Annotated in this window: 52 protein-coding genes, 6 tRNA genes and 1 pseudogene (1 of these 59 running past the window's edge); 28 read left to right on the plus strand and 31 right to left on the minus strand. The window is 43.6% G+C overall.

What is annotated here, in order from left to right:
* Positions 1-364: 364 nt before the first annotated feature.
* The 5 genes from BFN00_RS16155 to BFN00_RS11655 all read left to right on the plus strand — a co-directional run bounded on the left by BFN00_RS16155 (position 365) and on the right by BFN00_RS11655 (position 3,921).
* On the plus strand, positions 365-733 hold the full coding sequence (locus tag BFN00_RS16155) for a GNAT family N-acetyltransferase (protein ID WP_249449794.1): 369 nt from the start codon (positions 365-367) through the stop codon (positions 731-733).
* A gap of 72 nt (positions 734-805) precedes the next feature.
* Positions 806-934 (plus strand): hypothetical protein, encoded by a 129-nt coding sequence (locus BFN00_RS16265; protein ID WP_257229609.1) that lies wholly within the window; start codon positions 806-808, stop codon positions 932-934.
* A 105-nt stretch (positions 935-1,039) separates the two neighbouring features.
* Positions 1,040-2,248 carry a 2-octaprenyl-6-methoxyphenyl hydroxylase gene (ubiH, locus tag BFN00_RS11645; RefSeq protein WP_071851816.1) on the plus strand — a complete coding sequence of 403 codons (1,209 nt, stop codon included), beginning with the start codon at positions 1,040-1,042 and terminating at the stop codon, positions 2,246-2,248.
* On the plus strand, positions 2,245-3,492 hold the full coding sequence (locus tag BFN00_RS11650; RefSeq protein WP_071851818.1) for an FAD-dependent monooxygenase: 1,248 nt from the start codon (positions 2,245-2,247) through the stop codon (positions 3,490-3,492). Before ubiH ends, BFN00_RS11650 begins: the two co-directional genes overlap by 4 nt.
* A 174-nt stretch (positions 3,493-3,666) precedes the next feature.
* Positions 3,667-3,921, plus strand: a complete 255-nt coding sequence (locus BFN00_RS11655; protein ID WP_005246889.1) for a hypothetical protein — start codon at positions 3,667-3,669, stop codon at positions 3,919-3,921.
* Between the two features lie 57 nt (positions 3,922-3,978).
* Here BFN00_RS11655 and rsmI read toward each other — a convergent pair whose 3' ends face one another.
* Positions 3,979-4,821: a 16S rRNA (cytidine(1402)-2'-O)-methyltransferase gene (gene rsmI, locus BFN00_RS11660; RefSeq protein ID WP_071851820.1), complete on the minus strand. Its 843-nt coding sequence runs from the start codon at positions 4,819-4,821 to the stop codon at positions 3,979-3,981.
* Between the two features lie 10 nt (positions 4,822-4,831).
* Here rsmI and BFN00_RS11665 point away from each other — a divergent pair, with 10 nt between their 5' ends.
* From BFN00_RS11665 to BFN00_RS11680, 4 genes are all read left to right on the plus strand, one after another.
* Positions 4,832-5,791: a penicillin-binding protein activator gene (locus BFN00_RS11665; RefSeq protein WP_071851822.1), complete on the plus strand. Its 960-nt coding sequence runs from the start codon at positions 4,832-4,834 to the stop codon at positions 5,789-5,791.
* A gap of 11 nt (positions 5,792-5,802) precedes the next feature.
* Positions 5,803-6,219 (plus strand): YraN family protein, encoded by a 417-nt coding sequence (locus BFN00_RS11670; RefSeq protein ID WP_005107460.1) that lies wholly within the window; start codon positions 5,803-5,805, stop codon positions 6,217-6,219.
* Between the two features lie 133 nt (positions 6,220-6,352).
* Entirely contained in the window at positions 6,353-7,039 is a 687-nt protein-coding gene (locus BFN00_RS11675; RefSeq protein ID WP_004279522.1) for a BON domain-containing protein, read from the plus strand.
* Positions 7,029-7,910: an alpha/beta hydrolase gene (locus tag BFN00_RS11680; protein WP_005246884.1), complete on the plus strand. Its 882-nt coding sequence runs from the start codon at positions 7,029-7,031 to the stop codon at positions 7,908-7,910. The genes BFN00_RS11675 and BFN00_RS11680 overlap by 11 nt, the downstream gene beginning before the upstream one ends.
* A gap of 106 nt (positions 7,911-8,016) precedes the next feature.
* Here the strand turns inward: BFN00_RS11680 and nudC are convergent, their stop codons facing one another.
* From nudC to dnaQ, 3 genes are all read right to left on the minus strand, one after another.
* The gene (gene nudC / locus BFN00_RS11685; protein ID WP_071851824.1) at positions 8,017-8,793 is read right to left on the minus strand and encodes an NAD(+) diphosphatase; all 777 of its coding nucleotides are present in this window, start codon (positions 8,791-8,793) and stop codon (positions 8,017-8,019) included.
* On the minus strand, positions 8,793-10,436 hold the full coding sequence (locus BFN00_RS11690) for a chemotaxis protein (protein WP_071851826.1): 1,644 nt from the start codon (positions 10,434-10,436) through the stop codon (positions 8,793-8,795). Before BFN00_RS11690 ends, nudC begins: the two co-directional genes overlap by 1 nt.
* A gap of 125 nt (positions 10,437-10,561) precedes the next feature.
* Positions 10,562-11,950, minus strand: coding sequence for a DNA polymerase III subunit epsilon (dnaQ, locus tag BFN00_RS11695; protein WP_071851828.1), 1,389 nt, complete (start codon positions 11,948-11,950; stop codon positions 10,562-10,564).
* Positions 11,951-12,157: 207 nt separating this feature from the next.
* On the opposite strand from dnaQ, the gene BFN00_RS11700 reads away from it, so the two are divergent.
* The 5 genes from BFN00_RS11700 (at position 12,158) to BFN00_RS11720 (ending at position 20,758) form a co-directional block, all read left to right on the plus strand.
* Positions 12,158-15,451: a LysM peptidoglycan-binding domain-containing protein gene (locus BFN00_RS11700; protein ID WP_071851830.1), complete on the plus strand. Its 3,294-nt coding sequence runs from the start codon at positions 12,158-12,160 to the stop codon at positions 15,449-15,451.
* A gap of 10 nt (positions 15,452-15,461) precedes the next feature.
* The gene (locus tag BFN00_RS11705; RefSeq protein WP_071851831.1) at positions 15,462-17,303 is read left to right on the plus strand and encodes an extracellular solute-binding protein; all 1,842 of its coding nucleotides are present in this window, start codon (positions 15,462-15,464) and stop codon (positions 17,301-17,303) included.
* A gap of 24 nt (positions 17,304-17,327) precedes the next feature.
* The gene (gene yejB / locus BFN00_RS11710) at positions 17,328-18,374 is read left to right on the plus strand and encodes a microcin C ABC transporter permease YejB (protein WP_071851832.1); all 1,047 of its coding nucleotides are present in this window, start codon (positions 17,328-17,330) and stop codon (positions 18,372-18,374) included.
* Positions 18,374-19,384, plus strand: coding sequence for an ABC transporter permease (locus tag BFN00_RS11715; RefSeq protein ID WP_071851833.1), 1,011 nt, complete (start codon positions 18,374-18,376; stop codon positions 19,382-19,384). Before yejB ends, BFN00_RS11715 begins: the two co-directional genes overlap by 1 nt.
* Before the next feature lie 129 nt (positions 19,385-19,513).
* Complete coding sequence (locus BFN00_RS11720) at positions 19,514-20,758, plus strand: NADH:flavin oxidoreductase/NADH oxidase family protein (protein WP_071851834.1); 1,245 nt, start codon at positions 19,514-19,516, stop codon at positions 20,756-20,758.
* 64 nt (positions 20,759-20,822) lie between these two features.
* Here the strand turns inward: BFN00_RS11720 and BFN00_RS11725 are convergent, their stop codons facing one another.
* From BFN00_RS11725 to pyrC, 15 genes and pseudogenes are all read right to left on the minus strand, one after another.
* A complete protein-coding gene (locus BFN00_RS11725; RefSeq protein WP_071851835.1) occupies positions 20,823-22,244 on the minus strand; it encodes an iron-containing redox enzyme family protein in 1,422 nt (473 codons plus the stop codon).
* A 308-nt stretch (positions 22,245-22,552) separates the two neighbouring features.
* A tRNA-Glu gene (locus tag BFN00_RS11730) sits at positions 22,553-22,628 on the minus strand.
* A 46-nt stretch (positions 22,629-22,674) separates the two neighbouring features.
* A tRNA-Glu gene (locus BFN00_RS11735) sits at positions 22,675-22,750 on the minus strand.
* A 24-nt stretch (positions 22,751-22,774) separates the two neighbouring features.
* Positions 22,775-22,850 (minus strand) — tRNA-Glu (locus tag BFN00_RS11740).
* A 131-nt stretch (positions 22,851-22,981) separates the two neighbouring features.
* Positions 22,982-23,893 (minus strand): alpha/beta fold hydrolase domain-containing protein, encoded by a 912-nt coding sequence (locus BFN00_RS11745; protein ID WP_071851837.1) that lies wholly within the window; start codon positions 23,891-23,893, stop codon positions 22,982-22,984.
* Positions 23,894-24,165: 272 nt separating this feature from the next.
* A pseudogene (locus tag BFN00_RS11755) lies at positions 24,166-24,776 on the minus strand (alpha/beta hydrolase); the annotation flags it as partial.
* Positions 24,777-24,858: 82 nt separating this feature from the next.
* Positions 24,859-26,271, minus strand: a complete 1,413-nt coding sequence (locus BFN00_RS11760) for an amino acid permease (protein WP_071851841.1) — start codon at positions 26,269-26,271, stop codon at positions 24,859-24,861.
* Between the two features lie 114 nt (positions 26,272-26,385).
* A tRNA-Glu gene (locus BFN00_RS11765) sits at positions 26,386-26,461 on the minus strand.
* Between the two features lie 177 nt (positions 26,462-26,638).
* Positions 26,639-26,797, minus strand: a complete 159-nt coding sequence (locus BFN00_RS15975; RefSeq protein ID WP_004279546.1) for a hypothetical protein — start codon at positions 26,795-26,797, stop codon at positions 26,639-26,641.
* Positions 26,798-26,878: 81 nt separating this feature from the next.
* Complete coding sequence (locus BFN00_RS16160) at positions 26,879-27,805, minus strand: hypothetical protein (RefSeq protein WP_325754941.1); 927 nt, start codon at positions 27,803-27,805, stop codon at positions 26,879-26,881.
* Between the two features lie 330 nt (positions 27,806-28,135).
* Positions 28,136-28,489 carry a hypothetical protein gene (locus tag BFN00_RS16165; protein ID WP_249449796.1) on the minus strand — a complete coding sequence of 118 codons (354 nt, stop codon included), beginning with the start codon at positions 28,487-28,489 and terminating at the stop codon, positions 28,136-28,138.
* Between the two features lie 186 nt (positions 28,490-28,675).
* On the minus strand, positions 28,676-29,404 hold the full coding sequence (locus tag BFN00_RS16170; protein ID WP_249449797.1) for a TonB-dependent receptor plug domain-containing protein: 729 nt from the start codon (positions 29,402-29,404) through the stop codon (positions 28,676-28,678).
* A gap of 150 nt (positions 29,405-29,554) precedes the next feature.
* Positions 29,555-29,630: transfer RNA gene (locus BFN00_RS11775), tRNA-Glu, on the minus strand.
* A 20-nt stretch (positions 29,631-29,650) separates the two neighbouring features.
* Positions 29,651-30,310 carry a ribonuclease T gene (gene rnt, locus BFN00_RS11780; protein WP_004279557.1) on the minus strand — a complete coding sequence of 220 codons (660 nt, stop codon included), beginning with the start codon at positions 30,308-30,310 and terminating at the stop codon, positions 29,651-29,653.
* The gene (pyrC, locus tag BFN00_RS11785; RefSeq protein ID WP_004279558.1) at positions 30,295-31,329 is read right to left on the minus strand and encodes a dihydroorotase; all 1,035 of its coding nucleotides are present in this window, start codon (positions 31,327-31,329) and stop codon (positions 30,295-30,297) included. Before pyrC ends, rnt begins: the two co-directional genes overlap by 16 nt.
* 152 nt (positions 31,330-31,481) lie before the next feature.
* Between pyrC and BFN00_RS11790 the strand changes: the two genes are divergently transcribed.
* Positions 31,482-32,753 carry a GGDEF domain-containing protein gene (locus tag BFN00_RS11790; RefSeq protein ID WP_071851843.1) on the plus strand — a complete coding sequence of 424 codons (1,272 nt, stop codon included), beginning with the start codon at positions 31,482-31,484 and terminating at the stop codon, positions 32,751-32,753.
* A gap of 84 nt (positions 32,754-32,837) precedes the next feature.
* On the opposite strand, the gene argG is transcribed toward BFN00_RS11790, so the two are convergent.
* The gene (argG, locus tag BFN00_RS11795; protein WP_004279561.1) at positions 32,838-34,178 is read right to left on the minus strand and encodes an argininosuccinate synthase; all 1,341 of its coding nucleotides are present in this window, start codon (positions 34,176-34,178) and stop codon (positions 32,838-32,840) included.
* A 248-nt stretch (positions 34,179-34,426) separates the two neighbouring features.
* On the opposite strand from argG, the gene BFN00_RS11800 reads away from it, so the two are divergent.
* From BFN00_RS11800 to BFN00_RS11810, 3 genes are all read left to right on the plus strand, one after another.
* Entirely contained in the window at positions 34,427-34,780 is a 354-nt protein-coding gene (locus BFN00_RS11800) for a hypothetical protein (RefSeq protein WP_071851845.1), read from the plus strand.
* Between the two features lie 140 nt (positions 34,781-34,920).
* Positions 34,921-36,957: an NADPH-dependent 2,4-dienoyl-CoA reductase gene (locus BFN00_RS11805; protein WP_071851847.1), complete on the plus strand. Its 2,037-nt coding sequence runs from the start codon at positions 34,921-34,923 to the stop codon at positions 36,955-36,957.
* A gap of 87 nt (positions 36,958-37,044) precedes the next feature.
* A tRNA-Ser gene (locus BFN00_RS11810) sits at positions 37,045-37,134 on the plus strand.
* 129 nt (positions 37,135-37,263) lie between these two features.
* Here BFN00_RS11810 and BFN00_RS11815 read toward each other — a convergent pair.
* The 3 genes from BFN00_RS11815 to BFN00_RS11825 form a co-directional block, all read right to left on the minus strand.
* Positions 37,264-38,235, minus strand: a complete 972-nt coding sequence (locus BFN00_RS11815; protein WP_071851849.1) for a methyltransferase — start codon at positions 38,233-38,235, stop codon at positions 37,264-37,266.
* Positions 38,236-38,570: 335 nt separating this feature from the next.
* Positions 38,571-39,269 carry a pirin family protein gene (locus BFN00_RS11820; RefSeq protein ID WP_071851857.1) on the minus strand — a complete coding sequence of 233 codons (699 nt, stop codon included), beginning with the start codon at positions 39,267-39,269 and terminating at the stop codon, positions 38,571-38,573.
* Between the two features lie 180 nt (positions 39,270-39,449).
* Complete coding sequence (locus BFN00_RS11825; protein WP_044110271.1) at positions 39,450-40,673, minus strand: L,D-transpeptidase family protein; 1,224 nt, start codon at positions 40,671-40,673, stop codon at positions 39,450-39,452.
* A 205-nt stretch (positions 40,674-40,878) separates the two neighbouring features.
* Between BFN00_RS11825 and hemE the strand changes: the two genes are divergently transcribed.
* The 5 genes from hemE to BFN00_RS11850 all read left to right on the plus strand — a co-directional run bounded on the left by hemE (position 40,879) and on the right by BFN00_RS11850 (position 46,937).
* Complete coding sequence (gene hemE, locus BFN00_RS11830; protein ID WP_071851859.1) at positions 40,879-41,949, plus strand: uroporphyrinogen decarboxylase; 1,071 nt, start codon at positions 40,879-40,881, stop codon at positions 41,947-41,949.
* Between the two features lie 10 nt (positions 41,950-41,959).
* On the plus strand, positions 41,960-42,763 hold the full coding sequence (locus BFN00_RS11835; protein WP_004646389.1) for a DUF817 family protein: 804 nt from the start codon (positions 41,960-41,962) through the stop codon (positions 42,761-42,763).
* A gap of 143 nt (positions 42,764-42,906) precedes the next feature.
* Complete coding sequence (locus tag BFN00_RS11840) at positions 42,907-43,377, plus strand: DUF3015 family protein (protein ID WP_004279577.1); 471 nt, start codon at positions 42,907-42,909, stop codon at positions 43,375-43,377.
* A 77-nt stretch (positions 43,378-43,454) separates the two neighbouring features.
* Complete coding sequence (locus BFN00_RS11845; protein WP_071851861.1) at positions 43,455-45,341, plus strand: Lnb N-terminal periplasmic domain-containing protein; 1,887 nt, start codon at positions 43,455-43,457, stop codon at positions 45,339-45,341.
* Between the two features lie 198 nt (positions 45,342-45,539).
* Complete coding sequence (locus BFN00_RS11850) at positions 45,540-46,937, plus strand: diguanylate cyclase (RefSeq protein ID WP_071851863.1); 1,398 nt, start codon at positions 45,540-45,542, stop codon at positions 46,935-46,937.
* A gap of 11 nt (positions 46,938-46,948) precedes the next feature.
* Here the strand turns inward: BFN00_RS11850 and BFN00_RS11855 are convergent, their stop codons facing one another.
* The 7 genes from BFN00_RS11855 to BFN00_RS11885 form a co-directional block, all read right to left on the minus strand.
* The gene (locus BFN00_RS11855) at positions 46,949-47,509 is read right to left on the minus strand and encodes a DUF4385 domain-containing protein (protein WP_071851865.1); all 561 of its coding nucleotides are present in this window, start codon (positions 47,507-47,509) and stop codon (positions 46,949-46,951) included.
* A 115-nt stretch (positions 47,510-47,624) separates the two neighbouring features.
* Positions 47,625-48,059, minus strand: a complete 435-nt coding sequence (locus tag BFN00_RS11860; RefSeq protein WP_004646396.1) for a hypothetical protein — start codon at positions 48,057-48,059, stop codon at positions 47,625-47,627.
* A gap of 323 nt (positions 48,060-48,382) precedes the next feature.
* Positions 48,383-48,931 (minus strand): GTP cyclohydrolase I FolE, encoded by a 549-nt coding sequence (gene folE, locus BFN00_RS11865; protein WP_004730181.1) that lies wholly within the window; start codon positions 48,929-48,931, stop codon positions 48,383-48,385.
* Between the two features lie 93 nt (positions 48,932-49,024).
* Complete coding sequence (locus tag BFN00_RS11870) at positions 49,025-49,708, minus strand: Smr/MutS family protein (RefSeq protein ID WP_071851867.1); 684 nt, start codon at positions 49,706-49,708, stop codon at positions 49,025-49,027.
* Between the two features lie 197 nt (positions 49,709-49,905).
* A complete protein-coding gene (gene trpC, locus BFN00_RS11875) occupies positions 49,906-50,712 on the minus strand; it encodes an indole-3-glycerol phosphate synthase TrpC (protein WP_071851869.1) in 807 nt (268 codons plus the stop codon).
* Between the two features lie 20 nt (positions 50,713-50,732).
* Entirely contained in the window at positions 50,733-51,779 is a 1,047-nt protein-coding gene (gene trpD, locus BFN00_RS11880) for an anthranilate phosphoribosyltransferase (protein WP_004279589.1), read from the minus strand.
* Between the two features lie 9 nt (positions 51,780-51,788).
* The gene (locus tag BFN00_RS11885; RefSeq protein ID WP_071851871.1) at positions 51,789-52,373 is read right to left on the minus strand and encodes an anthranilate synthase component II; all 585 of its coding nucleotides are present in this window, start codon (positions 52,371-52,373) and stop codon (positions 51,789-51,791) included.
* A gap of 813 nt (positions 52,374-53,186) precedes the next feature.
* On the opposite strand from BFN00_RS11885, the gene glnA reads away from it, so the two are divergent.
* The 5 genes from glnA (at position 53,187) to BFN00_RS11910 (ending at position 56,761) form a co-directional block, all read left to right on the plus strand.
* Entirely contained in the window at positions 53,187-54,602 is a 1,416-nt protein-coding gene (gene glnA, locus BFN00_RS11890; protein WP_004279641.1) for a type I glutamate--ammonia ligase, read from the plus strand.
* 90 nt (positions 54,603-54,692) lie between these two features.
* Positions 54,693-54,968 (plus strand): hypothetical protein, encoded by a 276-nt coding sequence (locus tag BFN00_RS11895; protein ID WP_004279642.1) that lies wholly within the window; start codon positions 54,693-54,695, stop codon positions 54,966-54,968.
* A gap of 2 nt (positions 54,969-54,970) precedes the next feature.
* Positions 54,971-55,477, plus strand: a complete 507-nt coding sequence (locus BFN00_RS11900) for a chorismate--pyruvate lyase family protein (protein ID WP_071851873.1) — start codon at positions 54,971-54,973, stop codon at positions 55,475-55,477.
* Positions 55,478-55,482: 5 nt separating this feature from the next.
* Entirely contained in the window at positions 55,483-56,361 is an 879-nt protein-coding gene (gene ubiA, locus BFN00_RS11905; protein ID WP_005107417.1) for a 4-hydroxybenzoate octaprenyltransferase, read from the plus strand.
* A 136-nt stretch (positions 56,362-56,497) separates the two neighbouring features.
* The gene (locus BFN00_RS11910) at positions 56,498-56,761 is read left to right on the plus strand and encodes a hypothetical protein (protein ID WP_005107416.1); all 264 of its coding nucleotides are present in this window, start codon (positions 56,498-56,500) and stop codon (positions 56,759-56,761) included.
* 184 nt (positions 56,762-56,945) lie between these two features.
* On the opposite strand, the gene BFN00_RS11915 is transcribed toward BFN00_RS11910, so the two are convergent.
* Positions 56,946-57,671, minus strand: partial view of a diaminopimelate dehydrogenase gene (locus BFN00_RS11915; RefSeq protein WP_004279649.1) — the 3' portion only. Its footprint extends 264 nt past the window's final position; only the last 726 of its 990 coding nucleotides appear in the window; its start codon lies beyond the right edge, outside the window; its stop codon occupies positions 56,946-56,948.

A 57,671-nucleotide genomic window follows, 5' to 3' on the forward strand; every position in this document is an offset into this window, starting at 1 on the left:
GTAAATGTCAACAGATCCTAATGATTACTATCATACAAATAAGATTAGGTTGTACATGGTTGGATAAATTTTTTTTAAAATATCTGTTAGCTAAAAAATCGAGTTATATTTATAAAACTCTCTCAAAATAAGAAAATAATAGTGATTGAAAATGGGCCTTCTGCTCCTGACAGTGATTATCAGCTTATTTATAAATGGCTTGATTCACAATTTTATCATTCAGGATTTACCAGTAGCAATATGTATTCAAAATTGTGCGAAGCGAGTAGATCGAGTTATACCAATTTGACTAGGTTTGCGATCGAATCGTATAAGTGCCAAATGAAATTACAACATTCCGTTTTTTAATGCTGAGTTGATAAAAGTGAGTATAAATATTTTAGTTGCTGAATTAAAGACAACTCGGTTGGAGTTAAGAGCATATAAAGTTGGAGATGAATTTTTATTATTCCAAGAGTATTGTGGCGACGTTGAAGCATCAAAATATTTACAACGGCAGGTGCATACAACAGTCAGTCAAACTCAACAGATGTTGCAGAAATGGGCGTTAAGCTATTGGCAGCAACCGAGTGAAGGATTTTCATGGGTGATTGCTGAGCGAAAAAGTCATCTGGCAATCGGGTTACTAACGATCATTCAACAGCAAAATAACAGCCTTGAAATTCATTTCGGACTTGGTCCTCGATTTCAGGGTCAGGGCTATATGCTTGAGGCGATGAAAGCGGTGATTTAGTATTTTAGACAATATCTTACATTTAAATCACTGGATACTTTCTGTGATGCAGAACATATACAGGCACACCAAGTGCTGTTAAAGACAGGGTTTGAAATCGTTGAACGGATCAATGCCTATACTGTATTGCCGAAGTTGGGTACTGAAAAGCGCGATGTCTTGGTTTTTCAATATAGGCTGGATCATCATGAAGAAAACTAAATAAAACGAATCATTATAAAAATTTAAAGCCTTGAGGTAAGATAAAACCAGTATACGTTTTATGTAATTCGCCATAGATGCGAATAAACAGATAAGGAAGTAAGCATGCAACAAGAAGTCATCATTGTCGGTGGTGGGATGGTCGGCTTAAGCCTCGCACTGATGTTGGCGAAAACCAATATTACAGTCAAACTTTTGGAAGCCATTAAATACCCAAATTATGATGATGAAAATCTTGTGCCATATCATTCCAGTTTTGATGCACGTAATAGCGCCTTGTCACGTCGTAGCGTACAAATCTATCAGGAGCTTGGACTTTGGAATGCCTTGCAAGAACATGCTACCCCAATTCTGGAAGTGAATATTACCGAACAGGGCAGTTTTGGTAAGGCTCGACTGAAAGCCGAACAGGAAAAAGTCGAAAGCTTTGGTCAGGTCATTGAAAATGCCTGGCTCGGTCGTGTACTGCTGACCCAAGTCAAAAAAGAGCCATTGATTGAACTGATTGATGGTGTTCAAGTGACATCCCTTATCCAAGATACAGACTTTGCTTATATCGAAGCTCAGCGTGGTGAATCGTCACTAAAATTACAGTCCAAACTGGTTATTGCCGCCGATGGGCGGGATTCTTTCTGCCGTAAAGCCTTGGGTATTGGTGCGTCAGAACATGATTATGATCAGGTTGCGATTGTGACCACAGTACAAACTTCAAAGCCACATGCTCATGTGGGCTTTGAGCGTTTCAGCCATTTAGGGCCTTTGGCACTTTTACCACTACCGGGTGAGTATCGTCGTTCAGTGGTCTGGCCAGTGAAAAAAGGTACTGAAGGAGAATGGTTGGGGGATGAAAATGACCAGCATTTTCTGGATGCCTTACAGGAAACGTATGGTGATCGTGCCGGAAAATTCCAGAAAACCGGAAAACGGTTCAGTTTTCCATTGTCTCAAGTGTTAGCCGAAAAACAGGCTGTTGGCCGTGTCGTATTGATGGGCAATGCTGCCCATACGATTCATCCGGTCGCTGGTCAGGGTTTTAACCTGTGTATGCGTGATGCGCATGTATTGGTGCGTTACCTGAAAGAACAGCAGGTACAAGGCGCAGACTTGGGCGATGCTGGAATATTACAAGACTATGAAAAATCTCGTCTCAGTGACCAGCAGCGTGTGATCAAGTTCTGTGATTCAGTGGTACGTGGCTTTAGTAACCAGAATCCATTTTTAAAGCTGATGCGTAATACAGGTTTAATCGCTTTTGATACGATTCCTGGCATCAAGCCACTCGTTGCAAATTATGCCATGGGGTTAAAAGCATGAGCTTAAATCAAACTAACGAAATATTAGACGTCGTCATTATTGGTGGTGGGCTGGTTGGTGGACTTACAGCGCTTCTGTTAGCTCAAGGTGGTGTGCAGCCTACAGTTCTGGATGCAGCGCCAATTCTGGATGCAGATAAAACTTTGCGTGTGGCCAATCCGCGTGTTTTGGCTTTAAGTCAGGCAACCATTCACCTGTTAAAAACGGTGGGTGTCTGGGAAAATTTAGTACGCCAGCAGCCTTATACTGGTATGCAGGTGTGGAATAAAAATGGCTATGGTGAAATTAATTTTGGCCAGTCTTCAGAAAAAACACCATCGGTAGAGCAGGCTTTAGGCTCGATGGTGGAGCCCAGCATTCTGAATCTGGCCATTCAGCAAAAGATGCTGGAAAATGTTCAAGATTATAGAACACAAGTCAAAGTCAGCCGTGTTGAACGTGGAGTCGGTGTGTGGATCATTCATCTGGCTGATGGTACACAACTCCAAACTAAACTGGTGATCGGCGCAGATGGGGCCAATTCCTTTGTCCGTGAGCAAGCTTTCATCGATATTGATGTACTGGACTATAAACAGGCGGGGATCAGCTGTGCCATTAAAACAGGCCAGCCACATCAACATATGGCACGTCAGATTTTTCTGGAAACTGGCCCTCTGGCTTTTCTACCTATGGCCAGCCTTAATCCGGAAGAGCAGGGACACTGGCAATCGATTGTCTGGACTTTGCCAGAGGATTATGCCGAAGAATATGCAGCGTTGTCAGATGCTGAGTTTACCCAGCTATTAACCCGTGAAAGCCAGCATATGCTGGGTGAAGTATTGCAGGCGACACCACGTGCCACTTTCCCTTTAAAAGCCCGCGCCGCCCAGCAATACGTTCAAGATGGTTTAGCACTGATTGGAGATGCCGCACATGTCATTCATCCACTAGCAGGTCAAGGGGTGAATATTGGCTGTCTGGATGCTGCCGTGCTTTGTGATGTTTTGCTGCATGATCAGGCGCGTGGCGTATGGGCACATGAGCAGACCCTAAAACGCTATGAGCATCGCCGTAAAGGTCAGAACGATGCCATGATGCACAGCATGTCTGCGATTGGCTGGATGGAAACCACTTTATTCTTCCCGATGGTTTGGGCACGCAATTTCGGCCTGAAACAGGTAGAAAATCAGCCCATGTTGAAAGATGCATTTATGGCGCAGGCCAACGGTCTGAGTTTACTTAAAGACACACGCTACGCAGCTTAAGACAGAAATGTAAATTTTTTAAACAAACATCAATAAAGAGTAACGATTTTGTTTAAAAAAGATACGATTTTTTGATGTTTAGTACTAGGCGAAGCCCAAAGAGATTGCTAAATTTCACTTAATTCGATACCTGGCTTGGAATACCAAGCAAGCGCCATTTTTGGGGAGATGCAAATGACAGACATGAATGATTATGATGACGACGTTGAAGATTCAATCGTTGACGATGATGAAGCAAAAGCAGCTGAAAAAGGCGCAGCAGATAGCACAGAGGTTGTGAATGATACCGATCTTGCAGAAGCTGAAACCTTGACCGTCACTGCAAAGTTAAAGAAACGTCAGGCACTTGAAGACGAAATTGCGGCTTTCCTTGCCAATGGTGGTCGTATTGTTGAAGTCCCGGCAGATGAATCAGTAGCCAAAGAATAAGTTATTGATTAACTTGTTTTTTTTGCAAATCCAAACGTAATAGAAAATCTAAAGCAATTAGTCGTTTGCCGAAGTCAGTTCTAAAGCACGTTGATAAGCGACTTTCTTTTTGATTCCGGTTAAATCTGCCGCCAGTTGTGAAGCAGCTTTGACCGAAAGGTCCTGTAATAGGCGATTCAATAATTTATCCAGCTTTTCCTGATCCAGATCTTTTTCTTCGGTGGCACCGCCAATCACCAGAACAATTTCGCCTTTTTGCTGATTGTGATCATTGCTAATGAATTCCACCAATTCACCCAAGGTCATTTTCTTGATAGTTTCAAAAGTCTTGGTGATTTCTCGCGCAAAACCGACCGGGCGATCTGCTCCGAAAACGCTGGCCATATCCTTAACGCATTCCAGAATCCGGTGCGGTGCTTCATAGAAAATTAAAGTCTGGGTTTCATCTTTCAGTTTTTCCAGATTTAGCAGACGCTGACTTTGTCTGGATGGCAGAAAACCTTCAAAACTGAAACGGTCACTCGGCAAGCCGACTGCACTTAAAGCTGCAATCGCAGCACAAGCACCAGGAACGGGAATCACGCGGATATTATGCGCTTGAGCAGCCCGAACAAATTTAAAACCAGGATCGCTAATCAGGGGCGTGCCAGCATCACTGATCAGGGCCATATCTTCGCCATTGAGCAGACGCTGGATCAGCTGCTCAATTTTGTTGCTTTCATTATGTTCATGACATGCAGTCAAAGGTGTTTGAATATTAAAGTGTTTAAGCAACTGTGCCGAAGTTCGTGTATCCTCAGCAGCAATCAGACTCACCGACTTCAACACCTGAATTGCACGATAACTAATATCATCTAAGTGCCCGATTGGAGTCGCAACAACAAATAACTGAGCACTCATAGGTTTCTCCATGTGGAATAAATTGAATAATAAAAAATGGAAGATGAAAAATAAAATATTAGGCTTGTGTTTAGTCAGCTGCATCAGCAGCGTTCAAGCAGAAGTGTTGATCATTCTACCCGAATCCGGGCCTTTGGCGCGAGCTGCATCGAGTATCAAACAGGGTTTTCTCAGTGCCTATACCGCTTCAGGACACAAGATTCCGCTGAAATGGGTCAATGCCAATCAGAAAAATATCTCCCAGCTACTTAAACAGCATGTCAATAAAAAGACCAGAATGGTGGTGGGGCCATTGGCACGTAGCGACGTGGAACAACTGCTCAAGAGCAAACCCAAAGTACGTACCCTCAGCCTGAATGAAGTGGCTGATGTCTCTCCCAATGTCTGGCAGTTCAGTCTATCCAAGAAAGATGATGCCGCTGCCTTAAAAGCACTTTTATTCAAAGACGGGATTCGGCAACTGCTGATTTTACGCCAGCCGGGCAGTGAAGCGGAGCATGAACTGTTGTTGATGTCCTTGCTGAGCCAGAGTGATCTGAAATTTAAAATCGTAGATAAACCACCACGATTTTTAATGCCCAAGCAGGGATTATTGTTTCTGGGCAATGCAGAATGGATGGCTGTCATGCCTGAATTAAATCGTTCACGGATGTATACCGTAGCCAATGCCATGAGCGAACAGCACAAGCTGCCACAAGGGATCAAGTTCTGTGATGTACCTGTGCTTTATCTGGCTGACTGGCCGGATGTTCTACAGGCCTATGCCAAAGAACCGGTGGATATGTCCTATCAGCGGCTGATTGCCTTCGGGGGAGATGTCTGGCAGATTACCCAGCAGTACCTGTCACAACCGCATTTGCAGCATATTGAATTTCAGGGTAGAACTGGCCGGATTGAAATCACGGACCACAGTATTCAGCGTAGTCCACAATGTTTTCAGTATAGTGGCACAGGCGTCAAGCTACTATGAGCGAAAGAGGAATGCTACGACAGCAATTAGGTGCATGGGCGGAGCAGCAAGCGGCCCAATTGATGCAAAACCATGGATTTCAGTTCCTGGCAGCCAATTATCACAGTCGCTATGGCGAGCTGGATCTGATTCTGGTGCGTGATCAGGAACTGGTCTTTGTGGAAGTCAAAGCACGTGCGCAAACCCGATATGCGCAAGCGATCGAGTCGATTTCCAGAGCAAAACAGGTAAAGATGCTCAAGACGGCAATGTGCTTTATTCAGAAAAATCCACAATTTGCACACTATTACTATCGTTTTGACGTGATTTGTTTTGATTTTAAACAGCAATTTGCAAAAACCATACAGCATGACTTTTCGCAATACCCTTATGATCTGGAATGGATTGAAAATGCTTTTACTTTTGATCAAGAGTTTATTAACCTTTGAACAAAATAAGGTCTAAAGATGCTTATATTTGCTTCAAGATCATTGTAAAGTTCAAGCAGAATTGACATGATCTGAGCTTGAAAACAGATTATTAGATTGAAAAAGACGTAATAAAATGAAGGAGTCTTGCTGAGTGGTTAAGCGTATTGCAATAACAATGCTGTGTGTCGCAAGTTTATCAGGTTGTGCAAGTTTTATTTCCAGCGGCACAGGTACGGCTCCTGTCGGAACTGAAAGTGGGGCGCGTACCTTGGGGCAGGTATTTATTGATTCCTCAATTGTCCGTACTGCAAAAATTAATCTTTATAAATTGGATTCGCGCTTTAAGCAGGCCCGGGTCAATATTGAAAGTTTCCATGGCAATGTCTTGTTGACCGGTCAGGTGCCGGATGCCCATTTAAAGCAACTGGCTGAAGATAATGTCAAATCCATGAGTGATGTCAAAGCGGTACATAATTTTATTACTGTCGGCAATCAGATCAGCTATAGCACCATCATGCAGGATACTGCGGTGACTGCAAATACCCGTGGCTTGATCATGAAAGCGACTGTGGTAGCGGATAGTAAAGTGCATGTGCATACTGAAGATGGCGTACTGTATGTGATGGGTCGTTTAAATGGTGCCGAGATTGCTGACCTGAATCAGGTGTTACAACAGGTGGGTAATGTCACTAAAATTGTGACCTTGATTGATAATGTTGAGCAATATTCAAGCCTGGCTAACCAAAACTTTGCCGCACCGGCATATGCGCAGCCGGGTATTGAACAGACGCCGGTTGCCATTGATCCTGATACGGTTGAACCGACCTATGAACCATAAGGTCGGCCAGTTTAAAACCCAACTCTCACAGCGTATTTTGCAGTTTCAACAGCACTATCAAGATTTCCGGTTATACGATTTTGGCAGTTATGCTTTAAATCGTTTAACCCCGAAACAGGGCTACACGGTCGAAACACAATTGGCCTATGGTCTGAAATCCCGGCAACGCTTTGACCTGTTTCGAAGTCAGCAGCCTTTGCCTCATCGTCCCCTGATTGTGTTTGTACATGGCGGTGCCTGGTTGCATGGCGATAAAAAGGATTACCAGTTTATCGGTGAGGCTTTTGCTAAAGACGGCTATGATGTGGTGGTGATGAATTATCATCTGGCGCCACAACATATTTTTCCGACCTATATTCATGATCTACATTTATTGCTCAATCATTTGCAGCAGTCAGCTGGACAGTTGCAGATCTGTGCAGAAAATCTGGTCCTGATGGGACATTCTGCCGGGGCATTCAATGTCATGTCTGCCTTGTATCATCCGCAATCTGCCAGCATTGATCACAATCAAATCCGGGCGATTATTGGTCTGGCGGGGCCTTATCATTTTGATTACAAAAATGATCCGATCTGTGCCGATGCATTTGATCAGGCGGTGCCTTATCAGCAGGTGATGCCTTATTATTTTGTTAAAAATAGCTCAATCCGGCATTATCTGTTTATTGCCGAAAAAGACAAGATTGTTGGGCATTTCAATAGCCAGGATTTGGACCGCGTACTGAAAGAGAAGGGCAATCATAGCCATCTGATTCAAATTCCGAAACTTGGTCATATTGCGATTGTGGGTTCACTCTCCAGTTTGTTTAGCCGGTTTTTCCAGACCAAGGCACAGGTGCTTTGGGCGCTCGAGGATGCATTTAAATCCTGATACTGATATGTTAGTTTAACCAAGCACTAGATAAAAAAGAATCCAGTGGATGATCTCCCCTGGATTCTTTTTTTGAGCCGTTGGGCTAAATCTTTCAAATACAGATTTACAGCCAGGTCTTGGTGTCGTCTGCGACGGGCGTACCTTGAGTCACATGCATGATCATGGCATGGGCAATACTGCCTTTAAACGGAATTTCAGGCAGCTGATCGAATTTAAAGAATTGCGCATCGCTAATTTCTTCTTCCTGCAGCTGTAGCTCACCGCCAGCATATTCTGCCTTGAAGGCAATCATCAGATTGCTTGGGAAAGGCCAGGGCTGGCTGGCCAGATACTGAATATTCTTGAGTTGTAAGCCAACTTCTTCTAGCGTTTCACGACGTACTGCATCTTCCAGCGTTTCACCCACTTCAACGAAACCGGCAATCAGTCCATACATCTGGCTTTTAGTATTACGTGCATTTTTGGCCAGCAGAATCTCGTCTTTGCCTCGGGTAATGACGGTAATAACGCAAGGCTGTACCCGTGGATATTGCCGGTAGTTGCAGGATGGGCAGACCATGGCATATTCAACAGCATGCGCTTCAGTCGCTGTACCGCAATGACTACAGAACTTATGGTTACGACGCCATTCTAAAAGTTGTACTGCGCGGCTGGCCTGTTCGAATTGCTGGGTATTCCAGAACTGTAACAGCTGACGGATGGGAACCAGTTGCAAGCCTGCAGGAATCGGCTCATCGGGAAGAAGATCACGGGCAATCACCTGATCACCCGTGTGGAGTAGCAAATCACTTGCTAAGGCTTCAACCCGTGGAAGTTGAAAGTGTTGATCGACCAGCAGTTGCTGTTGTTGAAAAATATAAGCAAGTGATAATTTGGACATTAGGCAACTATTTTGAGTTTCTCACTACTGTCCAATGCTACCTGAAACATCGCCTGTAATACAGGCTGTTTGTTCTTTAAGTTATCAATCATCATGTCGGCACTGGCCAGGGTGTCTAAAGCACGATGAATTTCTTCCGGACTTAATGCAATCGACAGATCAATACGGTTCTTGATGAATTCTGCAGTGGTGGTGAACGCAGTACGAACATGTTCTGCATTCAGGAACAGCATCGCGCCGCCAATCTCGCAAAACTGTACAGGAACAGGTTCGAGGGCAGTCAAGTCATGATCTTGCAGGTAATTGCTGAGAATCTGGCTAGAAAGCTCGATCAGGGCCTTGGTTTCTGTGAGTAAAGCAGCGTGTGCTTCATCCAGACGGTCCAGAGAAATATTCATGTTGTTGACGCGCAGCTGCAAGCGGCTCGAAGTGTGATGACGTTCCAGTACGCCAATCGAGTTCATGGCAGACAGAATGACATTCATCAACTGCTGGGCAAAGCTGGCATCCTGCATCATCTCCGGCTGGCTCAGTGAAGCGGCCTGACGGGTCAGGTCATGATAGGCTTCATTCAGGTTCAATACCTTGAAGATATTCGCCAGATTATTCAGTTGTGCCTGCAGTTCCTGAGTCTTTTCAGGCGTCATGTTCTGATAGTTGAACTCGATGTCATTACGAATTTGCGCCATTTCCGTGGTCACCAATTCGCTGATGGTATGCATGGTTTCAAAGTCTGGGCCATACAGATGGCGACTGAAGACCTGTAATTGCATATCGGTCAGCAGGTCATCGCCCACATTGAGCTGGCTACGGATAGATTGCGCAGTTTCATCTTCCTGACTGATACACAGGCTGAGCACATTGGCCAGATCAGCCAGCGAAGCCTTGAAACTGTCTGCCGAGCTAAAATACTGTGCCATGTTACGTTCAATGCTCACCAATGTGCGTAGGCGTGGCTCATTAATCAGCAGGTGATCAATATTGTTCAACGTGACATAGACCAGATTCCAGTACTGCTTGCTGTCATGTTGTTCTGCAAGTCCGGCCAGATAAGCCCCCACCAGTTTGATGGCTTGCAAATCCCGTTCACTTTCTTCCTGATTGATCAGCTTGTTGAGTGACAGCTTATACAGACGGTGTACATATTGGGATTTTTCCAGACTTGGTGCCTGTGGCAGCGCAAAATCAGGAGTGATGCAATCTAATAACGATTCTACATGCTGACCTTCAGTCGTCAGTGGTTTACCTAAAGCCAGTTCCAAGCGGTTCAGGGTATCCAGCAAAAACTGTGGAATTTTTACTTCACGCAAACAGATAAATTCGATATAGCGTTTCAGCATAGTGGTGCCTTCACTCAAGGCGATCACTTCTTGAGTATTGACCTGCGCCGGATTCCCCATAATCTTGCGCATTAATTCTGCTGAATATTGAGCGACTTTTGCCAGACTGGACATGTCGATGAGTGCCAGAACCTGGGCGCATTGTTCGAACTGATTTAATGCATCATCAATACCAAAAGGTAAAGTCTGGTCTTCTACCAAGGTGCTTACTGCTGATTCGACTAACTTGATCGAGTTATCAACCTCATTTTTTATTATCAGTAAAGCTGTTGGATCAAAATGTATAGAGGTTTGGTAAGACATGATCTGCACCTTTCCTGGAGTATTATCTATATATGAGCCCCACTTTAAACTACGGGGCCTCTTTGTATTTACTATAACTGAAGAACGATAGTTTTAAACCTAAAGTATCCCCGGAAATGTAGATTTTATTTCGCGAAAAGGCAAGCAGTTCCATGTTTTTCTTCGAATTGTTTGACCCAATTCTCATGTTCTTGCAGTTCCTGTTCTGACGGAAGAATTACCGGTAATTCAATTTCAACTCTGGCCATCCCTGAGCGGCTGTTCTGGTCTTCAGACTGAGACAGGGCATCGATATCAAAAGACACCTGTCCACCGGTCATCGCCAGATAAACATCGGACAGGATTTCCGCATCGAGCAAGGCACCGTGGAAAGTACGGTCACGTTGTGGAATCTCGTAACGGCGCACTAAGGCATCCAGCGAATTTTTCTGCCCGGGATGCTTGGACTTGGCCAGTGCCAAGGTATCGGTGACGTCACAAACTTCGGAGAGTGCTTTAAAACCTGCACGTTTGAATTCCATATCCAGGAAGTTCATATCGAAGGTCGCGTTATGCGCAATAATTTCCGCGCCGTGTAAATAGTCAAACAGCACTTGAGAAATTTCTTCAAACAGCGGTTTGTCTTGCAGGAATTCGTCGGTGATCCCGTGGACATTGACAGAATCACCGACAGGTGTTTTCGGATTGATATAAATATGAATCGAGCTGCCGGTCAGTTTGCGGTTAATCATTTCCAGCGCGCCGACTTCAATAATCCGGTCACCATCCTGATAATAAAAACCGGTGGTTTCAGTATCCAGAATCAGTTGTCGTGGGCCATGCAGCTGTAACTTGGCCGGTGTAATGACAATTTGCGGATGTATCTCAGTCGAGGCAGATGCGTCTGAAGATGAAGCATCTTCATTGCTGTCCGTTGCTAAAACTTCAGTCTGTACAATTTCTTCAACAGTCACTTCGATGATTTCTTCCGGCAGGTCTTCCAGCTCTTCTTCTTCGCTCTCGGCCAGATCCAGGCCGAAAGGATCATCTAGCAACCAGTCGGGTTCAGATTTTTTTTTATCTTCAGAGATTGAAGGGCTTTGCTTGGATTTTTTCAGGGTTTCATCAGCACCCAGATTGGCCAGCTGATCGGCCATTTCATTGCCCGGATGTCCAGCATGACCTTTGACCCAGTGCCATTCGATGTCACGTCCTTGACAGACTTCATCAAGTTTTTGCCACAGATCCGGATTTTTGACGTCTTTCCAGTTTTTCTTTTTCCAGCCGTGAATCCATTCGGTAATGCCTTGTTTGACATACTTGGAATCGGTATAGATCACCAGTTTGTCTTGCTTGTCACAAAACAGAATCCCTTCAATGGCAGCCGTCAGCTCCATACGGTTGTTAGTAGTATGATCTTCACCGCCACAGATTTTGTGTTCTTGTTGGCCATTAACAATGTACGCACCCCAACCGCCTAAACCCGGGTTGCCGCGACAGGCGCCATCAACATAAAGTGTGATAGTGTGTGACATAGATTAAATCCGATCAAAATAGAACAAGCTGGAAGGCTTATTGTATAGCGCAAATGCAGTCGATCAATCTATATGTCCAGGATTTTTTAATTTCTTGTAACATTTAACGTGAAATCGCGGTAAATTATTGGCTTGAGTCTTCGACATGCTTCACTACAATGGCATATCTAAAAAATAAATTTATATACGAGTTGTTTGGATTTCTTTATGTATAAACCAACCGCAATTTTGTGGCAGCCGACATTACCTACATTTTTAAAATATTCTGTACTGGGAACTGCGCTTGCTTCTCTAGGACTAACGGGCTGTTCATCTACACAAAGTGCGACCCAAACAGCATCAAGCAAGCAGGTTGGATCACAATATCTGGATGCCAGCAGTCTGGATGGACTCGAAGATTTACTCTCTGCAACGGATATGCGTGCAGTCGAAGGCGACCGTTTACAGATTCTGAAACATGGTGATGTCTGGAAACGCATGACCGTAGGTTTCAAGATGGACTTAAGTGTCTGGAATCCGCGGATTGATGCGCAGCGTGGCTGGTTTATTTCACGTCAGCCTTATCTGGATCGCTTAAGTGCGCGTGCATCACGTTATTTATATTACACAGTAAAAGAAGCAGAACGCCGTGGCATGCCGACCGAGTTGGCACTGTTACCGATTATTGAAAGTTCTTATGATCCGGCTGCGACCAGTAGTGCGGCGGCGGCAGGTTTATGGCAATTTATTCCAAGTACCGGCCGTATTTATGGTTTAAAGCAGACCTCATTATACGATGGTCGCCGTGATGTAGTGGAATCGACCCGTGCAGCCTATGAATTTTTAGGCAGTCTGTATAACCAGTTTGGTTCCTGGGAATTGGCGCTCGCTTCTTATAATGCCGGCCCAGGCCGTATCCAGCAGGCAATTAACCGTAACAAAGCCGCAGGTCTGCCCACCGATTATTGGTCCTTGAAACTGCCACAAGAAACCATGAGTTACGTGCCACGTTTCCTGGCGGTTGCACAAATTATTAAAAATCCGGGCAGTTATGGGGTGAGTTTGCCACCGATTGCCAACCGTCCGCATTTCCGTGAAGTACCGGTCGGTGTTGCCAGTTTAAATGAAATTGCCGCCATTACCGGTTTGAGCCGTGCAGAACTGTATCAATTAAACCCGGGTCATCGTGGTGATCATATTGATCCTGCAAGTCCGCGCCGTATTCTGATTCCAGCTGACCTAAGTCCTTCAGTCGATGAAAAGCTAAAAAAATTATCCGGTTCAGGTGGTTTATGGGCGAGTAACACGAGCAGCCTGCCGCGAAATACGACGACAGTGGTGCCCACCAGAGCTGCACCGCCAGAATTAAATACCAAAACGATTACACCTTCTAAACAGACTCCGCCAGCGGTTGTTAGTAATCAGCCTGCAACGACTGTTGCTAAAACAACGACTCCGGCTAAAGCTGCAAGTACGCCACCTGTCGTCACAGCAGCGGTAAGTACCGCGACAACGGCAAATACTGTAACGCAGACTACGAAAAAGATTTCGACGCCTAAAGGCTCATCTGCCTTGGCCAGTTTTGCGGCACAAAGTGATTTGCCGATTCCAAGTGCGCCGCGTATTCCGGTAGCTGTAACACCTGCAGCGCCAGCGAAACAGATTCAGGTCGAACCACCGATTTCGGCAGCTGAGCGTCAGCAAGTTGAGCAGGCGGTCATCGCACAGGATATTCAGAAAACTGTAGATGAAATTCTGCAGCCTGTCGCAACACCGGCAGAACAGGCCGAAGTGGTTGAAGAGCTGAAAGCATTGGCGCCGGCTGGCACAGAAATTGTTGATCCTTATGACGGTAAAATCAAGCTGACTGCCATTCAAACCAGCCTGTCTGTGGCTGAGCAGCAAGGCAAAGAGCTCACCAAAGGCTTCTCTTATCCAAAAGAAGTTGCTGACAATACCACTGCGAACTCGGTTGAAGCCAAACTAAATCAGGGTAAAAATTACGTCAAGACCGATTCTGAAGTGGTGGTGGTCGCACCAAAAGGCAAACGCAGTACCTATAAGGTATTACCAGGTGATAATCTGGCAATGATTGCGGCCAAAAATGGGGTGAACTGGCGTGATGTAGCGAAATGGAACCAGATTGATCCAAATTCTCCGCTGTATGTGGGCACCACCATTTATCTGTATGATGCCAAACCGGTACAGGAAGCCAGCAAAGCCAAAGAAAAGCCGGAAACTTATGTGGTTCAGGCCAATGACTCTCTGACCAGCGTGGCGACCCAGTTTGGTTTCAGTGTAAAACAACTGGCTGATTTTAATGGCTTGAGCACCAATAGCGGTCTGTTTGTTGGGCAAAAGCTGTCATTAAAAGAAACAGGACAATCCAAAGCCAAAGTTGAAAACACGGAAAAAGCTGAAACCGCCAAGGTTCAGACCAAATCCTATACGGTGAAACGCGGTGAATATCTGAAACTGATTGCCGATCGTTACGGGTTTTCAAATGCTGAACTGGCTTCTTTGACGTCAGGTCTGACTGCTGGTAGCAGTCTGATGGTGGGTCAGAAAATCAATGTGCCACTTCAGGAAGTTGAAGGGCTAACGGCATCTAGCCAGAAAACTGAACAGAAGTTTGAAAATGTCAAAGTCGATCAGACTGCGACTGAAAACTATCAGGTCAAACGCGGTGAAACATTGTATAGCATTGCCAGTCAAAGCAAGCTGAGTGTCTCTGAACTGGCTGCACTGAATGGGTTGTCTGCCAGTAGTGGTTTACGTATAGGTCAGACCATCAAGATTCCAGCCGGAAGTCAGATCCCTGAAACCTATACGGTTCAATCGGGTGATACGCTGACCGGCATTGCCGCAAGATACAATCTGTCAATGGACCAGGTGGCGAGCCTGAATGGCATGTCACGTAATGCAGGTTTGCGAGTGGGGCAGCGTCTGAAATTGAGTGGTGAAGTCGCAGAACCGGTACGTGAAGTGGTCGCGGAAACTGCGGCCAAGAATACAAAATCGGATTCGCATGTGGTGAAATCAGGTGAAACCTTAAGCTCTATTGCGCGTCAGTATCATTTACAACTGAAATATCTGGCAGATCTAAACGGCCTGAATACCAATAGTACAGTGCGTATTGGCCAGCGCTTAAAAATTGAGGGTGACTTTCCGGCAGATAAAAAAGTTGAAGACGTGAAAGTGGCAGCTAAGCCTGTAGCTTCTAAGGCAACTGAATCCTATACGGTAAAATCAGGTGAATCCCTGAATACAATTGCCAGTCGTTTAGGCATAAGCGTGACCGACCTGGCTCAGTTAAATAATCTGAGCCCACGCGCAGGATTGCGTGTCAGTCAAACCATTCAGATTCCAAAACTGGTGACGGATTATAAGGTCAAACGCGGTGATACCTTAATCGGTTTGGCCTCACGTTATGGCGTGAACAGCAATGAACTGGCGGAAATGAATGATCTCAAACCGAATACACAATTGCGTATTGGTGATGTGATTAAAGTGCCGAATTAATGAATGGATCATGAGATTCGCGCATTTATTTAAAACTTTCAGGTTTATCTGGCTAGCCCCGCTGCTCGTAAGTAGCAGTTGGGCAGCCCTGATTACCACCCCATATATCGCGCTATATAACCAGCCGAAATATGCCCAGGCCAAATCCCTGCCTTATGCCAATCCGCAAGCAACGAAAGGCGGTACGCTGATTCTAGCAGCTGATGGCAGTTTCGATAATTTAAACAGCATGAATGGCAAGGGCAATGTCACTGAAGGGGGCAACTATATTTTTGACAGTTTGCTGTCCAAGTCACTGGATGAGCCCGGTGTGTACTATCCCTTGCTGGCGGAAAAAGTCAGTTTTGACCCCAAGAAAACCGCCTTTATTATTTTTCATTTAAATCCCAAAGCACGGTTTAGCAATGGCCAGCCGGTGACTGCACAAGATGTCAAATACAGTTTTGAGTTGTTTCAGACCCAGTCCAATTTTGGCCTGCAGATGTATCTGGCTGATTTAAACCGGCTGGAAGTCCTGTCACCTTTACAGGTCAAAATGCATTTCAAATCCGGACATAATCCGGAAATGACGATGATTGTCGCACAGATGCCCATTTATTCTAAACAGGAATGGCAAAAGCGTGATTTTAAAGAATTGACGCTGAAACCGATGCTGGGTTCAGGGCCTTATGTCATTGAACACATAGATGCTGGACGTAGTATTAGCTACAAACGTAATCCCGGATACTGGGGAAAAGACTTGATGGTCAACCGCGGGCGTTATAATTTTGACCGGATCAAGTATCGTTATTATCGTAGTCCTGAAATCAAGTTCGAAGCTTTCAAGTCGGGCCAATTTACCTTGCATGAGGAAAAACAGGTCAACCGCTGGGTGAAAGACTACCAGTTTCCCGCCGTTCGGCAAGGACAGGTGCAGCGTTACCGCTTTCAGCATCACAACCCGATTCCGACTCAGAGTCTGATATTCAATACCCGCCGTCAGCCTTTTGCCGATATCCGTTTCCGGCAAGCCTTGAGTTTTGCCTATGACTTTGAATGGCTGAATAAGGCCATGTTCTATGGTGAATATCAGCGCCTGAACAGCTTTTTTTCCAATAGCGAGCTTGCATCTCATGGACGGCCAAGTGTTCAAGAACTGCACATTTTAAAACCCCATTTAAAGCAGCTTGATCCGGTTCAACGTCAGGCGGTACTTGAGGACTGGAAATATCCTCAGTCAGATGCCTCCGGTTTTAACCGGAACAATCTGTTAAAGGCCCGTCAATTGCTATTAAAGGCAGGCTATCGTTATCAACAGGGGAAGTTGGTCAATGCTGCGGGTCAACCGGTACAGATTGAGTTCCTGTTACATCAGGCGGAACAGCAGCGTGATCTGATGCCATATCTGCGTCATTTAAAACGCTTGGGCATTCAGGCCAGCATTCGTATGGTAGAAACCGCGCAATATTATGAACGGCTGCGGAATTATCAGTTTGATATGATTGTCGATACCATGCCGCAATCCCTGACACCGGGGCAGGAGCAGAAACAGTTCTGGGGCAGTCAGGCCGCCACGCAGCCAGGTAATTATAATTATGCCGGCATTCGAAATCCGGCCATTGATGCCGTCATTCAGCAGGTGACACAGGCTCAAAACCGTGAACAGCTGGTGAATAGTACCCGAGCATTAGACCGTTTACTGCGTGCAGGCTATTATCATATTCTGACTTATGGTACGGGCGAATACTGGTATGCTTACTGGAATATGTATCAGCAGCCGCAACGAAAACCTAAACTCTCCGCCGGGATTGACTACTGGTGGGTCGATACGGCAAAGGCCAGACATGTGGCTGATTATTTCAAACAGCATTAAGCTCCAAGCCTATCAGGGAGTGCCATGAGCACTTATATTCTCAAACGTCTGTTGCTGATGATTCCAACCTTGCTGATCATTTTGCTGATCAATTTCATGGTGATCCAGCTGGCACCCGGTGGTCCGGTGGAGCAGGCGATTTATCAGGCGCAACAGGTCAATGGTTTGGCGCATACCGGATTGCAGTATCAGGGAAAGCAAGGCCTCACACCGGAGATGCTTGAGCAGATTAATATCCAGTACGGCTTTGACCAGCCGCTGCATATCCGCTTTTGGGAAATGCTAACGCGTTATGCGCAGTTTGATCTGGGGCAGAGTTTTTTCAAAGACAAGCCTGTGACCGAGCTCATCTGGGAGAAATTGCCAGTATCCCTTTCTTTAGGCCTGTGGAGTACCTTGCTGATTTATCTGGTCTCCATTCCTTTAGGGATCAGAAAAGCCCGAAAACATGGCAGTCTGTTTGATCAGACCACCTCTCTAGTGTTGGCCGTAGGCTATGCCATTCCAGCCTTTATTTTTGCCATTTTACTGATCGTCTTTTTTGCTGGCGGGTCTTATCTGCACTGGTTTCCCTTGCAGGGCATTCGCTCTGAAAATTTTGCTGAACTCTCATTCTTTGCGAAAATTCAAGATTATTTCTGGCATATGGCCTTGCCGCTGTTGGCCATGGTGCTCGGCGGATTTGCCAGTTTGACCTATCTGGTCAAATTTTCCTTTGTTGAAGAGCTGAGCAAGCAATATGTCCTGGCTGCACGGGCAAAAGGTTTAACTGAATATGCAGTGCTATATCGGCATGTATTCCGGAATGCCATTTTAGTGCTCATCGCAGGTTTGCCCGAAGTTCTGATCGGGGTGTTTTTCGTGGGCAACCTGTTTATCGAGATTATTTTCAATCTGGATGGCTTAGGTGTTTTAGGTTTTGAGGCGATTATCCAGCGCGACTATCCGGTGATTTTTGGTACTTTGTTTATTTTTACCTTGCTCGGCCTGATGCTGCGTTTACTTAGCGATTTACTGTATCAACTGATAGATCCACGGATTCATTTCAGTTCACGTCGAGGATTACAATAATGTCTTCCTTGATGCAAGCACGCTGGCAACGTTTTAAGCAGCATAAGCTGGGCTTTAGCTGCTTTATTATTTTCAGTGCTATTTTCATCATTTCCTTGGGTGCAGAACTGATTGCTAACGATAAGCCCTTGTTGGTGAAATATGATCATGCTTTTTATCTGCCTATCCTGAAATCCTATCCAGAAACCACGTTTGGTGGGGTATTTGAGACAGAAGCAGAATATAAAGATCCCGCTGTACAGCAACTGATTGCAGAAAAGGGCTGGGCGATCTGGCCCATCATTCCGTTTTCCTCTCAAACGCCAAATTTTGAACTGGCTGTACCAGTGCCTTCGCCACCGAGTGCGCAAAACTGGCTGGGAACAGATGATCAGGGCCGTGATGTTCTGGCACGGATTCTATATGGATTAAGGATTTCATTACTGTTTGGTTTTGCTCTGACTCTATTGTCTGCAGCGTTGGGAATTTTAGTAGGGGCAATTCAGGGTTATTATGGCGGATGGATTGACCTGATCGGGCAACGCATACTCGAAGTCTGGAGCGGTTTACCGATGCTGTTTATGGTGATGGTACTGGTCAGTCTGTTTACTCCGAGTATTTACTGGCTATTTCTGATCATGCTGTTATTTGGCTGGACCACACTGGTGAGTATGGTGCGCGCTGAGTTCTTGCGCGCCAGAAATCTGGAATATGTCTGGGCAGCAAGAAGTATCGGGGCCGGGGATGGACGGATCATGTTCAAACATATTCTTCCCAATGTGATAGGTTCTAGCCTGTCACAGTTACCTTTTATACTAACCGCCAATATTACTGCACTGACAGCGCTGGATTTTTTAGGGTATGGTTTGCCACCCGATTCGGCATCCCTAGGGGAACTCTTGCTTCAGGCCAAAAACAACTTAAATGCGCCGTGGCTAGCATTGTCGGGATTCTTTAGTTTGGCCATTGTACTGAGTTTGCTGATCTATATGGGAGAAGCAGTACGGGATGCTTTTGATCCAAGAAACTAAATCACAAAAATCTTTAACCATGAAAAAATAAGCAGATAAAATTGTGTAAATTTGACAAGACTGATTGTCAATTGTTCTGGCTTACGTTATAAACGAGTACAAAATAAAAGTAACGTATCAGGACAGATCATGACTCAATTGGCCCATTCCATTCAAATTCGCAATACCACTTTCAAAAATCGCATCATCAAAGGTGCCATGAGTGAAGCACTGGCCAATGATGCCGGCCAACCCAATCAGGCGCATTTCAAGTTGTATGAAGCATGGGCCGAAGGTGGTTTGGGTTGTGCTATTACGGGTAATGTCATGGTGGATTATCGTGCTAAGAATGAACCGGGCGTCGTAGTGGTAGAAACAGAACGCGATCTGGCGCAGCTTAAAGTCTGGGCCGACGTAGGCAAACAGCATGGCATGGTACAATTGGTCCAGTTGTCGCATCCGGGCCGCCAGTGTCCTAAAGGTCTGAATAAAGAAACGGTTGCACCTTCGGCAGTATCCTTTAGTCCGGCTTTGGCCATGAGCTTTGGAACCCCACGGGAACTGCGCGAAGATGAAATCCTGGATATTATTCAGCGCTTTGCCACTTCGGCTGCCATCTGTGAAAAAGCAGGATTTGAGGGGGTGCAGTTGCATGGGGCACATGGTTATCTGATTAGCCAGTTTCTGTCACCGCTGACCAATAAGCGTCAGGATCAATGGGGTGGTAGTATTGAGAATCGTACCCGTTTCTTGCTGCAAACCTATCAGGCTGTTCGTGCTGCGACTTCGGAAAATTTTATTATTTCAGTCAAGCTGAATTCAGCTGATTTCCAGCGTGGCGGTATTAGCGAAGAAGATGTCATTTATGTCTTTAAGGCGATGGACGCTGCAGGCATTGATATCATTGAAGTGTCAGGTGGTAGCTATGAAGCACCTGCGATGGCCGGCGTGAAAGCAGACAAGCGCAAGGCCTCGACCATTGCTCGTGAAGCCTATTTCCTCGATTTTGCCGAAAAAATCCGTCAGGAAGTGAAGTGCCATATCATGGTCACTGGTGGATTCCGAACTGTTGAAGGCATGAATGCCGCGCTTGACAGTGGTGCTTGTGATTTTGTCGGGATTGCACGTCCCTTTGCGGTAGAACCTGACTTGGGCAATCGTCTGGTTGCAGGGCATGATGTACGTTATGCGGTTGAGAAAATTAAAACCGGTATTCCAATGGTCGACAAAATGGCGATTATGGAAATCATCTGGTATGCCGCGCAGTTTAAAGAAATTGCCAAAGGCAAGCAGCCTAATCCGAAACTGTCACCACTAAAGGTCTTTTTGCAGTATCTGAAAGGCAATGTCAAAGCGGTGATCAAGGGACAATTAAACTCGCGAAAATCGGCTTAATCTTTATTAAAAAACCGGACACTGCAAATGTCCGGTTTTTTAATTTCTGGCACTTAGGGGTGCTTTAGGAATAATGCATCGCCTGGGTCTGAAAAGGAAATAATAACTGGCTTAACTGACGAGTCGCCCATAAACCAATTTCAGTATGATGCATATGCGGTGCAGTATAAGGAATCAGTAAATCAATTTTCTGTTCCGCACCTTCACAGCGCATGAAGCGACTTTTTAACTGATTCAAGCGCTGCTGGTCCATACGGCTCATTGCAGGTTCAATTTTTGCCTGTGATGGGGTTGCACTACGTGAGGACAGGCGAGTTGCCAAGCCTGCGCCCTGAATCCAGTCTTTAATAATCTGTTTTTCGGTCGCATTAAAGACCCCAAACATTTTACCTTCCGGATGATCTATCATTTTCCAGAAACGGCTTTGCTCCACTGGTGCATCTTTTACGATCCAGCCTTTGTCAATCATGACCTGCAAAAACTCGGCAATCTGGGCAGGATCGGATAACCAGTCATTGATGGTCTTACCACTAAACTGGCATTTCTGATTATGAATATATTGACCAATCAGCGCTTTATTCTGGAACACTTTTAAAGCCATCTGCCCAATATCCAGTTCCTTAATGATCTGGGAGGAACTTCTACCCAAGTCATTTAGAACATAGCCTTTTTTAATTAGCTCCAGATAAGCTTGTGGATCTTCAGCATGATGAAAATGCTGGATAAATGCTTGCAGGGATTTCTGCGCATGACCATTGTGAGCATTATCAATAGTAATGTGCACATTGAAATAATGCGGATCGATACCCAGTTCAGCCAGTTCATAATTGGTGATTAACAGATGCAGCGGTAACTGTTCATAACCGAGATTAAAGCCAATGACCAGAGGTAAATATTTGGCCGGGGCATAAGCCAGTGCCAACTGTACGGCAGCCTGTTCATAATAACTGTCATCCAAATGCTCGGCATAACTATTCAGCTCATAATGACTCAACAGGTCCTGATACATGGTGACATGATTGGCACGCGGATGCCCTAAGCCAAGCTCTTCGAGATAGATGTAAATCAAATCTTTTAGCTCGGGCTGATTGCAATTTTGCACGGTCGAATATAACCAGGCACCATCGACCAGTTTAACCGGTGCAACTTTCGCCAGGAATTCGAAAGCATGAGAAACCGTTGGAAAATATTCCCGAGGCTGCTGCTGTTTACGGCGATTGACATAGGCCTGGAAAGTGGCACAGATTTGATGATGTTGTTCTAAAAGATGCTGTTCAACCTGTGGGGGCTGATCTAACCATCCGAGAGTATCAATATTTAAATTTTTAATCAGATCGCTCAAATAAGATTCAGCTTTTTCAGTTTTGGTATATGTCGAAATTTCAGTATCTTGAAAAAAGTCGACCCAATCCTTAAAGCTTTTAATTTGATAATTATGATTTTTATTTGGCGATAAAGGTAAACTTAGCTCTGTGCTGACGAACATAATCTGATCCTTGCAGATTTCTCTTGATTTACCTTAACGTGCCCTCTAAAAGCAGGGTGTTGAATTTTTGTTCTAATTTATTGGTGTATTGCTTTAAATGAAAATGAACGGATATTTCTATGCATAGAAATGTTAAAACAATACAAATTGTAAAATTAAGAATGGGATGGCAGCCCCCAGAAAGAGAGCTAGATTTGAACGAATGATAAAAACAAGGTTTAAAGTTTTCAGAAATAAAATTTGCAAGATAAAAAAAAGCCCGAGTCGCAATGCTCGGGCTTTTTGTTGAGATGTTGCCATCTCGAATATGGCGTCCCTACGGGGATTCGAACCCCGGTTACCGCCGTGAAAGGGCGATGTCCTAGGCCTCTAGACGATAGGGACAGTACAGAAGATAAATTTTAAAACCGCTACTTTTAGCTTGAAGTAATGGCGTCCCTACGGGGATTCGAACCCCGGTTACCGCCGTGAAAGGGCGATGTCCTAGGCCTCTAGACGATAGGGACTTAATAAAATGTACTTCTGAAAATTGGCGTCCCTACGGGGATTCGAACCCCGGTTACCGCCGTGAAAGGGCGATGTCCTAGGCCTCTAGACGATAGGGACGTTTCAGAGGTGGGCGTATAATAGGGTGAAAACAGGGGGGTGTCAAACGCATTTCCATAAAAAAAATGATTTTCTGGGTTGAGTGCATAAATTTAAAACAATCTAGAGAAAATACTGGAAAATTACATGGTTTAAGCTGGATTTTTAAGCAATTCCAGAATTGCTTCTACCACCTGCGGATGGAGTAAATAGCCAGTAATATCATGCGGGCGGTGAATATGGGTACGAATGCCGTGGTTAATAATTGCGGGTTGAAACTGAAATGGCGGTTGTGTAAGAGGAAAGGCGGTAAGAAAATCATCAGTTGAATAAAAATTTATCCAGTCGCCTGTAATTGCTGCAGGTCGTACAATGGGTTGCGGTAAATGTGACTGGATCACCTGAAAGGCTAATGGCGATCCTAAAGTAATAAAACGCTGTACGTTCAGTTCAGGATGCTGAATAAGATAATTATAGGCAATCACACTGCTCAGAGAATGAGCAATCACAATACAAGGTTTGCGACCATTCAATTGCCGGGCAATCCGCTCATGAACTTCCTTCATGAAAGCAGGATTGTCGAGATACAGATAGGTTTCAATCAGAAATTTCTGAAGCAGGCTCCGATGCAGACTGGGAAAATAATTCAGCAATAATACAAAGTCTCGCAGTGCAACATTTTTGCTTAGCGTAGTAATAAATTTGAATTTCTGTTTGAAATCCATCGGCTCATTCAGATGAAGCTGAGGAAGATCTGAAATCACGGGCTTGCGCCAGCCAGGACGTGGAACTGGTGCAGGAAGCTGAGGATGGACAGGTTGACGGAAACGAAAGCTGGGCCATTGCTGGGGCATCAAGGTTCCAGCATTCAGGATGTTGCGAACGTTATAGTGTGAAAGCAAGTCTCCATAAAATGGAATGTGAATGTGACGTCGTAAATAACTGAATCTGGCATCATGACGGTGTTTGCGAATGCCTTTTTGAAGTATATGCAGCCAGCGCTGGCGAATCGATGCAGCACTGTGATGTTGCTGGTTCATTCCATGAATAAAAATAACTTTCATCGATACCTCACGGAGGTCGATCTATATATTCACAGTATAGAGAAAATTGCGGCAAGCCAAGCTGCACTTTTTGTGGCGTTAATGTGTAAATTATCTTTGATAAAACAATCATTAACAGACATCCGTATATTTATAAAAAAGGCAGAAAAAGCAGTAAATTGGTAGGTCTGGATGAAAGATTTTACTGAATAGAAGAAGAATATGAATGGAACGGTAAAAGTTGAATTTAGAGTTTGACGTGAGTCTTATAGCAATTCCAGTAGCGCTTTAATGACGTCTGGATGCTGAATCAAATAATTATAGGCAATCACGCTGCCAAGCGAATGTGCCACCAGAATCTGTGGCCTGCTGCTATAGAGTTGATCATGAATGCGGCGGTGAACTTCCTGCATAAAATCCGGATTGGCCAAATAAAGATAAGTTTCCAGCAAAACTTATGCAAAAAGCTGGCATGTAAGCTGGGAAAATAATTGATGAGTACCGCAAAATCCCGCAAGGCAATATCTTTGCTTAATGCTGTAATGAATTTCAGTTTTTGATTGAAATTCAGGACATCATCAATATTCGACTGCGGGACGTCACAAATTTGATAGGTACACTGGTCTGGTGGCGATGCCGGTTGCAGCTGTGCGGGATGTAAAAAAGGGAAATGCGGCCACTGTTGCGGCATCAGGGTGCTGGCATTCAAGACGTTATGAAAATGATGCCGAGAAAGTAAATCGCCATAAAAAGGGATACGGATATGCCGTTTTAAATAAGTAAAACGGGCTTGCTGTTGTAGGTTTTTCTGAAGGCCTGTTTTTAAGAGATGCAGCCAATGTTGACGTAATGAAGTAGCCGTATATTGTTGCTTGTTCATGCTGTGAATAAACACAATTTTCATCGACTCACCCTTAAGGCTGCCCACTATGGTTATAGTATAGATAAAAAAAGAGCGGCCGGAGCCGCTCTTTTAAAACTGATGATTAAGACTTGTTGTGATAAAAGGCATAATAACTTGCATAACACGCTGCAATAAATAGCAGACAGCCTATGAAGCTGATACGCATTGATGGATCAAAGACCATACTGATACAGGTAATAAAACAGAACACAAAGCCCAGGATTGGTACAATCGGGAACAATGGTGCAGCAAAGCCCAGTTCTTTGGCCGTATGACCCTGTTTATACCATTGACGACGGAAGTTGAACTGGCTTAAGCAAATACTCATCCAGACCACCACCATGGTAAACGCTGCAACGCCCAGCAAGTTGGTAAAGATCGTCTCTGGCGCAAACTGTTCAGACAATAAACCTGGCAATGCACCCAGCATAGTCACCATAACTGCAATATACGGTACGCCGCGAGCATTCAGTCTTGAGAATATGGCAGGTAACTGTTTGCTGTATGACAATGACCACATCATACGTGAAGCAGCAAATAAGCCCGAGTTGGCAGCAGACAACAACGCAGTGATAATGACAAAACGGATAATGTCTTCAGCATATGGGATACCAATATGCTGGAATACGGTTACGAATGGGCTGCTACTTACGCCTTCAGCGGCTAAGCCTGCTTCCTGATGCGGAAGTAAGGCTGTTACCACGATAATGGTACCTACAAAGAAAATTAATAAGCGGAAAATCGCAGTATTAATTGCTTTAGGAACATTTTTCGCAGGATCTTCAGTTTCACCGGCAGCCACACCAATCAGCTCGGTACCAGAGAAGGCAAAGTTCACAATCAGCATCGTAGCAAAAATCGGGAATAGACCTTCAGGGAACCAGCCTTGTGCAGTTAGATTGGTAAATAAAGGCGCAGCTTCATAGCCTTGATAGCCCAGAACACCAAAGATGGCCAATAGACCTAAAAGAATAAAAGCAACAACCGTGACCACTTTTACCAGTGCCAGCCAGAATTCGGATTCGGCAAACCAGCGGGTCGAAATCATATTGAGACTAAATACGAATACACCAAAGATAATGGTCCATAACCACATGGAAATATCCGGGAACCATTCCTGCATCAGCAAGGCCGCTGCAGTAAATTCAGTTCCGAGAGTGACCGACCATGTCAGCCAGTATAACCAGGTGATGGTATAGCCTGTGCCTGGTCCAATATAACGTTTGGCATAAGCACCAAATGAACCAGATTCTGGCATATGAACGGCAAGTTCGCCCAAACATAGCATTACCATGTACGCGATAATACCGCCCAGGAGATAAGCGAGAATGGCACCTACAGGCCCCGTTTGTGCAATGACTTCACCCGACCCTAAGAATAGGCCTGTTCCGATTGCGCCACCAAGCGAAATCATGACCAGATGTCGAGTACTCATAGCGCGTTTTAAAGGCGCAGAATTGCCCTGATGCGTAGCATCATTCGGAGATGAGTGCATAGGAAATAAGAAATACTTCAAAGGAATGAAGCGAGCTATTGTAGTGAAAAACTACAAATCTGCAATCGAATAATGGTAATTTCGAATAAGGTCTGATCGTATGAGATCAATAGATGGCGTCCCTACGGGGATTCGAACCCCGGTTACCGCCGTGAAAGGGCGATGTCCTAGGCCTCTAGACGATAGGGACGTTGCGAGGTGATGCGTATATTAAGGATTAAGCCGGGGTTTGTCAAAAGGGTTTTTGCTAAAATTCATTTAACAGTTTAAACATTAGGCAAAACAAAAACTTTATTTTATTAAGATGTTATTTTCTGAACAGATTTCAGGACTATAAAAAATAAATATTTGAAAAGATCACTAAAACTTAGTGATCTGGAGTTTGATATTGCTCAGGCTGAGAGTTTTCAGTTGGCGTTGACACTGTTTCAGTCTCCGCAGTGTGGTTATCATCACGGTTGACGATATAGAGATATAGTGCGGATGGGGCTAAAATCAGTAAAACCAGTAAGATCTTTTTTAACATGATACAAAGGCAAAATATGAAATCGCATTAATTATAGCCTAAGCAAATTAAAAAGAGCAGCAGCATGTACCTATTCAGGCTCTAGAATTTAAAAGTAACATCCGCAATAAATTGGCGGCCGATTTCAATCATCACACGTGGTCTATCATTTGAGGTCGAGCCTGTTGTATAGGTATTCACGCGGTTGGTTACATTGTTAATGGTTAAACCAAAAATTGCCCTTAAATCTTTTGAAATTTCCCAATCATAGGTGGTGCGCATATCCCATTTAAATTTGGGTTTAATTTCAGAGGCTAAATAGGTGTCAAGCAGTTCACCTTTATACTCGACTTTGTCATTTTTATTGGAGACTGCAACCATATTATCGTAACTGTCTTTATAGCTAAAGAAGTTTGAAATACGTACAGGCAGTGTATCGAATGCAATATCCCAGTTTACTCGTGCGGTCCATGGTTGGTTAAAGTTTGGGGCAGGGCGGTCTGACCAACGAATAATTTGACCATCATAAGAGACCCATTCATCTTGAGTGGCTTGATCATAGGCTGAAGTGTAATCTACATAACTGCGGAAGACTTCACTGTAGTCAAATCCCAAGGCAAATAAATGTTGGCTATCCCCCAGAGCGATCGGTTGACGATTTTTAAGTGTTAAGGTGTAGATGTCAGCTTTGCCACTTCCATCATTGTTATATTCGTAGAAGAATTTTGATCCATCTAAAGGAGTAACTTTAGTTTTTGATATTTCATCCTGATATTTACGATTGACCCATTTTAGCCCTAGATCCCAATTCTGGATTTGTGTATTCAGGCCTAAAGCAGTCTCGTCACTGAAAGGGGTATTGAGCGCTGAACTACGCGCACCGCTGGATAGTGCAGTTTGTGTTGCTACCCAAGGCGCATGTGGTTTTTCACGTGACAGTTTGTAGAGCAAATCATTTTGAATTTCATTCAGCTCTGTACCTAAAGTTTGCTGACCATAGTAGCGATTCCATCCCGCGGATAAATGCAATTGATCATTACTAAAGGGTTTGTAAGAGAGACGGCTACGAGGAGCAATATTGATATTACTACTTAAAGAGTCATAATCAGCGCGAACACCAAAGCGTGTTGAAAATTGATCATTCCACTGAATATTATCTTCAATAAATATATTTAGGCGATCTTGCTGAGCTTGGATAGCACCAGCTTTGTACAGAGTCCCACCAGCGATATATTGTCCATTCCAACCATTTATCGTTAGTTTATCATCACAATATGGGTCACTTTGAAGGCAGGTAGTATCTTTGCCAAGTTCTTTTAAGTTGATCTTTGTCGCGAGTAAAACATCCTCGACTTGTTTCTACGCAACATGAGCATGGCTATAACCCGTACCTATAGTCATGTTGTGTTGGGATTGACCAAGTTTAAAAGGGTCTATATTCGCTTGTAGGTCATAGGAAAGGACGTCTTGGCGTTGTTCAATCTCTCCCATGATGGCGCCCTCTCGAACTACATCGGTATTATTCCAATCTTTACTTCCTTTGGCGTAGTACCAATGCATACTGTAGTTATTGTCAGCAATACGTTGTGTCGCCGAGTTTTGGAAATTAAGTTTGTGTACGAGAGTACCTAAGTTGAAGCGATGTTCAAGTTCCGAGAACAGAGTAAGTGTTTCGGTTTCAGTAGTACTACCTGAATCACGATTACTGTCCACATAACTTAAGCTATCGAGCAAACCATAATCGAAACCAAACTTCGCTTTGGTTGAGGCGTTTGGTGTATAAAATAATGTTGCACCAAGATTTGAGATATGTCGTTCTTGATCAATTGTTTTAGGTGTTTCAAAACCACTTTTGACTGGGATGATAGACTCTCGTTGAGAAGCATAAGCATTAAAGCCCTAATCATTCGAGAGCTTCCCATAAATATTGGTGCTTAGACCTTGTTTGGTATATTCCTTTTGGTAGTCATCTGTGGGCTCTTCAAATTTACTTTCTTCTAAAGGTGAAATTGAGTTGTAGCGAGCCCAATCGCTTTCAGTATAATCGTAATTGATAGAACCGTGAATTTTCCCTATCTCTGTTTGCGGTGCACATGTTTTAGCATTTACAACACCACCTGTGAATTGACCATAAGCGGCAGACACGTTGCTATCTAATACTTCAAGCTCACAAAGTAGGTCAGTGTTCACTGCCATAGCTTGTGCGCCAGTTCCGATATCTTGAAATGTATTTGTGTTTGAATTTGCTGGATTAATAAGTAGGTTGTTGGAAACACCATTCACAATAAAATTGTTTTGGAAGGTTTGTGCGCCATTAATAGAGATTTCGGCAGGTTTAGTTTCACCTTGAGAACCTGCTGCAAGTTGTGACTGACTAAACTGCACATTCGGATTCACTTTTAAAAAATCGGTAATGTTCTTTGAGCTATTTGGCGTACTTTCTAAATCTTCTTTTGAATAAACTGTTTTTCCCACTTCATTTGCTTGCTGAGCTTCGATAATAATCGTGCTGAACTTAACCGTAGCTTCCTTGAGGATGGATTCTTGATAATTTGATTCTTCTGCAAAACTAGATGTTGATAAAGCTGTTAGAACCGCAATAGAAAGTGGGGAATAAGCAAAACGCATGAGAAGGGTTAAATCTGCGAAAGATAATGGAAGTGATTATCATTAACTTAAAGTAGGTAAGAATTATTTTCATTAATTAATTGATAAAAGTGTAGGACTTGAGCAGCTTAAGATGCTGATCAAAGAAATATAAAGAAGAGAAAAAATAGATGGCGTCCCTACGGGGATTCGAACCCCGGTTACCGCCGTGAAAGGGCGATGTCCTAGGCCTCTAGACGATAGGGACGTTTAGAAGATGGCGGTATCTTATTGATCCGCCACCAGAGTGTCAAGCAGGTGAGGTGCGAGTTTGTTTAAAATATAGCAAAACAGTTCAGCGGTCTTCTGCGTATCATATAATGCAGAATGGGCTTCTTTACCATCAAACTCGATTCCAGCTTGGATACAGGACTTCGCCAGTACAGTCTGACCAAACATCACCGCACTTAAAGTCACTGTATCGAAGACAGAAAAACTATGAAACGGGTTCTGGTTTTTGGTCCCGGTACGGGCAATCGCGGCCTGAAGAAAACCTAAATCGAAATGTGCATTGTGTCCGACTAAAACTGCATGGGTACAATTTTGCTGGCGACGCACTTCATTCACCGATTTAAAAATGCGCTTGAGTGCAGTTTTCTCATCTTCGGCCATGGCGATTCGCATTGGATTAGAAGGATCGATCCCAATAAACTCCAGCGAACGTCGGTCGAGGTTTGCCCCTTCGAAAGGATTGATATGTGCATGGTAAGCTTGACCCGGCACAAATTGACCCTCCTCATTATAAACAATCGGAATGGCCGCAATTTCCAGCAATGCATCAGTCTGCGCATTAAAACCTGCAGTCTCGACATCGACAACTACAGGTAAGAATCCACGAAAACGTTGACCAATGATTGGGAGCGTTTCATTTGTCACACTTTTCTCCATTGAATGGTTTTACCAGCATACAGTGGGATAATCTGTTCACCATCCAGATAGTCTAAACTTTCAGGGATTACTTGATCTTCTTTAACCAGGGTAATGGTATTGGTATTACGTGGCAGGCCATAGAAGTCTGCACCAAAATGGCTGGCAAAACCTTCCAGGCGTTCAATTTTACCCACCTGATCAAATGCCTGAGCATACAGCTCAATGGCAGTCGGCGCACTATAACATCCTGCACAGCCACACGCATTTTCTTTTGCATTTTTTGAATGCGGCGCGCTATCTGTTCCCAGGAAAAATTTAGGATTACCGCTGGTTGCGACTTCCAGCAAAGTTTGCTGATGCGTTTGACGTTTTAAAATCGGCAAGCAGTAGAAATGCGGCTTGATCCCACCAACCAGCATGTCATTGCGGTTAAACAATAAATGTTGCGGCGTAATGGTTGCAGCGACATTACGGTCTTGCTCAAGTACAAAGTTTGCTGCTTCGCTGGTGGTGATGTGTTCGAGCACCAGTTTCAGCTTGGGAAATTGTCTGAGTAAGGGAGCCAGCACTTCATCCAGGAAACGCTTTTCACGGTCAAAAATATCGACATGATTATGCGTCACTTCACCATGTAGCAATAAAGGCACTTGGTGTTCTTCAAGCTGTTCAATTACGCCGTAGACTTTGCTCATATCGCTCACACCACTATCGGAGTTGGTGGTCGCACCCGCAGGATAGAGCTTGATGGCATTGACATGCGCAGATTCTTTGATCTTTTTAACTTCACTTGCCGGGGTGTTGTCAGTGAAATACAGTACCATACGTGGGTCGAAATTTACCCCTTCAGGCACATGTGCCATGATACGTTCACGGTAGGCATTGGCTTCTTCGACAGTTTTAACGGGTGGCACCAGATTTGGCATGCAAATGGCGCGAGAAAACTGCTTGGCTAAATCGGGAACGGTACGTTGCAGTGCTAAACCATCACGCAGGTGAACGTGCCAATCATCTGGCTGGAGAATCGTAATCGTATTCAAGGCAAATTCAGTCGAACAAATAAAACAAATGATAATCCATCTATAGTAAAAATGGTAACGAGAAAGCGCTACAAAATAAGGGATATGTATAAATTAATTTTAAAAAGTATGTTATTTTAAAATTAATAAAAAAATTACATAAATACTTGGCAATGGAATACAAGTACAATCTAGCGAAATTGCAAGATGATAAAGAAGACATAGAACAACTGATTACACGGCAAAGCCAGCGTGTAGGCCCGGTCTTCCCACAAAATCTGGAACAAGAATTCTGGACCAAAAATCTGGAACGCGCCCGTAAACATGTCGAAAAATATGTCTGGGCTGGAGTACTAGCCTATTTCCTTTTTTTAGTGGTAATGATTCCTACAGATTACTGGAGTATCAGCAAAGAATATTTCGTACATGATTTTGTCCTGTGTATGCTGGGCCTGCTCAATGGTGGCATGTCATTAATCATTTTTTATATATTCTCCTGTTTACCCAAGATCAAGCGCTTTTTTCCGCAGGCTTCGATGCTGTTGGTGTTCTGGATACAGGTGTCAATTTCATGCATTACCATGTCGATTAAAACTGATGCCTTGCAGCATCAGTCCATGGCCATAGTCACGATCGTGTATATCCTGGGTTATATTCTGACCGGTATTAGACCGATTCAGATGCTGGTCACCGGATTACTCGCTGCGGCAACTACTATTCTTGTATTGTTTAGCCTTTCAGTTGAATTTAATCCTATGGTTTTTGGCCGGATTTTAATTGGAAGTTGCTTGCTGGGTTATGTGATTAGCCATATGATTTTTGCCCGTGAACGTGTGATATTTCTCTATAGCATTCGCGCCAGAATCAGTGAGCAGATCCAGCGTATCCATACCAACGAATTATTACATTTGAGTCAGTACGATGAGCTGACCAAGATTTCCAATCGACGGACTTTTGATGAGACGCTGCAAGTCCATTTCGAACGTGCACATCGTGAAGAAACGGCATTGGCAATTCTGTTTATCGATGTAGATTTCTTTAAAAATTACAACGATTTTTATGGGCATCAGAAAGGTGATGATGTCATTTCGACTATTGCCAAAACCATCAAAAATGCGATCCGTCATATGGACTTTGTCGCGCGTTATGGCGGGGAAGAGTTTGTGGTGCTCTTGCCAGAAACGGATGCACATGGTGCTTATGCAGTGGCTTCAAATATTTTTAAGGCGATTGATCGTCTGGAAATTCCACATGAAAAATCCTCGGTTGCGAAACATATCACCATCAGTTTAGGCATTACCGTCTATCGTGGTGAAGATGATATTGATAAAGACGCCTTATTGGGAATCGCGGATCAGGCGCTATATCGTGCCAAACAGCTTGGACGCAACCAGATTTATTATCAGTCCATTCGTTCAGTCAATTCAGATATCGCAAATGGTTAGAGATTATTACAATCAATAAACGAACCCTCAATAAAAAACCGCTCATCAGGAGCGGTTTTTTAAGAAACTAAAAAGGACTAAAACTTAGTTTTTGTCTTTTAGTTGTGGCACTGCAGATGCTGAACCAACTGCCAATAAACCAGTCTCTGTATAGATGCCCAGTTTCGCACGAGTATCCGTGATATCCAGGTTACGCATGGTCAACTGACCAATACGATCCATCGGCGAGAACATAGAATCACCTTTCTCCATAGTCAAACGCTCAGCTTCATAAGTGAGGTTCGGAGATTCAGTATTCATAATGGTGTAGTCATTACCACGACGCAATTCGATCGTTACAGTACCGGTAACTGCTTTAGCAACCCAACGCTGTGCAGTTTCACGCAGCATAAGCGCTTGAGAATCGAACCAGCGACCTTGGTAAAGCAAACGACCTAAACGTAGACCGTTAATACGGTATTGTTCAATCGTATCTTCGTTATGAATACCCGTTACCAGACGCTCATAAGCGATGTGAAGCAGCGCCATACCCGGAGCTTCATAGATACCGCGAGATTTCGCTTCGATGATCCGGTTTTCGATTTGATCCGACATGCCTAGACCGTGACGGCCACCGATGCGGTTCGCTTCAAGAATAAATTCAACTGGATCTTCAATGCGTTGACCGTTGATAGCAACCGGGAAGCCTTCTTCAAAAGTAATCGATACTTCTTCAGCTTTTACTTCTACGTCATCTTTCCAGAACGCAACGCCCATGATTGGCTCAACGATTTTGATGCCTGCATTCAGGTATTCAAGATCTTTAGCTTCGTGCGTCGCACCCAGCATGTTTGAGTCAGTTGAATAAGCTTTTTCTTTTGACATTTTATAGTCAAAACCATTGTCGATCAGGAACTGTGACATTTCTGCACGTCCGCCCAGCTCGTCAATGAAAGTTTGGTCTAACCAAGGCTTGTAGATTTTAAGCGCAGGATTGGTCAATAAACCATAACGGTAGAAACGTTCAATGTCGTTGCCTTTATAAGTTGAACCGTCACCCCAGATGTTAACGTCATCTTCTTTCATGGCAGTAACCAGCATGGTGCCTGTTACTGCACGACCCAATGGCGTCGTGTTGAAATAAGGCATACCACCTGTAGAAATATGGAACGCGCCACATTGAATTGCAGCAATACCTTCTAATGCAAGCTGTAAACGGCAGTCGATTAAACGTGCTTTTACTGCGCCATAAGCTTCAGCTTTTTTTGGAATCGCATCGTAATCGTCTTCGTCTGGCTGACCCAGGTTTGCTGTGTAAGCATAAGGTTCAGCGCCTTTTTGTTTCATCCACAAAAGAGCAGCAGAAGTATCTAGACCACCAGAGAAGGCAATACCAACTTTTTTACCTACTGGGACATTCTGCAAGATAGTTGCATTATCAGACATTGTTCATCCTAATGATATGAAATAGGCACGCCAGAATTGGTGGCCTGAAAAAATACATATTGCATCAATTGTATCATTAATTTATTTAGGTTTGCTTTAGAAAAGAAAAACTCGTTTTAAAATCTCTATTCAATAGGCTTAAATAATCATAAATCGCACGATTTTCACCAGAATCCTGCTGAAAACAAAGAAAATTGGTTATATTCAGCCGAATAAAGTTAAAAACCAGATAAAACAGGAATAAAAGCATGGCGACTCATATCCCACCTTTACCTAATTTAAATCCTAAACCCAAGAATGAAACGCTGGCACTGTTGCATGGGATTTATGCCGGCCTGATTGGTTTTAGTACTGTACTGTTTTTATATCTTGAATATCAGCAATCCAGTATTTCCATGCTGAGTTTAGGTGTGGTGCTGCTGCTTTTAGGCTTACTGATGTTTTTTAATATACAGGCCAGTATCAAGGTGAAGCAGGGCAATGGTTTAGGACGAACTTTATCCAGAATAATGGCCATTCTAATGTTGCTGAGTTTTCCAATTGGTACAGTATTGGGTGCGATTGCATTATGGAAATCCAGCGCACGACAATGGCAGAACTAATCTGTCATGTATGTAGCCAGCTGATGTTGAAGATTGATATTTGTGCCTGAAAATGCTGAACTCCGGGTCATAAAAAGCCTCTGAAAATCAGTTAAAGTAAGGGCATGACTTGCTCAGCCAAATATAATCAGGGATTTGTTATGACCACGACGCACTATGCCAACATTTTAAAGCCACTGCATTTGGGTTTTACCACCATTAAAAACCGGGTGGTGATGGGGTCGATGCATACTGGTCTGGAAGACCGCTTCTATAACTATCCTAAACTGGCAGCGTATTTTGGTGAACGTGCAAAGGGTGGCGTAGGTCTGCTGATTACGGGTGGAATATCGCCAAACCGTCAGGGCTGGTTGTTGCCGGCAGGCGGTACCATGAATACCTTGGGGGATATTGCGCCGCATCGTCTGGTGACACATGCAGTGCATAAGCATGGTGCTAAAATTCTTTTACAAATTCTGCATGCTGGACGCTATGGCTATCAGCCTTTTGTGGTTTCGGCCAGCCCGATCAAATCACCGATTTCTCCTTTTAAACCGCGTGAAATGTCAGATAAACAGATTCTGAATACCATTCAGGATTATGTGAAAACTGCCAGTATTGCCAAAAAAGCCGGCTATGATGGCGTGGAAATTATGGGTTCGGAAGGCTATTTACTGAATCAGTTTTTAAGCCGTCATGTCAATCAGCGTAACGACCGTTGGGGTGGCCCGATCGAAAACCGGATGCGTTTTGCCGTAGAAATTGTCAAAGCCATTCGCGAGGAAATTGGCGAAAAATTTATTATCTGTTTCCGTTTGTCGCTTCTCGATTTGGTACATGATGGCAATACCATGCAGGAAGTCATTACCGTAGCTAAAGCTTTGGAAAAGGCAGGAATTACTTTGCTCAATACCGGGATTGGCTGGCATGAAGCACGTATTCCCACCATTGTGACTTCTGTACCGCGTGCTGCTTTTGTCGATTACACGGCTGAAGTTAAGAAACATGTTTCGGTGCCGGTGATTGCATCCAACCGGATCAATATGCCAGACACTGCCGAAGCAATTCTGGCTTCTGGTCAGGCAGATATGGTGCAGATGGCACGTCCACTTTTGGCAGATGCGTTCTGGGTCAATAAAACTGCAACCAATCGTGTTGATGAAATCAATACCTGTATTGCCTGTAATCAGGCTTGTCTGGATCATACCTTTAAAAACCAGCGCGCAACCTGTCTGGTCAATCCGCGTGCCGCTTATGAAACCGAACTGGTCTATGTCAAAACCAAGAAACCGAAAAGCATTGCGGTCATTGGTGGTGGCGTGGCAGGTTTGTCTGCTGCTACAGTCGCAGCCAGCCGCGGGCATGATGTCACTCTATTTGAAGCCAGTCATGAGGTCGGTGGGCAGTTCAATCTGGCTAGAGTCATTCCGGGGAAAGAGGAATTTCACGAAACGATTCGTTATTTTAAAGTCCAGCTGGAAAAAACCGGCGTTGATCTGCGTCTCAATACCCGAGTCAATCGCGAGCAATTAGAACGTGAGGGTTTTGATGAGGTGATTGTGGCTACAGGGGTTGTGCCGCGTGCCTTGAATATCGAAGGCAGTCAGGCACCACAAGTATTATCTTATGCAGAAGTGCTACGTGGCGCACCTGTCGGTGATCGTGTTGCGGTCATTGGCGCAGGCGGGATCGGTTTTGATGTGTCCGAGTTTTTATTAAAGCCACCGCATCAAATACAGCCGCAACCTGTGGATGAGTGGAAGCGTGAATGGGGTGTAGATTCTCATCCAGATTATGTGACTGAAGGCGGGTTACAGCGTGCTGAAGTAGAACCTCCGGTACGGGAAATTTATCTATTACAACGTAAAAAAACACCACTTGGCGCAGGACTAGGCAAGACTTCAGGCTGGGTACATCGTGCCCAGTTAAAAAAACATGCCGTGCGTATGTTGCGCGGTGTGCAATATAAATCTGTTACCGATGAAGGCTTATGGATTGAGGTAGATGGCCATGCTCAATTATTGCGTGTGGATACCATTGTGGTATGTGCAGGTCAGGAATCGGTAAAAGACCTGATGCCGAGTGCTGGGGAAAATACCTTGGCGCAGTATCATATTATTGGCGGTGCAAAACTGGCTGCTGAACTCGATGCCAAGCGCGCCATTCGTGAGGGAGCGGAATTAGCAGCAAAACTGTAAGGATTTGATGAAACTATATGCAGTTGATTGCATTCACTGTAATTTTCACTTGTCAGCCGGACAAAAGCTCCGTATTATTGCGCCCATGGAAGCGTGGCAGAGCGGTTTAATGCACCGGTCTTGAAAACCGACGAGGGTGTGAGTCCTCCGTGAGTTCGAATCTCACCGCTTCCGCCAAATTTTAAAAACCCCAGTCGAAAGATTGGGGTTTTTTATTGCTTATGATTTTAATAAAGCGATTTAAAATAAGCTGATAGCGAACAAAGTCAAAATTTTAAAATTCCATAATTGATAAATAGATATTCTTTAATTGCCTACTTCAATCTTGATTAATGCCAACGCAATTCTTTCCACATGTCGATAAGCCGGCTGTTCCAGTTCTTCACCAAAAATATCCGGGTCAATTTCCTCATAAGACCAAGTTATATTGTGATGCTGTTTCATCAAATTTTTAAGATGCTGCAAAAACAGATTGCCATGTTCAGTCACGGTCACACCGGTATATAGAAATAAATGTCCGCCAGAATTCAGGCGCTGTAGACCTTCTTTTATAATCCTGAATGATAAATCACAGCCATCCAGCGCATTACCGCCATGACGATATTGACGTTGTTCGGGATCAATTAAATACGGTGGATTAGCAAAAATCAGATCAAATTTTCCATCAAGATTGGAAAATAAATTACTTTGAACCGGATGAATATGGTTTAAGCCGGCAAAACTGATATTAATCTGGCTATAGAGCAAGGCTTTGGGATTCAGGTCTGCAACCATCATTTCATTCACATCTGGAAAATGTCTGGCAATGCTGATCGCGGCTGCTGAAGTGCCACAACACATTTCCACGACCCGTTTAAAAGGGCGAGGCTGAGCAGCTAGATATTGCTTGAGATGATAGATAAAGCGATACGTATCCGGACCGAAAAATACCGCATCTTGCTGAGTGGTTGGAAAAGCTGAATGAATAAAGAGTTCGCCATCGAGTGAAGAAACCCGAACCTGACTCAAGTATTGATCTTCCTGAACCTGTAGAAGCTGATGTTCTTGCAATAATGTAAAAAGGGCAGAATCAAGATCAGTTTTTTTAAAGTTTAGATTCCAGCCAAAGATATCCTGATGGGTTCTGTGCTTATAAATTTCATTCTTTTTTCGATTCAGAATTCGCTGGTGGGAAAGCGGTGTAATGGTCGTAAACTGATAATCTTGTTGTTTTAAAAAGGCTAATAAATAAAGCAAAGCTTGCTGCGGGCTGCTTTGAATCTCTAAAATTTGGTTCATACGGATATGCTCTTCTATTTATTTAACCTACATGAAAAGGTCAATTCACTTTATGGCTGCAAAAGACAATATCAAACCAGTCGTGAATGATCAAAGCTATACAGCACTGGATTCCATGGAAAGGGATCAGTTTATATTCACCTAAATAATGCATTGCTTAGGTAAAAATGTGATGAGAATTGGTTGGATTTGTATAGGTCGTAGGCATAATTTTATTGGTTAAGCAGCCTTATTATGATTTTGCGAACTATTATTTTTTATTCATGATTATACGTATAAAAAATGGCTATTAATCACTGGGATCAATAGCCATTAGAGCTGAGAGCTTTAAAAGCTTAGTTGGGTACTTCCGGCAAATCAAACCAGATCACTTGCGTATCTTCGCTTGCTTTAATTTCTGTATCATCTAGAAAAGCAATTGCGCCGCCAGCTTCAACTGTATGTTCAGCGATCTGGACAGTGCCAGAAACAACATGTACATAATTAATATGCTGGGTCGCTTTCACTTCCAGACTTTGGCCTTGCTGAATCACCGCAGTTTTGACTTCGGCATTCTGACGAATATGCATCGGTGCATTGTCATTCGGACCACAAATCAAATGCCACTGGTTCGGTTGCTCATGCGGGTCAAGACGGATTTGCTGATAGTTCGGCTTGGCATCACGTTCATTTGGAATAATCCAGATTTGCAGTAAATGGACTTGTTCGTCGCCTTGGTTCATTTCACTGTGCCGCACACCTGTTCCTGCACTCATCAGTTGCCATTCACCCGCAGCGATTCCGCCATGATTGCCCATGCTGTCCTGATGGGTAATGGTTCCTTTCAGCACACAGGTCAGGATTTCCATATTGTCATGTGGATGCGTTCCAAAACCCTGATGTCCATCAATCAGGTCATCATTAATGACACGTAAAGCGCTGACACCCATATACTTTGGGTTATACCAGTTACCAAATGAGAAACTGTGTTTAGACTCCAGCCAGCCCATTTTTACATGACCACGATTTTCGCTAGGATGTAGAAAAGCATTCATGATTTTATCTCGACATTATTTTTAACTTGAGATCATCATACTGTCGTTTTATAACTGAAAAAATCTCAAATAGGCGACAGATCATTGCATTTTTGCAACGAAAGAGCTGAAAGTAAACATAAGGAATAAAAAAGCCCGCTCAAAAGCAGGCTATTTTTATTCAAATCGGCAGACCGATCATCATTCTAAGAAACGAACCGTTACCCCAGATTTGACTTTACGGCCAAGATCATTGGCATCCCAGTTAGTCAAACGAATACAACCATGTGACGCTGTTTTCGAAATGGTAGACGGGTTTGGTGTTCCGTGAATACCAAATGATTTCTTGCTTAAACCAATCCAGATATTCCCGACAGGACCGTTAGGACCCGGTGGTAAAGATAGTGGTTTTAAGTTTTTACCTTGTACAAAGTTAGACGGTGAATAGCTGTACCAAGGGTTTGGTGCAACACCTGTTACTTTATAGGTTCCGGTCGGAGATGGTGTATCCGCACTACCAATGGTGGCAGGGAATGACGCGATCATTTGATTTTTACTGTTAAATAAGTACAGTTGTTTCGCACCTTTATGTGCAACAATCAAGTGAATACCTTCAGGCAAGTCATTACGTACATTACTGACCAGTAATTTTTCCCCAACTTTATTAAAGTTAGCATTTGGATTGAGTTTCTTTAAGAAATTCTCATCCATATGGAATTTTTCGCTCAACATTTCACTGACACGTGTGTAGTACAAGCCTTTCATTTTCGCCTGTAACGCATAATCTGAAGGAATAGACTTGGCAAATGGGCCTGCCAGATCTTTTTCAGTAATGGTGTATTCAACAAAGGCTGGCTTAGAACCCTGACGTGCAACTAGTTTATCCCAGGTTTCCTGAGTCAAAACACCTGTCGGTTTAATGCCATTCATTTGCTGGAAAGATGCAATGGCTTTTAGTGTATTTTTACCGCTGGTTCCGTCAATCGCCCCCGGTGATGCATGGGCATTATTCAGCATGACATGTGCACGTGCGTAAACTGGGAATTGACCTGCACCGATATTTTCATACCACTGGGCATTATTTAAGCCGTCTAAAGTCCACGAAGCTTTGGTCGCTGCAGAGTTAGTCGGTGCTTTGGTATTTGGTGCTGCGCCAATAGAAGCAGTCTGATCTTCGGTATCCTGTAGCTCATTCAGCGCTTCAGATGCCTGTTTTAAGTCTTGTTGTTCTTGTGCGGTAATTTGCGCTTCTGCAGGTGCTGCTTGGGCCGCTGAAGCTTCAGTTGCTAATGGATCAATCGGATCTTGCACTGCAACATCAGTCACCACTTGGGGTTTTAATGGTTGTTCAGCAGTAGACGCGGCAAAAACTTGACCTGCGAAAATGCAACCTAGACTCACAGCGAGCATTGTGCGAACGAACATGTAACTCAACCTTAAGAATTATTTCTTTAACTATGTGAAAAAACACTATAAGTATTACAGAAAAAATGTGGAGATGCAGTAGTTGTTTTGTGTAAATCACTAGGTTGCCGTTCAATCCGATCGGTTTTTAAAGTTGTCAGAAGTTATTAAAACTGCGGCCTTTTTGCTATGATGTTGGCAATGTCAAAGAAAGATGGGAATGTGAATGACGACCTTAAAAAATGATCGTTTTCTGCGCGCATTGTTGCGTGAGCCTGTAGATGCTACGCCAGTATGGATGATGCGTCAGGCTGGCCGTTATTTGCCTGAGTACCGCGAAACGCGTACCAAGGCAGGAGATTTCCTTTCGCTTTGCAAGAATACTGAACTGGCCTGTGAAGTAACTTTGCAGCCTTTACGCCGTTATGATCTTGATGCCGCGATTTTATTCTCGGATATCTTGACGGTTCCGGATGCTTTGGGACTGGGGCTGTATTTTGAAGCCGGTGAAGGCCCGAAATTTCACAAGACCATCCGTACCGAACAGGATGTCGCCAATCTGCCTGCATTTAATGCCAAGTCGGATCTGGATTATGTGATGAATGCCGTTTCGACCATTCGTTCAGCCTTGGGCGGTCACGTTCCTCTGATTGGTTTCTCGGGCAGTCCATGGACTCTGGCAACGTATATGGTCGAAGGCGGTTCAAGCAAGGATTTCCGTTTTACCAAACAGATGATGTATGCGCAGCCTGAAGTTTTGCATGCTTTGCTGGATCGTCTGGCTGATGCAGTGACTGAATATTTGAATGCGCAGATCGATGCGGGTGCACAAGCGGTACAGATCTTTGATAGTTGGGGTGGGGCATTAGCACATCGTGAATATATCGAGTTCTCGCTGAACTATATGCAGAAGATTGTCGCTGGTTTGCAACGTGAGAAAGACGGCCGCAAGATTCCGGTAATTCTGTTTACCAAAGGTGGCGGTCAATGGTTGGAACCGATGATTACGACAGGCGCAGATGCATTTGGTCTGGACTGGACCATGCCATTGAATGTCGCTCGTCAAACGGTTGCTGGTCGTGCAGCACTTCAGGGTAACCTGGATCCTGCAACTTTATATGGTTCATCAGACACCATCATTAAAGCGACAAAAGCCATGCTGGATGATGCCTATGCCAATGGCGAGAAAACCGGTTATGTTGCCAATTTAGGTCATGGTATTACCCAGTGGGTTGATCCGGCGAATCCAAAAGCATTTATTGATACCGTACATGAGTATAGTGCCAAATATCTTTAGGATGTAAACCTTGATCGATCTATTCAAATCAGGGTTTGAATTTACTTATAAGGCAGCTTCGGCTGCCTTATTTGGGATTTTACTCCTGCTCGCTTTTGCGCTGACTGCTTCTATGGGCAGCGATCTCTTCTTTGGTTTTTACCGGTATGACTATCTGCTTTTTTTTGCTTTGCTGATTCAGGTGATATTGCTCTATACCAAACTGGAATCCTGGGCTGAAGCCAAAGTGATTGCGTTATTTCATCTCATGGCCATGGTGATGGAAATCTTCCTGACCCATCCGGCAATTGCTTCCTGGCATTACCCTCAACCCGCAATATTTAAAATCCTGACCGTGCCTTTATTTGCCGGTTTTATGTATTCTGCAGTCGGCAGTTTTTTTGCGCGCTCTTTACGTCTATATCAGGTTTCATTTGAAAAATTGCCGCGTTTTAGCCATATGCTGACATTGGCTGTCTTGTCTTATATCAACTTTATGAGCAAGTTTTTTATTCCCGATTATCGGGTGATTTTATTTGTCTGGAGCGTGCTGATGTTCTGGAAAACCAGAATTCGCTTTCAGCTGAATCGGCATACTTTTCAGTTGCCGATGTTACCCGTACTGCTGATTCTGGCGTTTATTATCTGGATTGCCGAGAACATCAGTACCTTTTACCAGATCTGGCTCTATCCAAGCCAGATTGAGCAATGGCATATGGTGGGATGGGGCAAACTGGGCTCCTGGTATTTGTTGTTATTGCTGAGTCTGGTGTTAGTACTGAAAATCTTGGGACAGCGTAATTCACAAGGCGATTGGGCGCTCAAGGAACAGTAAAATCAATCAGGTTATGTTTATGTAAAGCATACATTTTTTCAATTGCGCCAAACTTGACTTGTCGCTACTCTGCTGAGTATGTAATTTAAATTACATTATTAGAGTAATAACAAAGATTGCATGAGAATAATTGGAGAATAACTATGTTGAAAAAAATTATGCTGGCGGCGGTATTGGCGACTGGTTCAAGCATGGCGATGGCTGACCGAGATGTCGGTTGTGGTATCGGAAGCCAGGTGTGGGCGGGTCAGTCTGGTATTATTCCTAAACTCTTTGCAGGTACGACCAACGTTCTGTTCACGAATCAGTGGCTCGGGATCACTTTTGGTACTTTAGGTTGTAGCCAGGGCGGTACCGTAACCGCTCAAGTGGTGACCTTTACCAATGAAAACGCTGAAGCATTGGCGCGTGATATGGCAGTTGGAGAGGGTGAAAGCCTGAATGTTCTGGCTGAACTTTTGAATATTAAATCTGAAGATAAAGCTCGTTTCTTTAGCGTTTCCAAGCAGAATTTCTCTGAAATTTATTCCGAAGAAAACCAGAATACATTACAAGTTTTAAGCACCTTACAAACTGTGATGGCCAAAGATGAAGTATTGAAATCCTACATCTGATCCGCACCCTAAAAACCCTGCTGTTCTAGCAGGGTTTTCTTATGACTAAAAGAAATTGATGAGAATAAGTTAACTGAATGAAATATGCGTTCTTCATGTTGGGCCTGACATTCAGCCCTTTAAGTTTTTCTAGCGAAATTAATCCAGACATCCAGCATTATATCGCTCAGGCCGAAACTCAGCATCTGGATCAGAGCACTACCTGGCAACGTCTCATGTATGCCAATCCCCAAGGTCATAGCGAGGTTAACTATTCGGGCTATTTCCTGGCAGAGCAGGGAAAAACTGATCTAAAAAAAGAAATGCAGCATAACATTCAGGCTTTATTCCTGAGCGCAGAGCCGAATCAGTCCGTCCGCTGTAAGTTTCCTGCACGCAGCAGCTGGTTAATGCAGCAATTGAATATTTCCGAGCAACAATTGCCTGCGGTCAGTTGCCCGGATTTGGATAAATGGATTGGCGAGGTCAAGCCTTATCAGGCAACCCTGATCTATGCCACGGATTTTATGGGTAATCCCAGCTCGATGTTTGGTCATACCTTGTTGCGTCTGGACCCTAAAGACCAGCAACAACTCAATCTGATTTCTTATGCGGTCAACTATGCTGCGACGGTCGATGGCAATGACAACTGGTCCTTTGCCTGGAAAGGGCTGACTGGACAATATCCGGGTGAATATTCACTGATGCCGTATTACCGCAAGGTCAAAGAGTATGGTGACTTTGAAAGCCGGGATTTGTGGGAATATGAATTAAACTTAAGTCCGCAAGAAACCAGGTTTTTGGTACAGCATCTCTGGGAAATGCAAAATGTAAGTTTCCCTTATTATTTTATCAGTGATAATTGCGCTTATCGCCTACTGGGACTGTTTGATCTGGTACGTCCCGAGCTAAATCTACAGAAACAGTTTAATTCGACTGCGATTCCGATTGAAACACTAAAAGTAGTAGAACAGCAGGGCTTGATCAAACAGAAAGTTTACCGTCCGGCGCTTGAAACTCAATTGCTGGCACAGTCCAGACAGCATGGCAAAGCGCTGGCAAAAACTGCGCATCAGCTGGCTTATGCAGAAACAGGTGCAATGCCTTCAATCTTGCAGCCCTATCCGGCAGAAGATCAGGCCAAAATTCTGGAAATGGCCTATGATCATTTATATCTGGACTTTCTCCGACAAACAGTCGATAAATCATTTTCCCAGCCACGTTTCCGCAAGTTACTGGGTTTAAGAAGCCAGCTGGATATCGAGAAACAGCGTAAAGCGCCGGAACGTCCAAAAACAGATCCAGTACAAAGCCATCATGCACGAAATATCAGTCTTCAGGCCGGACAGGTTCAGGGTGAATCCTTTGTCCAGCTTGGCCATCGGCAGGCCTATCATGATCTCATCGACCCGCAAGGTGGTTTTCGAACCGGAACACAATTGTTGTTTCTAGATGGGGCTTTGCAATATCGTGACAGTGAGCTCAAGCTGGAACATCTGGATCTATTTACTGTCAATTCCTATAACCCGGTCAATCCGTTTAATACGCCATTATCCTGGGGTTTTAATCTGGGCTGGAAACAGGAGGCACTGGATGCGCATGGCCAGTTTAGTGAAGATGAACAGCATGGCGTCGCCAGCTTAAAAACTCAGGGTGGTTATAGCTGGGCAAATGCCAGCCGTGAACATCTATGTTATGCGCAAATGCAAACTCAGCTACAGGCAGGCAAGGCACTGGATCAAGGCTGGCGCGTAGGTGCTGGCCCTACTGTGGGGTGCCAGAATATCTGGAGCGATCAGATTAACAGTCTGGTGCAGGTGGAACTGCCTTATTGGGAAGATTCGCATCGCTGGCAGCTGAAACTGAATACTGAACTCCAATATGCATTCAATCCACAACATGCACTTCGGCTGTCTTGGGAATATCAGCAACAGCAGTCCAAAGACTGGGATCAATGGAGTCTTGGTTTGATCCGGTATTTTTAAGATTGAGTTAAAACTGATTAACACTATTCATAAAGTGCTGTGTATCCATGAGGCTGCTGTTCGGTTTTCCCTTGTATAAAAAAATTGGCTAGGTTGGGTACAAATAATCTGGTCGATATTTTAGGAAAAATACCTGATATTTGTTATATTTGTCACATAATGTGAGTGCGAATTGCAAGGTTTTGGGGAACACACAGTATGAATAATGAATGCATGGCAAGACTGGCCGAGCAATGGGAACAGATCTGTCAAAATTATTCATCTGATGACTTATTGCATGCCTTTCACTTTATTCAAGATCACTCCCTGATTCTGGTGGAAGAATTCTATAAAAACATGCTCCTTGAAAAGGAATCTGCAGAATTCTTTTCTGATGACTTGATTCAACAGCGCTTGCGCGACACTTTAAATGCTTGGCTACTTGAAAGCTTTAGTGTGGGAATTAATAAACGCTATGCCGATGCCGTGCAGAAACAGGCGATGGTGGGGCATGTGCATGCGCGTGTCGGAATTCCGTCTTGGCTGATCATGCGCGGTGTGCGTGAAATTGAGCGTAAAATGTTTGAACTGCTGGATGAGAATCCTCACCACAGTATGTTGACCACCTGCAGTTATATTGTCCAGATCATGGGATTTGCCACAGAAGTCATGTGCCGATCTTATGAAGCTAAAACAGCCATGAATCAGGAAATTAAACACAGTTATCGTGTTTTTTCAGCAATGCAGGATGTGGCCGTACAAAAAGATAAACAGCGCAGTTCATTGCTAGACTGGGAAAATGAGCTCATGTTCAAGGTCTTTTCTGAGCATGAAAAATTGAATCATCCGATGTTGTCCAAGTCGGAGTTTGGTTTATGGTTTATTCATAAAGCCTCTTATGCTTTTACCGGCTCTGATCAGGTCGATTTAATCATTGAGCGAATTTATCAAGTCGATGAACTTAATCAAGATATTATGGACTGTACGGACAAAAACAATATGCTGGGACTGATCCAACGAATCCGTGACTTGAACCGTGAGATTCAGTTGTTAGTAGATCAGTTATTTCAGGTGGCCGAATATATTGAATCAGGTAATGATTCATTGACCCAGTTATTGAATCGTCGTTATTTGAATACCATTATTTCACGTGAAATCACTTTTTCCCGTAAGAATCATACGCCTTTGTCTTTACTTGCCATTGATGCTGATTATTTCAAAAGTATTAATGACAAATTTGGACATGCAGCAGGTGATCTGGCCTTGAAATTTCTGGCCGAAGCATTGCAAAAATACAGTCAGGGCAGTGATTATGCTTTCCGGGTCGGCGGTGAAGAGTTTTTGCTATTACTGGTGGATACTGATGAGAAACGTGCCCTGAATATTGCCGAAAGTATTCGTAAATATATTGAAAATGGCATGATTAATTCGGCACAAGGCCAGCAGTTTAAATTTACGGTCAGTATTGGTTGTGTGCTTTATGATGGACATCCGGATTATCAGCGCTTCCTGAATGCGGCAGATTCTGCCTTGTATATGGCGAAGAACAACGGGCGTAACAGAGTTTATATGGCTCATCAGTCCTTGAACCCTGTCGCACAGCCACTCTCAGTTTAAATGAAAGGTTTTTAGCCAGTTGCAGACTGCTGCTCTATAAATTCCTGAAATTTCTGTTTTTGCTGAAGATATTCGGGATGATTTTTAGCTTTATCCCATTTCTGTTTAAAAATTTTGGCAGCAGCGGCTTTAACAGGATCTTCCTGATTGCGGGGCAGCTCGGAACGGCCATGCGCGCCACTTAAACCTTTTTTGTCTTCCGGAACCGGACCGTCGTATTTTTTGCCACCTTTATGGTTGGCATAACGCCGGGCACGGGTAAAACCCATCTGTAAAAACTTGCGTGCCATGTCCGCACCAATAAAATCTTCTTGTTTTAAATAGTCTAGAAAAAGCTGATAGATTTTCTCGCTACTGGCTTGGGCTTTTGCTTCATCTGCAAAGCGCCAGTGTGGCAGGATTTCCGATTTATAAGGCTCAACCAGTAATACACCTTGTTCACCACGGCCAATCCGGTAGAGCTCGGGTCGTTTACGAAAATTAATCTTTGCAAAGTCCAGAGAATAATCAAAACTATTCGAAACTACACGTGACGGACGTTTTGGTGGGGTTACTTTGGCAGATGACTTCATATTCGGCCTTTTCTGAAATTTAAAATGACTCAATATTTCAGCTAATACAAATTATAAAAACGAAAGGACAAGATACAGAAAAGCCCCTGTCTTCTAGAGCTAGGGGCTTTTCATTTTACTTCGATTTTTTCGAACTGGTCTTCGAGGTTTTAGCCTTGGTTGACTTGCTCTTAGAAGAGCTGCTCGACTGCTTTTTAGCAGGTGCCGATTTTTTTGAAGAAGACTTTTTCACTTTAGTGTCGTCTTTACTCTTGTTGCTGCTTTTTGCTTTAGCCGGTTTTTTCGCGGAAGAAGTCTTTTGGTCTTTCGCTTTATCACTGGCTTTTGAGCTCGAATTTTTCTTTGCCTTTACTTTTTCATCTTTGCTGGCATTGTCTTTCTTAGAAGATGCCGCTTTAGATTTACTGCTCGCCGCTTTTTTAGTGACTTTGCGATCACTGTCTTTGTCACTACTCTTATTCGACTTTTTCAGTTTCTCATCTTGGGTCTTTTTAGCAGTTTTTGCTGATTTTTTGCTGTCTTTCGCCTGGTTATTTTTACTATTCGCCATGGTTACTTTCCTTATCATTAAAAATCAATCAGAAAGATATAAAGCGCTTTGCTGTATATCAACTTTAAATTACTTTAAGGGGAGACCGGTGAGATTAAAACTTTATCGTGTATCCAAGTGTAGGCTTGTTGCAAACACAAGCAGGAATTGTTTGAGTTCTAGACTGAAACATAGCAAGTTTTGGGACAGGTCTTTAAACCCTGTTACCAGGTGTTATTTATAGCAAGTGAGCTTTTGAATTAAGTATTGATATCCTCTTCCTTTAAAAGCAAAAAACCCCGAATGATCGAGGCTTTGAGTAACTTATTTTTAAGCTTTAATAATTAATAGCTTTCTGGAACCGCACTTAAAAATTCACGACGTGTTTCTTTGTCGGTTTTAAAATCACCAATAAATGATACCGTACGTGTGGTTGATTCCTGCTTGCCTACACCGCGCATCATCATGCACATGTGCGCAGAATCAATCATTACTGCAACACCGCGTGCTTTGGTGACTTCAGCCACTGCTTCTGCAATTTGCTGAGTCAGATTTTCCTGAATTTGTAAACGGCGTGCAAACATTTCAGTAATGCGGGCAAATTTAGACAGGCCTAAAACATGACCTTCAGGCAAATAGGCGATATGAACGCGGCCATAAAATGGCAATAAGTGATGCTCACATAACGAATAAAATTCGATATTTTTGACCAGTACCATTTCACGGTTATCGGAAGGGAAGACTGCCTTGTTGGTCACTTCTTCAAGTGTCTGGCTATAACCCGAGGTTAAATATGAAAATGCTTTCGCAGCGCGCACAGGCGTATCTTTGAGACCAGGGCGATTTAGATCTTCGCCAACGGCAGTAAGAATGTTTGCGTAGGATTGCTGCATAGTCATATGACGTATTCACTTAAACTGAGAATGAACAAGGACGGCATTGTAGCAGAAAACTTTTACAATGCCTTGTTTTGAGGCTAAAACCGTTTACTGTTTGAACTTTGGATTCTTTTCTGCACGTTTGAGCAGAACCAATACCGCACCGGTACCACCTTGCTTTTCAGGTGCACTGACAAAAGCCAAAACATCGCGATGCTGACGCAGCCAGCCGTTGACATAGGTTTTTAAAATCGCTTCTGGACCTTTACCATGTACGATTTTAATCACGTTCTGGTTTTCATCTTTGGCGATCTGGATAATCTGCAGCACGGCTTGACGCGCTTCTTCCACGGTACAGCCATGCAGATCCACAGCTTCAAACCAGCGCAAGTTACCGGCTTTCAAGTCTTCAAACACTTTATGCTGCAAGGTGGCGATGCGATAGCTCAAGTTGGCCTGACTGCCGACAGGATTGAGCATGGCCTGAGTATCTGATAAAGCCATTGCCTCTGTTTCCAGCGGGCCAGTAGCCGCTGCACGCTTTGCCAAGATTTGTGCATCCGGCTTTTTCTTGCGTGGTTTGTCCAGTTGAACCGTATTTCCCGATTCAATTTTTTGTACGCCCTGCATTTGCTTGCGGAATAATTTCAGTTCTTCTAACGCTTCTTGCTCGACAGTCTTTTCAACAGGTGCAGCAACGACCGCAGGCGTTTGCGGCTGTGTAATTTGCTTCTTAAAAGATTTCAGCAGGTTGTACTGATCTTTAGATAATGAAGAATCGTGTTTACTCATAATGTAAAAACAAGGGAGATGCGGAATTTACAAGAATTATAGTCTGAAAATAGACAAAGGAGAACTGAATTGCGTTCATGACATTGCTGAGGATTTTAAATACGCTCGAGAATCTATGATCTACTTTTCAATATTGAAAATAAAAAAGCCCAATCCTGAGATTGGGCTTTTTTAATGCTTAGGTGAGCATTTACATTTTAAACCGCTTCAGGCTCACCAAACAGATCGCGGAAAGCATGATCCGGACGTGGTTGTTTCATGAAGCTTTCGCCGACCAGAAAGGCGTGAATATCATTTTTCTGCATCATCGCAACATCCGCAGGTGTGGCAATACCACTTTCAGTCACCAGCAGGCGTGAAGGGTCCAGTAATTTTTTCAAACGTAATGATGTGTTTAAATCCACATCAAAGGTTTTTAAATTACGGTTATTTACACCGAGCAGACAACGATCAGAAAGTTTTAAAGCACGGGATAGTTCTTCTTCATCGTGAACTTCAACCAGTACATCCAGATGATGTTCAAATGCAGTTTTAGACATTTCTTCTAACTGCTGATCAGACAGGCAAGCCACAATTAGCAAGATACAGTCTGCATGCAGAGCACGTGCTTCGATAACTCCATAAGGATCGATCAGAAAGTCTTTGCGCAGTGCAGGCAGGTCGCAATGTGAACGGGCAATCTGAATGTTGTCATCATGTCCTTGGAAAAAGTCTACATCGGTCAGCACCGATAAACAGGCTGCGCCTGCCTCCTGATACTGTGCTGCAATTTCCGCAGGGTTAAAGTTCTCGCGAATAATGCCCTTAGATGGCGAAGCTTTCTTAATTTCAGCAATGACACCCGGACGTTTCGACACTAAAGACCGGGCAAAACCACGCACAGGTGATGCACCTTGTGCCAGTTCTTCCAGATCTTTATAGCTTTTCTGCTTTAAATGTAGGGCAAACTCTTCTTTTTTACGGTCAACAATCTTGCCTAAAATTGTGTTTGCGATATCCACCATGATCAAAATCCCTGACCGAATTAAGCTTCGTAATGTTTAATGGTTTTGGTAAATTCAGACAGCACACTCATTTTTTCAAGTGCCTGACCGCCGTAAATAATGTCATGTGCCAGCGCAACACCTTGCTTATAGCTGCTGGTTAAACCGGAGACATAAATACCCGCGCCGGCATTCAGCGCGATCATGTTCGCGGCTTTATCACCGATGTCTGATTTCTTCTTGCCCAGCGCATCTTTGATCAAAGCCAGACTTTGCGCAGAATCTTCCACAATCAGTCCGGTCAGGGTTTGCGACTCAATATCGACCGATTCAGGAATAATTTCCCATTCAGTGACTTCACCATTTTTCAGTTCAGCAACATGAGTTGAAGAGGCAATACTGATTTCATCCAGACCATCACGTGAATGTACTACCATCACATGTTCAGCACCGAGCTGTTTCATAACTTCGGCAATTGGACGGCAGAGTTCATTGGAAAATACGCCAATGACCAGACGTTGTACGCCAGCCGGATTGGTTAAAGGACCGAGCAGGTTGAAAATACTGCGAATCCCCAATTCTTTACGTGGGCCGATTGCATATTTCATGGCTTGATGATGATTCGGTGCAAACAGGAAGCCGACACCGACATCACGGATACAGCGTTCAGTCTGCTGCATATTCAGGTCCAGATTAATCCCGGCCTGTTCCAGCAAATCTGACGAACCTGATTTGGTCGAAACGCCGCGGTTACCATGTTTGGCAATGGTTGCGCCCGCTGCTGCGATCACGAATGCAGAGGCAGTAGAAACGTTAAACAGGTTTTGACCGTCACCGCCTGTGCCGACGATATCGACCAGATAAGGAATGTCACTGACATCAATTTTAGTGGCAAGTTCACGCATGACACGTGCAGCTGCGGTAATCTCATCAATGCTTTCGCCTTTAAGACGTAAGCCCATCAGCAGGGCACCAATCTGGGCATCGGTCGCTTCACCTGACATGATGGCACGCATCACGTCTTGCATTTGATCCTGAGTCAGGTGAATGTTTTTAGTAATATTGCTTAAAGCTTGTTGAATATTCATAAGGTGTTCTTAGGCATAAATTTCGAGAAAGTTTTTAAAGATTTGATGACCATGCTGGCTCAGAATCGATTCAGGATGGAACTGCACGCCTTCGACCGGCAATGTCTTATGTTTCACACCCATAATTTCTTCCATAGAGCCATCCGCTTCATTGGTCCAGCAGGTGACTTCCAGACATTCAGGCAAGGTAGCTTGATCAATCACCAGTGAATGATAGCGCGTTGCAGGAAATGGAGAAGGAAGATTGCTGAAAATCCCGGTATTACTGTGGTACATATCAGACAGACGGCCATGCATCACACGTTTGGCACGCACGATATCGCCGCCAAATGCCTGACCAATACTCTGGTGACCAAGACAAACGCCCAGTAAGGGAATTTTACCAGCAAAATGCTGAATTGCAGGAATAGAAATTCCTGCTTCACTTGGCGAGCACGGTCCAGGACCAATCACTAAATACTTGGGTTGCCATCGCTCTATATCTTCCAATGTCACGGCATCATTACGGACTACTTTTACTTCTTGATTCAGTTCGCCAAAATATTGGACGATGTTATAAGTAAAGGAGTCATAGTTGTCGATCATTAAAAGCATGAGCTTAACCTATTGAAATTAATGCACTTAACTGTGCTAAAGTTGTCCCGATCGTACTTTAATTCGCGCTTATTGCAAGCACTTGTGTAACACAACTAAATCATTGATTTCATTGTGTGAAAATAAAGCACGCTTCATCATAGCAAAAAATAGCCATATTCGGCGCAACAATTTCATCAAATTTGATGGCTTAAGAAGCCGATCTAAACAGAATGGAAATTATTGAATCATTATTTTAAGTAATAGACTTACCATTAGAAAGTTATAAGTATGATTAGTTTTAGAGTAGAACTTAAAAATTAAAAAGAAAGTTAAAAAAAGATTAAAATTTTTTGGTGAAAAAAACATCACTTGAATCAGACCGCGTGATATAAAATTTTATTTCAAAAGTATAGTTAAAGAAAATGCCTCAAAATAATCAGGTGATCCTAAGTCAATCCGGAAGTTTTCTTTACTGATATCTCATAAAAAATGCTTAATTCTTAGCTAAAACTAAATAAAAACTAAACAAAAGTTGAAAAAAGCAGCATATCCACTATAAAAAATTATGTTTCTAATACATTTTTATTCACCACTGCACTATTTAGGTGCGCTAAAAAATAAAGCTGAAATAAAATAAATGAAGAATGCTTGAATATAGTGCATTTAGTTTTGCAGCTAGTATAATAGCCGCAAAGTATTTTTATTAATTCATGAATTCTTATAAAGAATTCAAGATTTTATCTATACTTTTAAAAGTTGGTATGGTAATTGCTTAATAACTATCAACTGCTAACACGCACTTCACGGGTGCAACAAAAACATCGGAGCAAAATGAGCATGGCGAACAAGGTCCTTCAACTCATACAAGAAAGTGGCGCAAAATGGGTCGATTTTCGCTTTACTGATACCAAGGGTAAAGAGCAACACGTTACTTATCCAGCAGACAGTATTGATGAAGATACATTTGAAGACGGCAAAATGTTTGACGGTTCTTCAATTGCAGGTTGGAAAGGCATCGAAGCATCGGACATGATTTTACGTCCGGATGCGGCAACAGGTTTTATCGACCCGTTCTTTGCAGAGCCAACAGTTGTTGTAACTTGTGACGTAATCGAGCCATCAACTGGTCAAGGTTATGATCGTGACCCACGTTCGATTGCGCGCCGTGCAGAAGAATATTTGAAATCTACCGGTATCGGTGACACTGCATTCTTTGGTCCAGAACCAGAATTCTTCGTATTTGACGAAGTAAAATGGGAAATCGACATGTCTGGCGCGCGCCATACATTGATCGCTGAAGAAGCTGCTTGGTCAACTAACAAAGACTACGAAGGCGGTAACTCTGGTCACCGTCCACGCGTAAAAGGCGGTTACTTCCCAGTTCCTCCTGTAGATTCTTCACATGACATGCGTGCAGACATGTGTGCGCGTATCGAAGACATCATGGGTCCAGGTCGTGTAGAAGTACATCACCACGAAGTTGCTTCTTGCCAGTTAGAAATTGGTGTGAGCTTCAACACTATGGTGCGTAAAGCAGACGAAGTTCAACAGTTCAAATATGCGGTTTGGAACGTTGCGCATCAATATGCAAAAACAGCAACCTTTATGCCTAAACCAATGGTTGGCGATAACGGTTCTGGTATGCACGTGCATATGTCGATCTCTAAAGACGGCAAAAACCTGTTTGCTGGTGATGAATATGCAGGCCTTTCAGAAATGGCGTTGTACTTCATCGGTGGTGTAATTAAACATGCCCGTTCTTTGAATGCGATCACTAACCCTTCTACAAACTCGTATAAGCGTTTGGTTCCACATTTCGAAGCACCCATTATGCTTGCTTACTCAGCGCGTAACCGTTCTGCATCTATCCGTATTCCTTACGTGTCTAGCCCGAAAGGCAAGCGTATTGAAGCGCGTTTTCCAGATCCAATGATGAACCCGTACCTAGGTTTCGCGGCATTGTTGATGGCTGGTCTTGACGGTATTCAAAACAAGATCCACCCAGGTGAGGCTGCTGACAAGAACTTGTACGATCTTCCACCGGAAGAAGAAGCAAAAATCCCTACAGTGGCGCATAGCCTGGATATGGCGCTTGAAGCACTTCAAGCGGATCATGATTACCTGTTAAAAGGTGGCGTGTTCACGAAAGAAATGCTTGATGCTTATATCGAGCTTAAAACTGAAGAAGTTCGTCGTCTAAACACGACTACTCACCCAGTTGAATTTGATATGTACTACAGCTTGTAATTCATCACGAATTAAAGCGAAGAAAACCCGCGCATGTCGCGGGTTTTTTTGTATCATCTATTTATAATTTTAAATGATTGATGGGCTTAAATGGCACAACGTAAAAAGCACACCAGCTTTTATCCATGGATTGATCCAAAAGATCATAACAAAGGTTTTAAGTTGAACTTCTCTGAAGTGACTTATCTTGAAGTGGGGCGGACTCCCGAGGGTTATAAGCAGGCTCAATTTGTGGCGCTGAAAAATCCTGAAATAGCGCTGGATTATGCTTATCCAGAATCATTTTATTTGAGTGCTGAAGGTTTTATTTTAATTAAAACCCCACAAGGCAAATATGAAATCATTGCAAAAACAGATAACTGTTAACAATGAATAGTCGTTCTAGAAATCAAAATCAGCGTGTGTTGCTGTCAACTCTGCCTGTTGAGTTAAAACCGTGGCTGTATGCATCGGGTTCACTCACGCAACAACTGACCGATTTGGCGCAAGGACAATTCCATGTCGAGCCAATTCAAGAGCATTTTCAGCGTTTAGGCTTTGCCAATGCCAAATGGATGCAGATGTCACATCAGCATACTTCCTGGGTGCGTGAAAGTTATCTCTACGGCTCGGAACAGTCTCCTTGGGTGAAAGCCAAAAGCATCTTTCCGATTTTAAGCCTGCAAAAAAAAGCCCGAATTTTTCAGCATATTGGCACCAAACCGATTGGCTTGTTTCTGTTTCAGCGCACCAATCCACTCTGCCAGCGTCGGGTGGTACTTTTAGATGAGGGCTGGACCCGTCAGAGCTGCTATACTTGGCACGGCTGTAAATTTATCGTACAAGAAACATTTTTACCGGCATTTGAACACTTTATACAAAATTCACGGGCTTGATTTTTATGGCAACCGCACAAGCAATCACCTGGCGTGAGCGTCTTAGCGCCTATTATTATCTTTGTCGTTTTGATAAACCGATTGGCACTGAACTGGTCTTTTGGCCTACCATGTGGGCGCTGTGGATTGCCGCTCAGGGGATGCCACGTATTGAAATTTTAATTCCCATGATTTTGGGTGTGATTTTTATGCGGGCGGCAGGCTGTGCCATTAATGATTTTGCTGACCGTAAAGTCGATGCACATGTGGAGCGTACTAAAAACCGTCCGCTAGCGACTGGGATTATCAGTGCCAAAGAAGCTGTGATGGTATTTCTGGTTTTGGTGTCTGCCAGTGCCTGCCTACTATTTTTTCTGCCAATCGAAACTTTTTACTGGTCATTTGGGGCTTTATTTTTAGCGTTTATTTATCCTTTTATGAAGCGCTATACCCATTTACCTCAAGTCTTTTTGGGTGCAGCATTTTCCTGGTCGATTCCGATGGCTTATACCGCAGTTGGACAAACGCCGGATTTAACCTGCTGGCTTCTATATTTTGGTAATCTGGCCTGGACCGTAGCCTATGATACCCAATATGCAATTGCAGATCGTGAATACGATTTAAAGATTGGGGTGAAATCAACCGCGATCTTATTTGGTCGATATGATATTCAGATCATTAGCGCTTTGCAGGCCATTAGTATTCTTTTGATTGCTGTAGCACTTTGGCTAGAAAATTTACTGATTCCATTTGGTTTGGCTGCATTAATTGTTGTCGCTCTCGATTTTATTTACCAATGGTTTAAAACTCGAGATAAAAATCCACATTTGTGTTTCTGGGCGTTTAGGCATAACCGCTGGATTGGACTGATTATTTTTGCAGGAATACTACTGGCTTTGAGGTAGTGACTGTCTATCGACTGAGAAAAAAGCGTCCTATAAGGATGCTTTTGTTATTGCCTAATCTATAAGGCTTGAGCTATGACTTTATTTTGTTATATTGGGCAGTGTAATTAAATGACGAAATTAAAGCAGGTTTGTTATGTCCGAGCAGCCACAGCCCCGCAGTGTCAAAAAGCTATTGATCTTCGGTACGCTTGCACTTTGTATTCCGGTATTTTTAATTAGTATGGCATTTCTTGCAGTGAATAGTGATGCTAAAAATCAGGAAAAATACAAGCAGCAGCAGGCAGATATGATTGCGCGTATTGAAGCACGAGAAGCTGCGGAAAAGCTCAAAGCAGAGCAGGATGTTAAGGCAGATTCAACTCAAGCTGCGTCTGAAAGTAGTGCAACAGCACCTTAATCTATCTAGAATCCCTTTGCACTTGTCTAATACTGCAAATGTCTGTGTGGTAGATAGTTGCATGGGTTTCTGCAAACGATGATTTGACTGTAGATATTCGATACTTAGTAATTAGGCAAGCCGTATTCTAGAATGGAAAAATATAGCCACCCATCATCCGATCGGTGGCTATATTTAAATCATCTTAAAGCAATTCTTTGCGCAATTGTTCTGAAGATTTAATTGAAAGTAGGGCAGGTGCTACATCTAGGGCTGTTTTGGCACCATATTGCTGAGTTTGATTCAGACGGTAGCAGGCACGGGCATAAGCCACTAGAACACTTGCAGTAAACTCTGGATTGCTATTCAGCTTTAAAGAAAACTCAATCACCTGTTTTTGTGCATCACTGGTATTACCACTACGAATGACAAAACCGCCATGTGGCATATCTTGGTGATCTTTCAGTAAAGTTTCCTCACTGATAAAATTCACAGTCGTATTATAATCTGCAAAATAATCAGGCATGCTGACGATGGTTTGTTCAACTGTTGCTGCATCAGCTCCTTGTTCCAAGACCACATAACAGTCACGATGATGTTTATCTTTGGTGCTTAACTCAGGTCGTGCGCCACTGCGGACTTGTTCAATAGCATCAGTGGATGGAATGGTATATTGAACACCAGCTTTCACCCCAGGTACACGGCGGATCGCATCCGAATGGCCTTGGCTTAAGCCTTTACCCCAAAAAGTATAAGTTTCGCCATCTGGTAATAGCGCTTCACCAAATAAACGGTTAATCGAGAACATGCCAGGATCCCAGCCAATAGAAATCATGGCTGTTTTTTTGTTAGCAAGGGCGGGTGCATCGACTGCAGCATAGTATTCCGGAATACGTGCATGCGTATCAAAACTATCTACAGTATTGAATTT

This window comes from Acinetobacter sp. AR2-3, from assembly GCF_001878775.1.
GTDB classification, from domain to species: Bacteria; Pseudomonadota; Gammaproteobacteria; order Pseudomonadales; family Moraxellaceae; genus Acinetobacter; species Acinetobacter lwoffii_D.

Coding starts and splice junctions, on each gene's coding strand:
- ubiH (WP_071851816.1), top strand. CDS start 1,040: ATGCAACAAGAAGTCATCATTGTCGGTGGTGGGATGGTCGGCTTAAGC.
- BFN00_RS11650 (WP_071851818.1), top strand. CDS start 2,245: ATGAGCTTAAATCAAACTAACGAAATATTAGACGTCGTCATTATTGGT.
- BFN00_RS11655 (WP_005246889.1), top strand. CDS start 3,667: ATGACAGACATGAATGATTATGATGACGACGTTGAAGATTCAATCGTT.
- rsmI (WP_071851820.1), bottom strand. CDS start 4,821: ATGAGTGCTCAGTTATTTGTTGTTGCGACTCCAATCGGGCACTTAGAT.
- BFN00_RS11665 (WP_071851822.1), top strand. CDS start 4,832: ATGTGGAATAAATTGAATAATAAAAAATGGAAGATGAAAAATAAAATA.
- BFN00_RS11670 (WP_005107460.1), top strand. CDS start 5,803: ATGCTACGACAGCAATTAGGTGCATGGGCGGAGCAGCAAGCGGCCCAA.
- BFN00_RS11680 (WP_005246884.1), top strand. CDS start 7,029: ATGAACCATAAGGTCGGCCAGTTTAAAACCCAACTCTCACAGCGTATT.
- nudC (WP_071851824.1), bottom strand. CDS start 8,793: ATGTCCAAATTATCACTTGCTTATATTTTTCAACAACAGCAACTGCTG.
- BFN00_RS11690 (WP_071851826.1), bottom strand. CDS start 10,436: ATGTCTTACCAAACCTCTATACATTTTGATCCAACAGCTTTACTGATA.
- dnaQ (WP_071851828.1), bottom strand. CDS start 11,950: ATGTCACACACTATCACACTTTATGTTGATGGCGCCTGTCGCGGCAAC.
- BFN00_RS11700 (WP_071851830.1), top strand. CDS start 12,158: ATGTATAAACCAACCGCAATTTTGTGGCAGCCGACATTACCTACATTT.
- BFN00_RS11705 (WP_071851831.1), top strand. CDS start 15,462: ATGAGATTCGCGCATTTATTTAAAACTTTCAGGTTTATCTGGCTAGCC.
- yejB (WP_071851832.1), top strand. CDS start 17,328: ATGAGCACTTATATTCTCAAACGTCTGTTGCTGATGATTCCAACCTTG.
- BFN00_RS11715 (WP_071851833.1), top strand. CDS start 18,374: ATGTCTTCCTTGATGCAAGCACGCTGGCAACGTTTTAAGCAGCATAAG.
- BFN00_RS11720 (WP_071851834.1), top strand. CDS start 19,514: ATGACTCAATTGGCCCATTCCATTCAAATTCGCAATACCACTTTCAAA.
- BFN00_RS11725 (WP_071851835.1), bottom strand. CDS start 22,244: ATGTTCGTCAGCACAGAGCTAAGTTTACCTTTATCGCCAAATAAAAAT.
- BFN00_RS11745 (WP_071851837.1), bottom strand. CDS start 23,893: ATGAAAGTTATTTTTATTCATGGAATGAACCAGCAACATCACAGTGCT.
- BFN00_RS11760 (WP_071851841.1), bottom strand. CDS start 26,271: ATGCACTCATCTCCGAATGATGCTACGCATCAGGGCAATTCTGCGCCT.
- BFN00_RS15975 (WP_004279546.1), bottom strand. CDS start 26,797: ATGTTAAAAAAGATCTTACTGGTTTTACTGATTTTAGCCCCATCCGCA.
- BFN00_RS16170 (WP_249449797.1), bottom strand. CDS start 29,404: ATGCGTTTTGCTTATTCCCCACTTTCTATTGCGGTTCTAACAGCTTTA.
- rnt (WP_004279557.1), bottom strand. CDS start 30,310: ATGGAGAAAAGTGTGACAAATGAAACGCTCCCAATCATTGGTCAACGT.
- BFN00_RS11790 (WP_071851843.1), top strand. CDS start 31,482: ATGGAATACAAGTACAATCTAGCGAAATTGCAAGATGATAAAGAAGAC.
- argG (WP_004279561.1), bottom strand. CDS start 34,178: ATGTCTGATAATGCAACTATCTTGCAGAATGTCCCAGTAGGTAAAAAA.
- BFN00_RS11800 (WP_071851845.1), top strand. CDS start 34,427: ATGGCGACTCATATCCCACCTTTACCTAATTTAAATCCTAAACCCAAG.
- BFN00_RS11805 (WP_071851847.1), top strand. CDS start 34,921: ATGACCACGACGCACTATGCCAACATTTTAAAGCCACTGCATTTGGGT.
- BFN00_RS11815 (WP_071851849.1), bottom strand. CDS start 38,235: ATGAACCAAATTTTAGAGATTCAAAGCAGCCCGCAGCAAGCTTTGCTT.
- BFN00_RS11820 (WP_071851857.1), bottom strand. CDS start 39,269: ATGAATGCTTTTCTACATCCTAGCGAAAATCGTGGTCATGTAAAAATG.
- BFN00_RS11825 (WP_044110271.1), bottom strand. CDS start 40,673: ATGTTCGTTCGCACAATGCTCGCTGTGAGTCTAGGTTGCATTTTCGCA.
- hemE (WP_071851859.1), top strand. CDS start 40,879: ATGACGACCTTAAAAAATGATCGTTTTCTGCGCGCATTGTTGCGTGAG.
- BFN00_RS11840 (WP_004279577.1), top strand. CDS start 42,907: ATGTTGAAAAAAATTATGCTGGCGGCGGTATTGGCGACTGGTTCAAGC.
- BFN00_RS11845 (WP_071851861.1), top strand. CDS start 43,455: ATGAAATATGCGTTCTTCATGTTGGGCCTGACATTCAGCCCTTTAAGT.
- BFN00_RS11850 (WP_071851863.1), top strand. CDS start 45,540: ATGAATAATGAATGCATGGCAAGACTGGCCGAGCAATGGGAACAGATC.
- BFN00_RS11855 (WP_071851865.1), bottom strand. CDS start 47,509: ATGAAGTCATCTGCCAAAGTAACCCCACCAAAACGTCCGTCACGTGTA.
- BFN00_RS11860 (WP_004646396.1), bottom strand. CDS start 48,059: ATGGCGAATAGTAAAAATAACCAGGCGAAAGACAGCAAAAAATCAGCA.
- folE (WP_004730181.1), bottom strand. CDS start 48,931: ATGCAGCAATCCTACGCAAACATTCTTACTGCCGTTGGCGAAGATCTA.
- BFN00_RS11870 (WP_071851867.1), bottom strand. CDS start 49,708: ATGAGTAAACACGATTCTTCATTATCTAAAGATCAGTACAACCTGCTG.
- trpC (WP_071851869.1), bottom strand. CDS start 50,712: ATGGTGGATATCGCAAACACAATTTTAGGCAAGATTGTTGACCGTAAA.
- trpD (WP_004279589.1), bottom strand. CDS start 51,779: ATGAATATTCAACAAGCTTTAAGCAATATTACTAAAAACATTCACCTG.
- BFN00_RS11885 (WP_071851871.1), bottom strand. CDS start 52,373: ATGCTTTTAATGATCGACAACTATGACTCCTTTACTTATAACATCGTC.
- glnA (WP_004279641.1), top strand. CDS start 53,187: ATGAGCATGGCGAACAAGGTCCTTCAACTCATACAAGAAAGTGGCGCA.
- BFN00_RS11895 (WP_004279642.1), top strand. CDS start 54,693: ATGGCACAACGTAAAAAGCACACCAGCTTTTATCCATGGATTGATCCA.
- BFN00_RS11900 (WP_071851873.1), top strand. CDS start 54,971: ATGAATAGTCGTTCTAGAAATCAAAATCAGCGTGTGTTGCTGTCAACT.
- ubiA (WP_005107417.1), top strand. CDS start 55,483: ATGGCAACCGCACAAGCAATCACCTGGCGTGAGCGTCTTAGCGCCTAT.
- BFN00_RS11910 (WP_005107416.1), top strand. CDS start 56,498: ATGTCCGAGCAGCCACAGCCCCGCAGTGTCAAAAAGCTATTGATCTTC.